Consider the following 41,471-nt stretch of genomic DNA (forward strand, 5'->3'; position numbering starts at 1 on the left):
CACTACAGCGCTACTACGACGAAAACCCCGAACGATTCCGCCAACGACCCATCACACCAGCCCCCGCCCGCCACGCAGGGATCAACCTTCCCGCAACAAAAACACCCACACAGCAAACCCAATGACTCCACACAGCTTGACAATCTGCGAGAAATAACGGACGCTCCCGCAGGTCCTGCCGCCACAGGTGCGGGAACTGCGGGAGCGTCCACGTCCGGGCCGCCACAACTGCGGGAGCGTCCACGTCCGGGCCGCCACAACTGCGGGAGCGTCCACGTCCGGGCCGCCACAACTGCGGGAGCGTCCACGCCCGGCCCGCCACAACTGCGGGAGCGTTCGGCATCCTGCGGTCGATCGCTGCTAGGAATCCAGCGGCACGTTATCGATCAGCCGCACCGGGCCCACCTTCGCCGCGATCAGCACGAGCCCCTCGCCGCGGAACGGGGTTTTCCGGCAGTTCTCTGCGAGCGGCTCCAGGGTGCGCGGATCGACGACCTCGAAGTAGTCCAGCGCCACGAGGGGCTGGGACTCGACAAGGGCCCGGGCCGAGTCCAGGTCCAGTGGTTCGTGCGCATTGGCGCGCTCCTCCACCAGCCGCAACGCCCGGGACAGCACCAGGGCGGCTTCGCGCTCCGCTCCGGACAGGAAACGGTTGCGGCTGGAGAGGGCCAGCCCGTCCAGGGACCGCACGATCGGCACCGCGACGACCTCCACCGGGAAGTTCAGGTCCGCCACCATCCGCCGGACCAGGGTCAGCTGCTGGGCGTCTTTCTGGCCGAAATAGGCCCGGTAGGCCGCCTGCCCCGCACCGGGAAGGCCGTAGTGCAGCAGCTTGGCCACCACCGTCAGGGCACCGTCGAAGTGCCCGGGCCGGGACGCACCCTCCCACTTGTCCGCCAGCACGCCCGAGGTGATCCGCACCATGGGTTCCCCGCCGGGATACACCTCCTCCACCGAAGGTGCGAACGCCAAGTCCACGCCTTCAGCCTCGAGCAGGGCCAGATCCGCGTCCAGGGTCCGCGGATAGCGCTCCAGGTCCGCTGCCTCACCGAACTGCAGCGGGTTGACGAAGATGCTGGCCACGACGACGTCGTTCTGCTCTACCGCGGTGCGGGCGAGGCGGGCGTGCCCCTCGTGCAGGGCGCCCATCGTGGGCACGAGCCCTTGTGAGGTGCCGCGCTTTTCGGTGAGCAGGCGCGCACTTTCGGCACGCAGTTCGGCTGCCGTGGTGACGAGCTGGATTGCCATCTCAGGGTCCTTCCTCAGGGGTCGGGCCACCGCCGGGCGACTCCAGGGCCCTGGTGATGCCGTTGATTTGCTCCGGCCTCAACAGCCCCCGGCTGCCCGCACGGCGGGCCGTCGCCCGGGCCATGGCCAGGTACGCCTCCAGAATATCGCCGCCGGAACCGCCGTCGAGCTCGCGGAGCGCCTCGGAGTGCGCGGCGACGGTTCCCACGTCGCCGCGGGCCACCGGCCCGGTCAGCGCCGCCTCCCCCGAGGCGAGGGCGTTTTCCAGGCTGGCACGCAGGAGCGGTCCCAGCATGGCCTCCGGGGCGTCCACGCCGACATCGCGCAAGAGCTCGGAGGCCTGGGCCACGAGGGTGACCATGTGGTTCGAGCCGTGGGCCAGCGCAGCGTGGTAGAGCGTACGGTCACCCTCGGCGATCACGACCGGTTCGGCCCCCATTTCCACCACGAGGGCCTGCGCAATCGGCAGCATGGCCGGGTCGGCCGTCACGCCGAAGCTGCAGTCCAACAGCCGGGTGAGGTCCAGGCTCATGCCGGTGAAGGTCATGGCGGGATGCAGCGCCAGCGGGATGGCACCGGCCGCGCGGACCGGGTGCAGGATGCCGACGCCGAACCGCCCGGAGGTGTGGGCGACGATCTGCCCGGGCTGCCAGGCACCCAGTTTCGCGAGACCTTGCACGAGCGGGCCGAGGGCGTCGTCCGGGACCGCCAGGAGCACCAGTTCGGCGCGTTCCACGATCTCCTGGACTTCGAGGATGGGGACGCCAGGCAGCAGGATCTCGGCGCGTTCGCGGCTCGCGTCCGACACGGCTGCGACCCCGACGACGGCGTGTTCGGCGGCGCGCAGCGCCGCCCCCAGCACGGCCCCCACCTTGCCGGCTCCGATGATTCCGACGCCGAGGCGTCCTGGCTTAGGCATGCTGCGGCCCTTCCTGTGGCGTGTTTTCGAGGGGTGCCTGTTTGAGGTGCCCGGCCGGCGCGAGCCAGTGTTCGCTGGTCTGCCCCTTCCGGGCGGTGCGGGCGCGGGTGGCCTGCGCGTCGAGTAGGGCGCGTCCCTCGTCCAGCCCGGCTTGGATCAGCCGCGGCGCGACCGGCCCCGCGGTAGTGTGCAGGACCAGGTCTACGACGCCGAAACGCCTGGCCAACGGGCCCTGCTGCAGCGAGATCGACTGCGTGCGCTGGTGCGGGACCAGCACGAGGTGGCGCCACCAGCGGCCGGAGCGGATCAGCAGCGCGGTGTCGGTGGCGGTGAAGCCGTTCCGGCGCCAGCCCACCGGCGCGAGCAGGCGCGCCCGCCTGGGGGTGGTGACGAAGCCGCCGTCGGCTTCCGCTCCGGAGCCGGCGGGGGCACCCGGCCGGACGGCTGTGCCGGCTGCGGGCGCGAAACCGTTCAGCCCCGCGGTGAAGACGCGCACGGGGTCCGGTGTGCCGGGGTCGGGCAACACCAGCGAGAGCATGCTGAGCACCTCCGGCAGCGTCCCGACCGGCAGCAGGGTGGTCCGCGAGGAGGCCTGGCCCTGGCTGCCTTCCGTTCCGTAGCCGGCCACGTTGATCTGGATGCGGTACCAGCCGAAGATCCGCCAAAGCGGCGGCTGGCTGACGCGCAGGGCCTGGATCCGCCCGGGCGGGAGCGTCACGGCCTGCGTGTCCAGCAGGCCGTAACGCAGCCGGATGCCGTCGGGCGATACGGCGGCGGTGAAGTTGTAGCCCTTGGTGAAGGACTTCCAGTACGCCGCGACCAGGCCCAGGCCGGCCGGGACCAGGTAAAAGTAGAAACTGCGGTTGTCGGTGACGGCGGAGAGCACCACCGACGCCGCGGCGCCTAGGACAATGACGACGCTCTGCTCGCTCAGCGCCAGCGATCCGGCCAGCCGCGGCGGCGGCACGGTCAGCACCGCGGATTCCGGTGCCTCCCCGGCAGCCACCGCGGGCTGACCCGGCGCCCCCGGCAGCGCCGGGCCACCCGGCCGGGCCGGCTCCGGTGCCCCGCTAACGACGCCGGCGGCCTGGGCAAGGATGGCGGCGCGGAGTTCCTTGGCCTCGGCGATCGGGAGGTAGGCCAGGTGCACCGCGGCCTTGCCGGCGTCGGCGACGTCGAACCTGAGCTCCGCGAGCCCGAAAATCCGCGCCAGCAGCGGCTGCACGACGTCGATCGCCTGCACCCGGTCCAGCCGCGCCTGGCGTTGCTGTTTGAACACGAAACCGGTGTTGAGACGGACGTAGCCGTCCGCCACCTGGAAGCGGGTGAAATACCAGCTCAGCACGTAACCAAGCACGATCAGCAGCAGCACGGCACCGCCGCCGATCACTAACCACGGCGCCCGCTCGGCAAACCGCTCGTCAAAGACCGGGTCGCCCCGGAGCAAGCGTTCGAAGGCGTCGCGGCCAAAGAAGAAGAACAGTGCGGCCAGCGCCACCCACCCCCGGACGAAGGGCGACGCCGGATGCACGCGCCGCCAGCCGTTTCCGGCGGCGGTCACAGCCCGGCCAGACGGGCCTCGCCGCGGGCGGACAGCTGCTCCCGGAGCCGTGCCCCCTCCACGGCGGGCAGGCCCGGAATCTCCGCACTGGTGCCGGCCGAGGCGGTGTGAAGCTTAACCGTGCACAGGCCCAGCCCGCGTTCGACCGGACCGGCCCCGATATCCACATACTGCATGCGCCCGTACGGGACCACGAGGGTGCGCTGGAAGAAAATGCCGCGGCGGATCAGCAGGTCGTCCTCACGTTCGGCGTAGCCAATGGAACGCACCTGGCGCGGGATGAGCACGAGCCGCCAGAGTGCCAGCACGAAGGCCGCGGCGGGCACAGCGGCCGCGAGCCACAGCGGCGGCCAGGTCCAGGCTCCGTTTAGGACCAGGATCAGCGGCAGGGACAGGACGGCGACGAGCGCCAGGTTGCCCAGCGCCCAGCCCGCCAGCCGCACCGTGATGTACCGGGGTGAAACCCGCAGCCACGCAACGCCCGGCGGGTCAATCGCCTCGGTACGCATATTCGCCTTCCGCCTCGGGTTTGCCGCGCTTCCCGTGCAGGTCCGTGGTCCCCTCGGCGTCGCCGTCCTCGGGCGGAATCCGGCAGAACCGCTCCACCAGCAGGCCCACCACAATCATGGCCAGGCCGCCGCCGGCCATGACGAGCGTCTGCCAGGTGATGGCCTGACCGCTGCGGACGCTCCAGAGTCGCAGCTGGTCCAGGAAGATCCCGGCGTGCCAGCCCAGCAGCATCGCCCCGGTGTAGGCGCAGGCCTGGGCAAGGACCAGGGTCCATGCGGCCAGGATCGGGTTGAGCATTTTTTTCTTGTTGCCGTTGCGCCAGCGCAGCACGCGGACTCCGAGGATCAGCGTGAGGACCACGATCACGCCCATGGTGATCAGTCCGGTCAGTGGCAGCACCGGGGTGGCCAGGCCGTAGCGGCCGGCCAGCAGCGTGGCGAACCAGCCGGCGGCGGCCAGCCCGACGCCGATCACGAGCAGCAGGAGCGGGTTGGTCAGCTTCACGGCGCCTCCACCGCCCCAGCCACGCCGTTGAGGTCCTCGAAGCCGTCAAAGGGTGCCAGATCAGGGAAATCGGCGGCCCTGGCGGCCAGTTCGCCCACGCGTTCGCCGTTGAGCCTGGCCGCAGGTTCGATCAGGGACCACGGGTAGAGCACGAAGGCGCGCTCCGCGGCGCGCGGGTGCGGGAGTGTCAGGTCGGGGTCCGAACTGACCAGTTCGCCGTACGTGATGATGTCCACGTCCAGGGTGCGCGGACCCCAGCGGACCTCCCGGACCCGCAGATGCTTTTGTTCCACCGCGTGGCAGTGCCGCAGCAGGCCTTCGGGCGACAGCGAGGTTTCCACGGCGATCACCATGTTCAGGAAATCCGGCTGGTTCGGCGGGCCGCCCACGGCCTTGGTCTGGACGATCGGCGAGATGGCCAGCAGCCGCACCTCCGGCGGGTCGACGAGGTCGGCGACGGCGGCGGAGAGCGTGTCGTTACGGGCCCCCAGGTTGCTGCCGAGGGCGATCACGGCGCGCGTGTAGGCCGCGGCGTGGGGGCTCATGGCTGTTCCCGGTGCACGCTGACGGACACATCGCCGAAGTCGACCTCGATCGGGGCTTTGGGTTTGTGCACGGTGATGTCCACCGCGGCCACCGGGAAGCGCCGCAGCACGTCGTCGGCGATCCGGACGGCGAGGGCCTCGATCAGGTTCAGCGGTGTGCCGGTGATCCAGCCGCGGATGCACTCGGCCACCTCCCCGTAGTGCGCGGTGTCCAGCACGTCGTCGCTGGCCGCGGCCGGCGCAAAGTCGAGGTGCAGCACCGCATCGACGACGAACGGCTGGCCGTCGCGGCGTTCGAAGTCGAACACCCCGTGATGCCCGACGGCGGTGACGCCGCTCAGTGTGATCCGGTCCATGGGCGGCCGGTTCAGTTGTCGCCGGGCACGGCGGAGGCCGCCGGGCACGGGACCGGGGCGATGCGGGCGGCGACCTTGACGGCGTCCAGGCTCGGGCCGACGTCATGCACGCGGACCGCCCAGGCGCCGCGGTAGGCGCTGATGGCAGTCACGGCGGCGGTGGCCGCGTCGCGTTCGACCGGCGGCGCCGACTTGCCGGCGACGGTCAGGAGGCTGCCCAGGAACCGTTTCCGGGAGGCGGCGACCAGGACCTTGTGGCCCAGGGCCTGCAGCACGTCGATGTTTTGCAGCAGTTCCCAGTTCTGCGCCCCGGTTTTCGCGAAGCCCAGGCCCGGGTCCAGGATGATCTGTTCTGCGGTGGCGCCGGCGGCGTAGAGCTTGTCCCGGACGCCGGCGAGTTCGGCGGCGACGTCCTGCGCCACGTCCCGGTACTCGACCAGCGAGTCCATGGTGCTGGCATCGCCGCGGCGGTGTGTGAGGATATAGGGCGCGTTGCTCCGCGCCACGAGTTCGGCCATTTCCGGCTCGATCGTGAGGCCGGAGACGTCGTTGATGATAGTGGCCCCGGCGGCCAGCGCAGCCTCGGCAGTGGCGGCGTGCGTGGTGTCGATGCTGACCAGGGCGCCGGCCTTGACGAGTGCCTCGATAACAGGCAGGACCCGGCGCTGTTCTTCTTCGACGCTGACGTCGGCGGCGCCGGGACGGGTGGATTCACCGCCGACGTCGATGATGTCGGCGCCGGCGTAGTACATCCGCAGGCCGGCGGCGACTGCGGTGTCCGCCGTCGCGTGCTTCCCGCCGTCGGAGAACGAATCCGGGGTGACGTTCAGGATCCCCATCACCAGCGTCCGGTCCGTGGGCAGGTCCTTGAAAGCCGCGGCCGGGCGCGGCTTGCGCAGCACGGGCAGCGGCGAGGTGGCAGGTCCTGTTCCGGGGGCTGCGGCGAGGGAGTCCATGGTGTGTTTTTCTTACCTTCCGAGGATGAGGCTCATGGCTTCGGCGCGGGTGGCCGGGTCATGAAGTTGCCCGCGGACCGCGCTGGTGACGGTCTTCGCGCCGGGCTTGCGGATGCCGCGCATGGACATGCAAAGGTGTTCGCATTCGACGACGACGATCGCGCCGCGCGGCTTGAGGTGGGTGACGAGGGCCTCGACGATCTGGGTGGTGAGCCGCTCCTGCACCTGCGGGCGCCGGGCGAACATGTCCACCAGCCGCGCCAGCTTGCTCAGCCCCGTGACCTTGCCATCATGCGAGGGGATGTAGCCGACGTGGGCCACCCCGTGGAACGGCACCAGGTGGTGCTCGCAGGTCGAGTAGAACGGGATGTCCTTGACCAGGACCAGTTCCTCGTGGTCCAGGTCGAAGGTGGTGGCGAGGATTTCCGCCGGGTCGTGGTGCAGGCCGGCGAACATCTCCGCGTAGGCCTTGGCCACCCGCTTGGGGGTGTCCAGCAGGCCGCTGCGGTCCGGGTCCTCGCCGATGGCGAGCAGGATCTCGCGCACGGCTGCCTGGATCCGCGGGCGGTCCACCGGGTTGGCCTGCTGGCCGGGGGCCACCGCCGCCTCGTCCGTGGGGAAGGAGCCGGCGGTGGCGGGAACGTCGTCGTCGAAGTAGGAAGTCACAGAAGGAAGCCTAGCCGGGAAGGCCGTCGGGCCCCGGATCCGTTACGCCGCCTTGGAAGGGCTCCTGTCCGGGAACGCCCTGGGCGTGCGGCGGCAGGGCGTCGAGCGGTTCCTCGAGCCGGGCCTCCTTGGCTTCCTGCTGGGCCTCGCGTTCGGCCTTTTCGCGGCGGGACTCCACCGGGCCGACGGCCTGGATCGGCCGGCTCTCCTTGGACAGCCAGATCTCGCGGAAATCGCGCTTGCGGATGTTCGTGAAGACCTGGGCGATTTCGGCCTGGTTCAGCGTTTCGCGTTCCAGCAGCTCGAGGGCCAGCTGGTCCAGGACGTCCCGGTTCTCGGTCAGGATCGCGTAGGCCTCGTCGTGGGCCCCCTCGATCATCCGGCGCACTTCCTCGTCGACGACGTAGGCGATCTGGTCCGAGTAGTTGCGTTCGTGCCCGGCGTCCCGGCCCAGGAAGGGCTCGCCGCCGCCCTGGCCGAGCCGCACGGCACCGACCCGCTCGCTCATGCCGAACTCGGTGACCATCTTCCGGGCAATCCCGGTGGCCTTTTCGATGTCGTTGGAGGCACCCGTGGACGGGTCGTGGAAGACGAGTTCCTCGGCCACCCGGCCGCCCATGGCGTAGGCCATCTGGTCCAGCAGTTCATTGCGGGTCACGGAGTACTTGTCGTTTTCCGGCACCACCATGGTGTAGCCCAAGGCGCGGCCGCGGGGCAGGATGGTGATCTTCGTGACCGGGGCCGAGTTGCGCAGCGCCGCCGCGACCAGGGCGTGGCCGCCCTCGTGATAGGCGGTGACCTTGCGCTCGTGTTCCTTCATCACCCGGCTGCGCTTCTGCGGCCCGGCCATGACCCGGTCGATCGCCTCGTCGAGGGCGCGGTCATCGATCAGGTTGGCGTTGGAGCGGGCGGTCAGCAGCGCCGCTTCGTTGAGGACGTTGGCCAGGTCCGCGCCGGTGTAGCCGGGGGTCTTCTTCGCGACGGCCTTAAGGTCGACGCCGGGGGCCATCGGCTTGCCCTTGGCGTGCACCTTCAGGATCTGGTCGCGGCCGATCAGGTCGGGAGCCTCGACCGAAATCTGCCGGTCGAAACGGCCGGGACGGAGCAGGGCGGGATCGAGCACGTCGGGGCGGTTGGTGGCCGCGATCAGGATGACGTTGGTTTTGACGTCGAAGCCGTCCATTTCAACCAGCAGCTGGTTGAGGGTCTGCTCGCGTTCGTCGTTGCCGCCGCCGATGCCGGCGCCGCGGTGGCGGCCGACGGCGTCGATCTCATCCACGAAGATGATGGCCGGGGCGTTGGCCTTGGCCTGCTCGAACAGGTCGCGGACACGGGACGCGCCGACGCCGACGAACATTTCGACGAAGTCCGAGCCGGAGATGGAGAAGAACGGGACCCCCGCCTCCCCGGCGACGGCACGGGCCAGCAGGGTCTTGCCGGTACCGGGAGGGCCGTACAGCAGCACGCCCTTGGGGATCTTGGCGCCCACCGCCTGGAACTTTGCGGGTTCCTGCAGGAATTCCTTGATTTCTTCGAGTTCCTCGACGGCCTCGTCGGCGCCGGCGACGTCGCTGAAGGTCACCTGGGGCATGTCCTTGTTGACCATCTTGGCTTTGGACTTGCCGAACTGCATGACCTTGGAGCCGCCGCCCTGCATCCGGGAGAGCAGGAACCAGAAGAGCACGCCCAGCAGCAGCACCGGGACCAGGAGGGAGAACAGACCGGAGAACCAGTTGCTTTCGAGCGGCTGGTCGGTGTAGCCGCTCGGCGGCTTCGAGTCGGTCACGGCCTTGACGATGTCCTGGGCGCGGGCGTTGACGTAGTAGAACTGGACGTTCTTGCCCTTGTCCTGGCCGTCGATCTGCACGTTGTCCTTCAGGACCAGATCCACGCGGTTCTCGGCGTCGAAGATCTTGGCCTGTTCGACTTTGCCGCCGGCGGTCAACAGCGCCAGGCCCTTGTCCGTGTCGATGCGGGTCGAACCGCCCGGGGCGAGGGTGGCAAAGGCCAGCAGGAGCATGCCGATAACGACGACAATCCAGATGCCGGGGCCCTTGAGGAAACTCTTTGCTTTCATCTGATCGGGGGCTGGCCCCGTCCCTCCTGGTAGTGCTGCACGGCGACCGATCTGCGCGCGTGTGGGTGCTGCGTCGGGTTCAAGCTATACACCGTCCCTGTGAGTCACGCACGGTCAAGCCGAAAAGTTCCCTGTGGGCGTAGCGGAGGGCCGTGCGGGGTACAGATGCGGGGTACGGAACGGGCGCAGCGTCGGGCCCGGGGGGAGCCGCCGGGGCAGTCGCGGTTCTACTCGTAGACGTGCGGCGCGAGGGTACCGACGAAGTCGAGGTTGCGGTACTTTTCGGCGTAGTCCAGGCCGTAGCCGACGACGAACTCGTTGGGGATGTCGTAGCCGACGTACTTGACGTCGATCTTGACCTTGGCGGCGGTGGGTTTGCGGAACGCGGTGCAGATCTCCACCGAGGCCGTGCCGCGGGACTCCAGGTTCGTCTTGAGCCAGGAGAGGGTGAGGCCGGAGTCGATGATGTCTTCGACGATCAGGACGTCTTTGCCCATCAGGTCGGTGTCGAGGTCCTTGAGGATGCGGACCACGCCGGAGGACTGGGTGCCGGAGCCGTAGGAGGAGACGGCCATCCAGTCCATCGAGACGTGGCTGTGCAGCGCGCGGGCGAGGTCGGCCATGACCATGACCGCACCCTTGAGCACACCGACGATCAGCAGATCGCGGCCTTCGTAGTCCTTGTCGATCTGGGCGGCGAGCTCGGTGATCCGGGACTGGATCTGCTCCCTGGAGTAGAGAACGTGCTTAAGGTCTGCCTGGACGTCGTTTGAATCCACCAATAACTCCTGTGTAGATGCGGGTGCGACTATATTTGGGGCGGTTTTTGAGGCCGGAATACAAGCTTCCCACAGGGGGCGCCCTCGCGGGGCACGCCGTCGGGGGCGGACTGCTCCGCCGCGAGCAGCTGGGCGAGCGAGAGCCGGTAGACGCTCACGCCGCCGGGCAGCTCCACCGGTCCGGCGGATCCTTGCCGGCGCAGCAGCGCTTCGGCAGCCAGCAGCCGCTGGTAACTGGGCTGCTGACCGCCGACGGCGGCGGCGGCCTTGGCGATCACCCGGAACCTCACGGCCGGTGCCAGTTCGCGCAGCGCGGCCTCGGGCAGGCTGAGCTCCGGGCCGGAGCGCTCCTGCAGGCGGAGATACGTGTCGTTCGCCACATCGTCAAGGTAGTCGGCGTCGAGCTGCAGGATGGCAGCCGTCCGGGCCAGCGATTCGGCGACCCCTGGCCCCAGCTTTTCCTCCAGCAGCGGGAGCACCTCGACCCGGGTCCGGGACCGGGCAAAGGCGGGGTCGGCGTTGCTCGGATCGTGCCACGGCGCCAGCCCTTCGACGGCGCAGATTTCCAGCGTCTCGGCCCGGCGGAGGCCCAGGAACGGCCGGAGCAGGCGGCCGCGGGCGGGACGCATCCCGGCCAGCGAGCGGGTCCCGGAGCCGCGTGCCAGCCCCAGCAGGACCTGCTCCGCCTGGTCGTCCAGGGTGTGGCCGAGCAGGACGGCTGCGGCGCCGGTGTCGTCGGCGGCGGCTTCGAGCGCGGCGTGCCGGGCGTCCCGGGCTGCGGCTTCGGGGCCCATCCCGGCGGGATCGACGTCGACCGTCCGGACCTGGACGGGCGCAAGTCCCAGCTCCCGCAGTGCCGCCGCGGCCGCCGCCGCCACGTCGGCGGAGCCCGGCTGCAACTGGTGATCCACCACGACGGCGCCGACGGTGACCGGGCGGCCGTTCACGTGGCCGCGTCGGGCGAAGTAAGCGGCTACGGCAGCGAGCGCCAGCGAGTCAGGGCCCCCGCTGCAGGCCACCAGGATCCGGCCGGGGTAGCCGGCGTCGGCGAGGGCGTCCTGCAACATTTTCCGCGCCTTGCCGACGACGGGCGCCAGCCGGCCGGGCCGGCGTCGTCCGCCGGAAGCGGAGGGAAGGTCCGGGTGGGTGGTGGCCGGCACGTGGACTAGAGACCCATCCGTTCGAGCCAGAGCTTCGAGTCGTGGATTTCCGGTTCGGTGGGCAGGTGCTCGGCGGACTCCCAGACCCGGTTGAAGCCTGCCATCCCGGCAGCGTCGACCACTTCGCGGACAAACTTCGAGCCGTCGCTGTACTGCCGCATCTTCGCGTCCAGGCCGAGCAGGCTGCGGATGAACTTCTCGATCGCGCCGCGGTCCTTGCCGCGGGCGTTGAAGCGCTGCCGGATGGTCTTGACAGAGGGGACAATGCTGGCGTCCACGGCGTCCATGACCACGTTGGCGTGGCCCTCGAGCAGGCTCATCACGGCGGTGAGGTGCGAGATCGCCGCACGTTCCGCAGGGTCCTGCAGCAGGTCCAGGATCGCCCCGCGGCCGGGGGCGGCACCGGGCGCCGACCGGTCCTTGAGGGACTTCGCGGCCGCCGCGGCGCGTTCCATGATCGAATCGACGTTGCCGAGCAGGTGCGCGCTGAGGTCTTCGATTTGCTCCAGCATGTGGTGGCGCAGCCAGGGGGCCGCGGCGAACTGCACGCGGTGGGTCTGTTCGTGCAGGCAGACCCAGAGCCGGAAGTCCTCGGGTGCCACGTTCAGCTCGCGTTCCACCGAGATGATGTTCGGTGCCACCAGCAGCAGCCGGCCGGCGGCAGGGGCGGTGGAGTTCTCGGCCAGGGCGGAGAACGGGTCGTACTGGCCCAGGACCTTGCTGGAGAGGAACGCCAGGATCGCGCCGAGCTGGCTGCCCGTGATCGCGCCGCCCACACTGGCCGCGCCCGGGCCCACGGTCCCGCGGCGGCCTTCAAGCATCTTCTCGATGGCCGGTTGAAGCATCACGGCGAAGCTCTGCGTGTTCGCCTTGGCCCAAGAGGCCCGGTCCACCACCAGCACGGAGGAGTCCCGGAGGTCGCGGGCGGCCTCGAGCCCGGTGATGTCATGGACGTGCGGCACGGAAATGTCCGCCATGAGGCGCAGGTTTTCGACGGCGGCGCCGATCTCCGAGGAGCCCAGCGACGGGCCTGCCGGGGTGAGACGGGCGGCCGTGGACGCCGCGAGCTCCCAATTGATGAGGGCCTGGGCTGAGATCTCGCGCGAAGTGGACTCCATGGCTCCCATCAGATCACAGCTGACTGTGGATGCGCCTCAAATTCGTCGGGCGGCGAACGGCCGGGCAACGGCGAACGGGCGCCCGCTGCCCGCCGTTTCGACGGTTCCCTGCCGAGAAGACGTTGCGAACCGGCGAGTGCGCGGGGAACCGTCAAAACGGCGACGCCTCAGCGGCACCCGCACGCGGCCAGGGCCGAAGCCGTCCGGTCCAGCGCTGTCCTGTTGCCAGCCGCGCCGGGGGTCAGGCCGTTGCCGATGAAGGAGAACACCAGCAGCCGGCCGTCGGCGTCGACCACGTAGCCGCTGAGGGCGATTACGGTGTTCAGCGTTCCGGTCTTCGCGCGGACCAGGCCGGCGCCGCCGGCGGTGCTGGTGTCCGTGTACCGGCTGCCCAGCGTTCCGGTCAGGCCGGCCACGGGGAAGCCGGCCAGGGCGGACCGGAGACGGAGGTCCGGGCCGCTGGTTATCGTGCGGACCAGGGCGGAGAGCTGCCGTGCGGAGACCTTGTTGTCCAAGGTCAGCCCGGCCAGGTCGACTGCCCGGAGCGTGGCCGAGGGGACATCCAGCTCCTGGATCTGCTGCAGCACAGCGGCAACAGCGCCCTCGTTGTTGGCCGGTTTGCCGCTCGCTGCCGCCACCATCCGGCCCATGACCTCGGTCAGGTAGTTGTCCGAGGTGCGCATCAGCAGGTCCACCTGCTGGCTGACGGTGGCGGATTCGACCGCCGCGAGGACCTGGCCGGCCTGGCCACCGCCGTCGTCCGGGGTCTTTTTGCTGGCTTTCTGCGCGGCCGTGGCCCGGGCGACGCCGGGTGTGACACTGAGCCCCGCGGCGCCGCCGGCCTCCACGAGCCGGGCCGTGAACGCCTCGGCGGCGGTCATGGCAGCGTCCTGCGGCCGGGGTCCGGTGGTGGTACCCGGGTCGAAGCGGGCCGAGTTCAGGGCGAGCGGAAATATCGGGGCGATTTCGCCGGCGGCCACATCGTCCGGGCTCCAGGCGGGGCTCAGGGCCGGCCCGCTGAACAGCGAATCATCCAGGAGCACCGAGATCGGGCCGGACACGCCCGCCTGCTGCAGCGCGCGGACGGTCGACTGCGCGAGAGTGCCGAGCCCGGCATGCCCCAGGACCGCGTCCGGCGCGGAGTCCCCCGCGCCGAGCAGCACGTCTCCGCCGGCGGTGAGGACCACCGTGCCCGGCGTGGCGCCGGCGACGACCTTGGTGCTGAAGCGCCGGTCCGGGCCGAGCGTGCGCAGCGCGGCGGCCGCGGTCAGGAGCTTGATGTTGGACGCGGGGGCGCGGACGTCGTCGCCGGCCCGGTCGAAGAGGACTTCGCCGGTAGCGGCGTCCTGCACCACCCCGGTGAAGGACCCGGCGCCGTCGGTCTTCAGGGTCGCGTCGAGCTGGGCGGCGACGGCGGCGGCAGCGGGCACCGGCGCGTCGGCACTGAGCGGCTTCATGTTGGCCCGGCTTCCCGACCTGCCGGCGTCGCTCAGGGTGGCGGGGAGCTGCTGCCACGGGCCGGCCGCGGCGGGCTCCGGAGGGCGGGCCGGGCCGAGGAAGCCGGGACTAACGGCGAGGCCCGCGGGGACCCCGAGCGCCACGATCAGGAGGCTCAGGAGCAGCATCGGAATGATGCGCCCGAGCCTGGCGGGCGCATTAGCCGTGCCCACCCGGCGCTTTCTGCGTGTCATGCTGCTGCTGGTCCTTAGTCCCGAAATGTCCCCACTAGTTCCTGAAACCAGGGCCTGTCGCTATATCCTCAATAATAGTCGGCGGCACCGGTACTGCTTTTTCTGGGCCTCACCTGTGCCGCGCACCCCCTGAATCCGTCGAGGAGCATTCCATGAAGCATGACGTGACCATCGAGATCCCTAAGGGATCGCGCGTCAAGTACGAAGTCGACCACGAGACCGGCCGCATCCGCCTGGACCGCGTCCTGTTCACCTCCATGCAGTACCCCACGCACTACGGTTTCTTCGAGAACACCCTGGGTGAGGACGGCGACCCGCTGGATGCACTGGTGCTCCTGCAGGACTTCGATCTGCACCCCGGCGTGATCGTCGAGGCCCGCCCGATCGGCGTCTTCAACATGACCGACGACGGCGGCGGAGACGCCAAGGTGCTGTGCGTTCCGGTGGACGCCCGCTTTGACCACATCCAGGAAGTCAGCGACGTCAGCGAATTCCTGATCCGGGAGATCGAGCACTTCTTCACCCGGTACAAGGACCTGGAGCCGGGCAAGTGGGTCAAGGCCGAGGGCTGGGGCGACCGCGCCGCGGCCGAAGCCGAACTCGAAGCCTCGATCAAGCGCTTCGTCCCGCACACGCACTAGGGTCCCTCCCTTCCAACGCGGGGTCACCTACCGCCCGTCCGGCCCGCCGGATATGGGCCGCCGGGTGACCCCGCTTTGCTGTTAACGGTGCCTTTAACGGTGCTGTTCGAACGACGGCGGTTGCCAGCCGTGGGTCAGAAATGTGTGAAATCGTAGGTGCATGAACGCCGAGCCAGCTTTTAGCCCGCCCTGCGGCCCGGTCACCGGGTGGCGGGACGGCGACGTCGTGCGCGCCACGGGTATCCCGTATGCCACCGCGCGCCGCTTCCTGCCGCCCGCGGCCGCGGCGGACTGGACCTCCGAATTTTTGGCCACGGCCCCGGCCCCGGCTTGCCCGCAGGGCCCGGTTCCGTTCCTCGACGACGTCCTGGGCACCAAATACGGGGAGCTTCCGGGCAGCGAGGACTGCCAGAATCTCTCGATCACCATGCCCGGCGACCTCAGGCCCGACGAGAAGCTGCCCGTTATGGTCTGGATCCACGGCGGCTCCTACACCACCGGGTCCGGGGACCTGGCCATCTTCGACCCTGCACGACTGGTGTCCGAGAACCGCGTGGTGGTTGTTTCGGTGACCTACCGCCTGGGCCTGTTCGGGTTCCTGGCCACGCCCGGGGGCCGGCCCGGTAACCTGGGGCTCCTTGACCAGCTGGAAGCCTTCCGGTGGGTGCAGCGGAACATAGCGGCCTTCGGCGGGGACCCGGGCCGGGTGACCGCCTTCGGCCAGTCCGCCGGCGGCGATGCGATCGCCCACCTGATGGCTACCCCGGACGCACCGGGGCTTTTCCGGCGCGCGATCATCCAGAGCGCGCCGCTCGGCATCGCCCGGGGGCGCGCCAAAATGAACCACGCCATGGGAATCGCCGCTGAAACCGTGACGGAGCGGACCCCCGCCATGGAGGTGGTGGCACGCGAGGCGCAGGTAGCCAAGGTGGCGCGGAAGTTCGGGCTGCTCGCCGCAATGCCTTTTGGCACCCAATACGGTCACGAGCCGCTCCCGGAGGGAGGTGCCATCGAGGCTGCCTGGGACCGGTCCGCGCCTGCGATCGACGTGCTGATCGGGCATACAACTGAGGAAGCCCGGTTGTTCCTCCCCCGCAGCCCGTGGCTCATGCAGTTGGCGGCGGTTCCGCTGGTGGGCGCTGCCGCCGTCCGCGCCATCGACTGGGTGGTCACTGAAACCGTGTACGGCCGGGCTACCCGCCGCTTCGCCCGCCGGCACGCCAAGGCAGGCGGACGGGCCCACCGGTACGTCATGGACTGGCGCGCCCCCGGCAATATCTTCGGCGCCGCCCACACCATTGACTTGCCCCTGCTGCTCGGCAACCGCAAGACCTGGGACGGCGTGGGCCTGATAGACGGCGCCCGCTGGGAGGACGTGGACATGACCGGCCGGTCCGTGCGGGCCCTGTGGGCCGCTTTTGCGCGGGGCGATGACCTTGGCGAAGCGGGCGCCGTTGACAATGCGCTGCACTACAGGCAGGTCTGAGCCCGTCGTGAGGACCCTCGGCGTCGATCTCGCGGCCGCCACCAAGAAGACCGCGGCGGCCGTGCTCGAATGGGGCGACGGCGGCGCGCGGCTGGTGGAGGTGTTCCTCGGCGTCGACGACGGCGAAATCGTCAGGCTCTTCGGCGCCAGCGATATGACCGGAATCGACTGCCCGGTCGGTTGGCCGGATGCGTTCCTGCCCTTCCTCGCCGGCCACCTTGCCGGCGATCCGCACCCGGTGCTGGACCATGACGGCATCGAGGGGCGCCGGCTGCTGGCCTACCGGGACACCGACCGCTTCGTCACTGCCCGGACCGGGCTGATTCCGCTCAGCGTCGCCGCGGACCGGCTGGCGCACCCGGCGATGCGCTGCGCTGTCATCCAGGCCAAAATAGCGCAGCAGCACGGTCCGCAGGCCAGGGACGGCAGCGACCGGTTCGCCGAGGTTTATCCGGCCGCGTCCCTGAGGTCCTGGGGTCTGCTGGCCCGCGGCTACAAGGGGCGCGGCAGCGCAGAGGTCCAGCAGCTGGCCGGGATCCTGGCCGCACTGCAGCGTGCCGCGCCCTGGCTGGACCTGGCCGGACACGAAGCTGAGCTGGCCGGCTCCGATGACATGTTCGACGCCGTGATCGCCTCCCTCACCGCGCGGGCCGTAGCCCTCGGCGACACCCTTAGCCCCGACCCGGGGCACGCCCGGGCGGCCCGCAGCGAAGGCTGGATCCATCTGCCCACCGGCGGGCTGGACGCGCTCAATCGCGGCGGCCGGCCGTAATCACCGGCCCTGACCCGGCCCGTTACTGACGGCTACTTCAGCTTCAGAGCCCAGCCGCTGATTTCCGGCGCGTCCTCGCCGTTCGCCCGGGTGTAGTTGTGCGCCCGGATGCGCAGGTCCTGCAGCGACTGGCGCAGCAGCGAGTGCCGCTCCGCCAGCCCCGGGACCCGGTCGATCGCGTCGATGGCGAGCTGGTAGCGGTCGATCCCGTTGAGCATGGCCATGTCGAACGGCGTCGTGGTGGTGCCTTCCTCCTTGTAGCCGCGCACGTGCAGGCCTGCCTGGTTGGTGCGGCGGTACGCCAGCCGGTGGATCAGTGCAGGGTAGCCGTGGTATGCGAAGATAATCGGCTTGTCCGGCGTGAAGATGGCGTCGAAGTCCCGTGAAGTGAGGCCGTGCGGGTGCTCGGCGGCGTCCTGCAGCCGCATCAGGTCCACGACGTTCACGACCCGGATCTTCAGCCCCGGTGCGCCCTCCTTGAGCAGTTCGGCCGCCGCGACGGTCTCCACCGTGGGGACGTCGCCCGCGCACGCCAGCACGACGTCGGGCGCCTCGCCCGGGACCTCGGAGCCGGCGAAATCCCAGATGCCCAGTCCGCGCTGGCAGTGGTGCGCCGCGTCCAGCGGGCCGAGCCAGGTGGGCGAGGGCTGCTTGCCGCTGACCACGATGTTGACGTAGTCCCGCGAGCGGAGGCAATGCTCCATCACGGAGAGCAGGGTGTTCGCATCCGGCGGCAGGTAGACCCGGATGACCTCGGCCTTCTTGTTCACCACATGGTCGATGAAGCCCGGGTCCTGGTGCGAAAATCCGTTGTGGTCCTGCTGCCAGACGTGCGAGGAAAGCACGTAGTTCAGCGAGGCGACCGGCCGCCGCCACGGCAACTGCCGGTGGACCTTCAGCCACTTGGCGTGTTGGTTAAACATCGAATCGACAATGTGGATGAACGCCTCGTAGCAGCTGAAGACCCCGTGCCGGCCGGACAGCAGGTAACCCTCGAGCCAACCCTGGCACAGGTGTTCGCTGAGCACTTCCATCACCCGGCCGGCCCGTGCGAGGTGCTCGTCCACTTCGTCGATCCGGTACTGCCAGACCTTGTCCGTGACCTCATAGACGTTCTGCAGCCGGTTGGACGCCGTCTCGTCCGGACCGAACAGCCGGAAATTCTCCGGATTGAGCGCGATGACGTCCCGCAGCCACGAGCCGAGTGTGACCATGGCGCTGACCTTCTGCTGGCCCGGCACGGCCACCTCTACCGCGTGGTCCGCGTAGCGGGGCAGTTTCAGGTCGCGCAGCAGGATGCCGCCGTTGGCGTGCGGGGTGGCGCTCATCCGAAGCTCCCCGGCGGGGGCATTCGCGGCGACGTCCGCCCTGAGCCGGCCCTCGCCGTCGAACAGTTCCTCCGGGCGGTAAGACTCCATCCAGCGGCCCAGCTGCGCCCGGTGTTCGGGATTGGTGCGCACCTCGGCGAGCGGCACCTGGTGGGCGCGCCAGGTGCCTTCGACCTGCAGCCCGTCGACGGTTCGGGGACCGGTCCAGCCCTTGGGCGAGCGCAGCACGATCATCGGCCACACGGCGGCGGGAGCATCGTCGCCGTTTCCGCCGGCAGCTGGTGTGGCGACCCTGCGGGCCGCCTGGATGGCCCGGATCTCGTCGAGGCAGCTGTCCAGCGCGGCGGCGAAATCCCGGTGCGCCGCTGCAGTGTCCTGCGGGTCCGTAACGGTCACGAAGTGGGGATTGTGCCCGTAGCCGCGCAGCAGTTGCTCCAGTTGGGCCTCCGGCATGCGCGCCAGGATGGTCGGGTTGGCGATCTTGTAGCCGTTCAGGTGCAGGATCGGCAGGACGGCCCCGTCCGCCGCCGGGTCCAGAAAGTTGTGCGAATGCCAGCTGGTGGCGAGCGGCCCGGTCTCGGCCTCGCCGTCGCCGATCACGACGGCGGTGATCAGCTTCGGGTTGTCGAACACGGTTCCGTAGGCGTGGGCCAACGAGTAGCCAAGTTCGCCGCCTTCGTTGATGGAGCCCGGGGTCTCCGGGGCCGCGTGGCTGGGGATGCCGCCGGGGTAGGAGAACTGCCGGAACAGTTCGGCCAGGCCGTCGGCGTCGGGGCCGACGTTGCTGTAGATCTCCGAGTAGGTGCCCTCCAGCCAGGCGTTGGCCACCACTGCCGGGCCGCCGTGTCCGGGACCGGCGACGAATAGCAGCTCCTGGGCGTCCCGGCGGATCACGCGGTTCAGGTGCGAGTAGACGAAGTTCAGCCCGGGCGTGGTCCCCCAGTGGCCGAGCAGCCGTGCCTTGGTGTCCGCGGCGCTGAGCGGTTCGCGCAGCAGCGGGTTGGAGCGTAGATAGATCTGGCCTACGGAGAGGTAGTTGGCGGCCCGCCACCACCGGTCGACGAGTTCGAGCTCCGTGGCGGCATCTCCGGCCGGCCGCAGTTCGGTCGCCTCATCCAAGCCGTCAGTCACGTGCGTGCCCCGATTCCGTCCGTGCCGCCGGCGGCGACGTCTCTTCCCATCGCAACATTTCCCGGGGCCGAAGACAACCCCCCTTTGGACGGCGGGCGGCGGCGGCCGGACGGCGGGCGGCCGCCCCGTGAGCGGCAGTGACAGCTCTATTACGAAGCCGAATCCTGGTACTTGCCAGCCGGTTGCTGGGCGGTAGTGTGTCAGCAGTATGTTCACGCTGACCATCAACCAAACCGACAGCCGGCGCGATGGCGACCGAGTGCCGCAGCTCCTCAAGGACCTGCGGCACATTCCGGCGCGCCTCGATTTCGACCGCTCGGTGGAGGACGAGGTCCAGGGCATCGTGGACTGCCCGCGCCAGGCCGTCGAGGCGGCGCTGATCGCCCTCCGCTCGGGCGCCTGGTATGTCGGCGTCGGCGTCGGCCCGGTCAACGAACCGCTGCCCAACCAGATCAAGGACGCCTCCGGCCACGGGCTGGTCTACGCCCGGCGTGCCGTCGACCGGTTAAGGAACAGCAAGGAGCGCGTCCCGGTAGCGGTGGAGGGCCCACTCGGGGAGCTTGCCGCGGAAGCCGAGGCCGTGATGCGGCTGCTGGGCCACATTGTGCGTGAACGCAGCGCCGCCGAGTGGCGAGTGCTGGATCTGCTCACCCCGGGCGTGCGCGGGCAGCAGAAAGCAGTGGCGAAGGAGCTGGGCATCACCACGCAGGCGGTCAGCAAGGCCGTGGCCCGGGCGCAGTGGAACGAGGAGCACGCTGCCCGACCGGCCGCGGCCCGGTTGCTCGGCCTGATCCTCGAAGTCCGCTAGGCCGGCGGCGGACCCGCCCCCTACGCCAGGAGGCTGCGCAGCACGTGCGCAGCGCCGTCGTCGAACACGGAGTGGGTGACTTCGTCGGCGGCGGCGATCACTTCGGCCGGGGCCTGGCCCATCGCGACGCCACGTCGGGCCCAGGTGAGCATCTCGATGTCATTCCGGCCGTCGCCGATGGCCACCGTGCGGTGCGCCTCGATGTTGAGCCGTCCGCGCAGCAGCTCCAGGGCGCTGGCCTTGGAGACTCCCGCGGCGGCAATGTCCAGCCAGGCGGTCCAGCCCACGGAGTAGGTGACGCCGGAGAGGCCGATGTGCCGGATCGCGGAGTTGAACTCCTCCGGCGTGTTCTCCGAGCTGAACACCACGACGCGGACGGCGGTGGCCTCCAGCATGGTCTGGAAGTCGACGCCGATCGCTTCGACGCCGAAGCTGGCGTCCTGGAAGCGTTCGGTAGCGAGGAAGTTGCCGTCCGCGTCTTCGAGTGCATACTTCGCGGAGGGCAGCCGTTTACGCAGTGCCCTCAGTGCGGGTCCGGGGTCGAAGGTGGCCTTGTGCAGCACCTGGTAGCCGTCGGCGAGGCCGGAATCCAGGCGCAGGGTAACGCCGCCGTTGGAACAGACCGCGTAGCCGTTTTCGATGCCGATGTGCTCGATGATGGGCAGCGTCGCATTGAGCGAGCGGCCGGTTGCGATCATCACCTCGTGTCCGGCGGCCACCACGGCCTGGGCGGCTTCGCGGACGGGTACGGACATGTGCCCGTCGTGGTCGACCAGGGTTCCGTCGACGTCGAGGGCGATCATCATTTTGTCGTTTGCTTCTCGCTGGTCATCGTTGCCAGCGACTGAGGTTTCAGTCAATGTAGTCATCTAACAAGTAGAGCAGACACGGCCGACACCCGCTAGGACACGCACCACAGCGCGGCATGAAGCCTGGGTAAACAGCAGCCGACCTTTAGAGGACGGGCAGTACCGTCATGCCGCCGAGGTACTTCTGCAGGGCCACCGGGACGTTGACCGAGCCGTCCGCGTTCTGGTGGTGCTCCAGGATGGCGACGATCCAGCGGGTCGTGGCGAGGGTGCCGTTGAGTGTGGCGACGGCGCGGGTGCCCTTGGGCGCGCCGTCCTCGGTCAGCACGCGTTCACGGATGTTGAGCCGACGTGCCTGGAAAGTGGTGCAGTTGGAGGTGGAGGTCAGCTCCCGGTATGCGCCCTGGGTGGGCACCCAGGCTTCGCAGTCGAATTTGCGCGCGGCCGAGTTGCCCAGATCCCCCGCGGCGGTGTCGATCACGCGGTAGGGCAGCTCGCACTTGGCCAGCATTTCCTCTTCCCACGCCAGCAACCGGGCGTGCTCGCCGGCAGCCTCTTCGACAGTGGTGTAGATGAACATCTCCACCTTGTTGAACTGGTGGACGCGGATGATGCCGCGGGTGTCTTTGCCGTGCGACCCGGCCTCGCGGCGGTAGCAGGAACTCTGTCCCGCGTAGCGGACCGGTCCGCCGGTGAGGTCCAGGATCTCGTCTGCGTGGTACCCGGCGAGGGCAACTTCCGAGGTTCCGACCAGGTAGAGGTCGTCCTCCGCGAGGCGGTAGATCTCGGCGTCGTGCTTGACGTCGAACCCGGTGCCCTGCATGGTTTCGGGACGGACCAGCGTCGGGGTGATCATCGGTACGAAGCCGGCGTCGATGGCCTGTTCCATGGCCATCTGGAGCAGCGCCATTTCCAGCCGGGCGCCTACGCCGCGCAGGAAATAGAAGCGTGAACCGGAGACCTTGGCCCCGCGCTCCATGTCGATCGCGCCGAGCAGCTCGCCGATCTCAAGGTGGTCCCTGGGCTCAAAGTCGGGGAATTCGCGCGGCGTCCCGACAGTCTTGACCACCACGAAGTCGTCCTCGCCGCCCGCGGGGACGCCGTCCTCGATCAGGTTGGGGATCCCGCGCAAGAGCTCCTCGTGGGCGGACTGGGCGACGTCGGCCTCGGCCGACGCCTCTTTGACCTGGCCCGCAAGCACTTTGACCTCGGCCAGCAGTGCCGCTTTTTCCTCGCCCTTGGCCTGCGCCACCTTCTTGCCGAAGACGTTCTGCTCGGCCCGTAGGTTTTCGAAACGGATCAGCGCCGCGCGCCGGGCCGAATCCGCAGCGATGATCGCGTCCACCACGGATTCATCGGCACCGCGGGCGCGCTGGCTGGCACGGAACTTGTCCGGATTGTCGCTGAGGTCTTTTACGTCGATCACCAGATAAGACTATCGAATCGCGGGGCCGCCTCCGGGCAGTCCTGCCGCGGCGCACGCCCGGGATAGTCTGGGTGCAATATGCGCGACTGGCTGCTGTACCTCATCATCGCTGGAGCCCTGGTATTTGCCGTCTCCAGCTGGTGGGGTGTGCGCCGATTGAAAGCGAAGCACACGCGCAGCGCCGTCCGGGAAGAGACCCACAGCCCCAGCCTGGCCCGGCAGAAGGTCGCGGTGGTGATGAACCCGATCAAGGCCAGGTCCGCGGAGGCCCGTGTCCTGATCGAGAGCACCTGCCTCGCGGCCGGCTGGGAAGCCCCCCGCTTTTTTGAAACCACCGCCGAAGATCCGGGGTTCTCGCAGACCCGCGCTGCCGTGGAGTACGGGGCCGACGTCGTTCTGGCGGGCGGCGGCGACGGTACCGTCCGCGCAGTGGCCGGGGTCCTCGCGCACACGGACATCGCCATGGGACTCCTCCCGCTGGGAACCGGAAACCTGCTGGCCCGCAACGTTCACCTCGACATCGGAGATCTGCGCGGCTGCGTCGAGACCGCGCTGTTCGGCCACCAGCGTTTCATTGATACGGCGCGGATGAGGGTGGAAAACGCCCGGACCGGGCAGTCCGACGACCACGCCTTCCTGGTGATCGCAGGGATCGGCCTGGACGCCGAAGTGGTGGGCGACACCAACGACGGGCTCAAGAAGGCGGTCGGCTGGCTCGCCTACACGGAGGCGGGCGTCCGTCACCTCCCGGGACGCCGCAAGCGGGTGGCCATCTCGCTCGACGACCAGCCGGAGCAGTCCCGGAAGATCCGCAGCGTCCTGTTCGCCAATTGCGGCCTGATTCCCGGCGGGATCGACTTCATCCCGCAGGCCATGATCGACGACGGCATGCTCGACGTGGTGGTGATGAGTCCGCGCAGCGCGATCGGCTGGCTGGCGATGTACTGGAAGATTGTGCTCAAGCACAAGCGGACCCTGCCGGTGATGACCTACTACCGCTCCGGCAAGATCGTGATCAAGTGTGCCGAGCCGATGCCGACCCAGGTCGACGGCGATCCCACCGGCGAGGCCACAACGGTGACGGTCCAGGTGGCTCCGCGCTCGTTGCTGATCCGGGTGAAAGAAAACGCCGGGACGGAAGACCCGCCCAAAAGCGGTGCGGCCGGCCAGGCGAGCAACGGCTAGACCCCGGCCGCCCCTGAGCACGGCTGCTGGGCCGTGCCGCCGGACGAGGAGTGCTAGCTGGCTTCCTTTTTGGCTTCGGCGTCCGCGGCGGTGTCAGCTTTGGCGTCGGCGGCTTTCTTGGCCTCCGCGGCCGCCTTGGCCGCGCGGGCCTCGGACTGCTCGCGGATCATGGCCTGTTCCTCCTCGAAGCGCAGCCGGTCGGCACGGTCGGCGTCGTCGCCGTCCCAGTCCTGGTTTTCGGCCGTCGGCTTGGGATTGACGATCATTCCCTGGCCGTCATTTTCTGTGCTGGTGCCGGACATGGCCCGCTCCCTCCGTTAGAGGACTACCCCAATATGGATCAGGCAAGCATAGGCACAGTTTCCACGGGGCGGAAGTGCAGGATGTGGCATTTGTCTACGCTGTGGGCGAAGCCTGCGGGTTATATGCCTGAACCACTGATGCCCCGGCGAGTATGTCTTTGACCCAGGCATGGGCGGAGCGGAATGCCTGGTCCGAGGTGTGCGGGGCCACCTCGGCGCGTTGGCCGTCCGCCCTGCCGTAGGAGCCCAGGAACCGGGTGGCCGGGCTGATCCGATGCAGCCCGGCGAGCGCATCGGCTACCCGGGCGTCGCTCACGTGGCCGTCAGCGTCGATGCTGAAGAAGTAGTGGCCCAGATACTGGCCCGTGGGCCTCGACTCGATGCGGCTGAGGTTCACCCCGCGGGTAGCGAACTGGTCCAGGATTTCCATCAGCGCGCCCGGGCGGTCCTCGGGCAGCGGAACCACCACGGTGGTCTTGTCGGCGCCGGTCCGTTCCGGCAGCGAGCCGGGTCGCCCCACCAGCACGAAACGCGTTACGGCCCCGGGGTTGTCGCCGATGTTTTCAGCCAGCACGGACAGTCCGGGTTGTTCGGCAGCGACGATCGGCGCGCAGATTGCGGCGTCGTAGTGCGCGTCGCCTTCGAGCAGGCCCATCGCGGCGGCGGCCGTGGAGGAACCGGGGATATATTCAACGTCCGGAATATTCTTATCGACCCAGAGCCGGCACTGCGCCCAGGCGTGGCCGTGGGTGGAAATCCGCCGGATGTCGTCGATTCCGACGCCGGGCCGGCCCACCAGCACGAAGCTGATGGGCACCAGGGCCTCGCGCAGGATCCGCAGCTCCTGGCCGGTGGCAATCGCGTCGAGCGTGGCCGTGACACCGCCCTCCACGGAGTTCTCGATCGGGACCATGGCGGCGTCGGCCGACCCGTCGCGGACCTTGTCCAGGGCAGTGTTGACGTTCGAGGCCGGAACGCGGATGGCCTCTGCCGCGCCGGGCACCTGCATCAGTGCTGCCTCGGTGAACGTGCCGGCTGGACCGAGGAAGGTATAGGTGACAGGTGACGCGGGCATAGCGTGGTCCTTCGCTTACAGGATGACGGGCTTGAGCCCGCTGTCGGAGACGAGCGGGAGGCCGTTTTCAAGCCACTGGTCCATGCCGCCGGCGACATTCAACGCGGAGTAGCCGTGGCCGACCAGCCATTGGGCGGCGCGGAAGGAGCGGCCGCCGGTGCGGCAGATGACGTAGAGGTCTTCGTCTGGGTCCAGTTCATCGAGCCGGGCCGGAAGCTGGTCGAGGGGGATGTGCACGGCCCGCTCGGCGTGGCCCGCGGCCCACTCGTAGTCCTCCCGCACGTCCAGAAGCCGCGCCGCTTCGGGAATCTCGGAAACGGTCACGGTGTCGATGTGGCTCATGGTCGTCCTCTCCGCATAGATCAGGTCTGCCACCAGCGTATCGCCAGCGGCCGGGCGCACCCACCAGCAAGCGGCAGGTTACGCTTCTGGAGAGCGCAAAGGAGCCCCATGGCAGCACGCCCCGCGATTCCGACCCCTCGGCCCCGCCGCCGCGGGACATGTCCTCCCCCAGCCGCCACGAGTGCGCAGACCGCCACCATGCCCAACCCCGGGCACAAAGACTGGGCATGTCCCCCGGGCGGGGAACCGAGAGCTGCCGCCGCACCCCGGGGGCTGCACGTCATTGGCTGAAATCCACGACTTGTCAGCGGTCGCACTCCGCGACGCGCTGCGCACCGGTGAGCTCTCCGCACGCCAGGCTGCGGCGCACTTCCTGGACCGCATTGCGACCGAGAACCGGCACCTGGGCGCCTTCATCACGGTCACCGGCGAGCAGGCCCTCAGGGAGGCCGACGCCGCGGACAGCCGCCACGCCCGCGCAACCGCCCACCCAGCCCGCGCCGGCGGCACCGAAGGCGGCGACCTTCCCTTGCTGCACGGCATGCCGGTCGCCTTCAAGGACCTGACCGACATCGCCGGCGTGGTCACCACCCACGGCAGCGCCGCCCTCGAGCACAAGCCCGCCCCGGCCGACGGCGCCCTCGCCGCCGCGCTGAGGAGCGCCGGCGTCGTTTCGCTGGGCAAGACGCAGGTCCCGGAATTCGGACTCACTGCCTACAGCGAGAACCGGATCGCCCCGCCAGCCCGCAATCCATACGCGCTGAGCCGAAGCTCCGGGGGCTCGTCGGGCGGCAGCGCTGCCGCCGTCGCCGCCCGGCTGCTTCCCTTTGCTCCGGGGTCCGACGGCGGCGGTTCCATCCGCATTCCCGCCGCGGCCTGCGGCCTGGTGGGTCTCAAGCCGGGCCGCGGCCTGGTCCCAGCCGGGGAAAGCACCGGCGACTCCGCCGGGCTGGTGGTTGCCGGCCCGCTGGCCCGTTCGGCCGCGGACGCCGCACTGCTGCTCGACGCGCTGGTCCCGCCTCCGCCGTCCGGACACCTTCCCGCCAAGCAGGGCGGCTACCTGCGGGTGGCCGCCCAGGACCCGCCCACGCTGCGGATCGGCGTCAGCCTGGACAGCCCGTGGCAGTCGGCCTTCCCGTTCAGGCCGGAGGCCGCCGCCCTCGACGCCCTCGACGCGGGCATCAGGCTGCTGGAGGCGGCCGGACACGAGACCGGCGAGGCCGCCATCCGCTACGACAACCGCTACCCCGGCGCGTTCACCACGGCCTGGACCGCCGGCGTCGGCAGTGCCCGCATCGCCCCGCAGCGCGAGGCCCTCCTGACGCCGCTGACCCGGACCTTCCGCCGGCGCGCCCAGCAACGCAGCGCCGCAAAGCTGAACGAATCCCTGGAGTTCCTGCGGCAGTTCCGGCGGGACACGCTGGCCCAGTACGCGGCCTGGGACCTGATCCTGAGCCCCACCCTGGCACAGACGCCGCGACCGGTGGGCTGGTTCACCGGCGCCGTCCACGGGGATGGCTATTGGCCCGCCGCCGAGTGGTCAGCAGACGCCGACGACGATTACCGCAAGCAGTGCGAGTTCGCCCCGTGGTCCTCCCTGGTGAACGTCTGCGGGCTGCCCGCGATCAGCATTCCGGTGCATTGGACCGGCGGGTCACCGGGTGCCGGCTTGCCGATGGGCATCCAACTCGTAGGCCCGATGGGTTCCGAGGCGCTGCTGCTCCAAGTGGCCACGCAGCTCGGATTCTAGGCGACCTGCCGCAGGGATTTCCCGGGCCGGCCCCGGCTGGGGTTTACTGGTGCCAACGCGGTACACGACAGGAGACGGATCAATGAAGATCACCGGTGCAGTGCTCGAGGAAATCGGCCGGCCCCGCCCCTTTGCGGAGTCCAGGCCGATCAGCATCACCGAGCTGGAACTCTCCGGCCCCGGCCCGACGGAAATCCTCGTCCGCCTTGAGGCCGCCGGCATCTGCCACTCGGACCTCAGCGTCGTGGACGGGAACCGGGTGCGTCCGGTGCCGATGCTGCTGGGCCACGAAGCCGCCGGACGGGTCGTGGAGGTCGGCGCCGACGTCACCGACCTGAAGCCCGGCCAGCGGGTGGTCATGTCTTTCCTGCCGCGCTGCGAGCAATGCGCCAACTGCGCCGCCGGCGGGCGGCTCCCTTGCACCGCGGGCTCGAAGAGCAACGGCGAGGGCACCCTGTTGCACGGTTCGATGCACCTGAGCCGCGGCGCCGAAAACATCTACCACCACCTCGGCGTCTCGGGTTTCGCCAGCCACGCCGTCGTGGACCGGGCCTCCGCGGTGCCGGTCGACGACGACATCCCGGCGGATATCGCGGCGGTCCTCGGCTGCGCGGTGCTTACCGGCGGCGGAGCGGTATTGAATGCCGCGAAACCCCGGCCCGAGGACAGCATCATGATCGTCGGGCTTGGCGGCGTCGGCATGGCCGCCCTGATTACCGCAGTCTCCCAAGGCATCTCCCGGATCGTGGCCGTCGACACCCTGGCCGAGAAGCTGGAACACGCCCGGCGGCTCGGCGCCCACGAGACATACACCCCGCAGCAGTTGGCGGAACAAGGCATCAAAGCCAAGTTCGTCGTCGAATGCGCCGGCAGCGCCCGCGCCTTCGAAGCCGCTTTCGCCGCCACCGACGTCGGCGGCACGACGATCACGGCCGGACTGCCCTCTCCCGACTCCCGCGCCCAGCTCTCCCCGCTGACCATCACGGCGGAGGCGCGGACAATCGTCGGCAGCTACCTGGGCTCGGCGGTGCCCGCGCGGGACATCCCCAAGTACGCCCAGCTCTGGCGGGACGGAAAACTCCCGGTCGAGGAGCTCATTTCGTCCCGGATCGCCCTGGCGGACATCAACGAGGCCATGGACCAACTCGCCGACGGAAAGGCCGTCCGCCAGGTCATCATGTTCGACGCCGACTAATCCCGCCACCCCGCATTGCCCTATCCCTTATGGCTGCTAAATCCGGTCCGGAAGGACATCAACCGATAAGGCAACTGAAGCGGATCAAAGAAGGCGAAACACCCTGTAATTGACTTGCTCACGGCCGCCGCTGATGTGACAATCTCCCGCTGCGGTGTCAGCATTAAGCAAGTGACCACCACCCAAATCCCTAAATCCCCCGTCACTACTTCGGGCGATACCTCGTTCTTTGGCCACCCAAAGATGCTGGCCAGCCTCTTCTCCGTGGAAATGTGGGAGCGCTTCTCCTTCTACGGAATGCAGGGGATCCTCCTCTACTACATGTACTTCACGGCCGCCGAGGGTGGCCTCGAAATCAACAAGGCACTGGCTGCCAGCCTGGTCGGCGCCTACGGCGGCGGTGTCTACCTCTCGACCATCCTGGGTGCTTGGCTCGCGGACCGGATCTTCGGGTCCGAGCGTGTGCTCTTCGGCTCGGCCATCATGATCATGGCCGGCCACGTCGCCCTGGCCCTGATCCCGGGCATTCCGGGTCTGATCGCCGGCCTCGTGCTGGTCGGCGTCGGGTCCGGCGGCCTCAAGGCCAACGCCACCGCCCTGGTCGGAAGCCTGTACCGCGAGAAGGACGAGCGCCGCGACGCCGGTTTCTCCATCTTCTACATGGGCATCAACGCCGGCGCCCTGATCGGCCCGCTGGTGACCGGCTGGCTGCAGGAAAGCCAGGGCTTCCACTGGGGCTTCGCCGCCGCTGCCATCGGCATGGCCGTGGGCCTGGGCATCTACGCCCTGGGCCGCAACAAGCTGCCCGAGGAGGCGCACCGGGTGCCCAACCCGCTGCCCGCCGCGCAGCGCACCAAGTACGGACTGATCTTCTTCGGCATCGCCCTGGTCATCGCCGTGCTGCTCGCGACCGGCGCCGTGAACGTGGACAACCTGGCCATGACGATGGCGTACGCAGCCATCGGGGCGTCCGTGCTGTACTTCGCGCTGATCTTCAGCAGCAAAAAGGTCAACGCCACCGAGCGTGGCCGGGTGACGGCGTTCATCCCGCTGTACATCGCCTCGGCCGCGTTCTGGGCACTCTTCCAGCAGCAGTTCACCTTCATCGCGGTGTACTCGGAGGAGAAACTGGACCGGAACCTGTTCGGCTGGGAAATGCCGGCCGCGTGGGTCCAGTCGATCAACCCCGTGTTCATCATCATCTTCGCCGGTGTCATGGCCGCCCTGTGGACCCGGCTGGGCCACAAGCAGCCCGGCTCGGCGCTGAAGTTCTCAATCGGCCTCTTCGTGATGGGCCTCGCCTTCCTGGCGTTCATCCCGCTGGCCGGCGGGGGCAAGACGCCGCTGCTGGCACTGGTAGGGATCCTGTTCCTGTTCACCATGGCGGAACTGTTCCTTTCGCCCATCGGCCTGTCGGTGACCACCAAGCTGGCCCCCAAGGCCTTCCACACGCAGATGGTGGCCCTGTTCTTCCTCTCGGTCTCGCTGGGCACGACGCTGGCCGGCGTCCTCGCGGGGCTCTACAACCCGCACGACGAGCTGCCGTACTTCATCGGCGTCGGCGGCACCGCAATGCTGCTGGCCGTCGGCCTGGCCGCCGCCTCCCCTGCGATCAAGAAGCTTATGGGCGGCGTCCGCTGAGCTAGCTTGGTTCATCTGGCACCGTGAATCTCCGGGCACCTCGTGCCGAACGGCACTCCCCGGCTGGCCTCGGGAGTGGCACGATGGGGCAATCACGGCTGCGCCCGGAACCGGGGCCCGTAATTGCAAGGAGGAGTCATGACCGGCGACGGAAACTACAGGATCGTGGTGGGGGTGGACGGCTCCGCGGAGTCCCGTGCGGCCATGGATTGGGCCGTGGCGGAGGCCAAGCTCCGTAATGGCCAGGTCTTGGCCGTTACGGCATGGAACTTCCCCTACGTCAGCAACGGGTTCGGCCAGGTATGGAACTACCAAGGCTTCGAAACCGACGCCCGGGCCATCCTCGACGAGGAGTGCGCCCGCGTCCTGGACCAGGGGGTGGGGATCACCCCACGCGTGGTGCAGGGCAGCCCCGCTTCGGTGCTGATCGACGCCTCGCGGGACGCCGACGTCGTCGCCATCGGCTCACGCGGCCTCGGTGGATTCACCGGTTTGGTCCTCGGTTCCACCTCGACCCAGACGGTCCACCATGCCCATTGCCCGGTGCTGGTCTTCCGTGGACAAAGCTGAGCTGTGAGCACCCGAGTCCGGCCGCCGGTTGAGGTGCGTGTCTACCGCCGCGCCGCCGGCGAGGCGTCCGACGTCGAACTTATGCCCGCCGGGGATGTCACAGAAGGCGTGGTGCGGGTCGGGGACACCATCCGCCGCCCGCACCAGCCGCAAAGCCTCGCCGTGGCCGGCTACCTCGACTGGCTCGAGGATGCCGGCTTTGACGGCGCGCCGCGGTTCCTGGGCCGCGACGCCGGCGGCAGGGACGTGCTGAGCTTCGTTCCCGGCCGGTGCGCCGGGGCGCTGCCCGAGACCTGGGTACAGTCCGAGGAGCTGCTGGCCTCGGTGGCCCGGCTGGTCCGCCGCCTGCATGACGCGTCCGCGGGCTACGTTCCGCAGTCGCACCCGTTCCCGCCGCGCCCCATCCGGCAGGACCCGGCAGAACTGGTTTGCCACCTGGACGTCACGCCCCAGAACGTGGTGGTCCGCGACGGGGTCGCCGCCGGGCTGGTGGACTTCGACCTTGCCGGTCCCAGCACCGCCCTCAAGGACTCGTATAACGCCGCCATGCACTGGGTCCCGCTGCGCGACCCGGCGGACGCGTGGCCCGGCTGGGATGACCTGGATCCGTTCCGGCGGCTCCGCATTTTCGCCGACGCCTACGGCTGGGACCGGGAGGAACGACGCCGGCTGACCGGCCTTGCGGTCGACGCCGCGGAGCTGAGCTACGAGCGGATGCGCCACAACGCGGAAGCCCTTGGCGGCGGTTGGGCGCGGATGTGGGCCGAGGGCGCGGGCGGGCTCATCCTGCGGCGCCGGGGCTGGCTCGAGGCCAACGCCGCGCGGCTGACGGACGCGCTGACGGACTAGGGCCACAGGCTACGGCCGGGACAGAATCCGCCCACGCATGCTTTGCTCTCCGGAGAAGGTCACTCAACCGCGCGGGCGCAGCTGAACGTTCGGCAAAGCGGGGGCGGGCAACGGCGCGGGCGTGTCCTCGGGGAAGGGTCCGAAGCGGGGGTAGGGCGCCCCGTCCGGATAGGTTCCGCCCTCCGGTGGCGTTCCGGCTTCGGCGCCGATCTCGGCCTGCCAGGCGTCGCGGTAGGCCACGACCTCTCCATGGGTCCGTCCGATGAAGTTCCACCACATGACGATCTGCTCCCCGAGGGGCACGCCGCCGAGGACGAGCGCCCGGACCGGGTTCACACCGGCTTCCAGCACCAGGGCAGACCGTCCGGTGGGCAGGTAGACGAGGTGGTCCACCGGCACCTGTTCGCCGTCCAGCCGAAGATCGCCGGTGTCCAGCAGCACCCCGTGTTCGAAGGTGGGGTCCAATTCGAGTTCCAGCCGGGCGCCCGGCCGCAGCACCGCTTCGGAGCCCAGCAGGGCGGGTGTGTAGGTATTGACCGGAGAGGTCGAGCCTGCCAGCGAGCCCAGGAAAACGCGCAGTTCCGTTCCTTCCCCAAGGACCGCTTCCGGGGCGTAGTGCTCGAAGGTTGGCGGCATGTGCCGGGTCGACTCCGGGAGGGCGAACCACAGCTGCGCTCCGTGCAGGATGGAGGTGTCCGGCGTCGAGAACTCCTGGTGCGAGATCCCCCGGCCCGCGACCATCAGGTTCACCTCTCCCGGACGGACGACGGCGGCGAACCCGGCCGAGTCTAGGTGCGCGACCTTCCCGGAGAACAGCCAACTGACCGTCGCCAGCCCGGTGTGCGGGTGGCGGGGCACGTTCATCCCGCCGGAGGCTGAAACCAGGTCGGGTCCGTAATGGTCCACGAAGCACCAGGCTCCGATCAGGCTCCGCCGCTTCTGCGGCAGCGTCCGGCGAACATCCATGGCCCGGATTCCGCCGAGCGGCACCGCCCGCGGCGGGAGGACCTGGGCGTCGCCGAAGGTTTTCTCAAAGGCGCAGACAACTTCTTCCGGTACGGTCTCGAGGTTGCTCATGGGGCCAGTCTAGATCCGGCCCGCGGGGCCGGAACCCTGTGCGTCCGGCGCACCTACCGGGCGATGAAGTCCGCGTTGGAGAAAGCGACGCCCAGGGTCACGACCACCAGCACGGTGATGGCAATCGCGACGTAGCCCAGTACCAAGCCGGCGATGGCCGCGCCTCGTCCGTGCGGTTCCCGGTTCAGCGCCAAATGGCCAAGGACGACGGCGGCCAGTTGAGGGAGCAGGAAGAAGCCGAAACCCAGGAGGGACGCGATGCCGCAGCACAGGCTCGCGATGCTCAAAACCTTCGGCGCGGCGGCCACGCCGTAGTAGATCGGCTGGCCATAAGCGTCGGCGTAGGGGGCGGCCGGCGCGCCGTAGCTTCCAACCGGCTGCCCGAGATGCGGCGCCGTGGGCGGCAGCGGCGGGACATGGCCGTGGCCACGATGCTTGCTATACCCGGGCCTGATCTGCTCGGTCATGATTCCCCCTCGACGTGCCTGGGTCCAGAATACCGCCGCGCCGTGTCATGGCAGGCCGATTCCGGCGAAAGCATGTTGCCGGACCCGCACGTCTGGCATGCTGGTGCCATGGCTAGCCGCGCGGGCACAGTTGCCCAACCCCAAGACCTTGTTGACCTCACTGCGCTCCTGGACGCGTACTACGACGTTTCGCCGGATTTGAGCGACCCCGGGCAGCGGGTGGCGTTCGGGACCTCCGGACACCGCGGCTCGAGCCTTAAGGCGTCGTTCAACGAACCCCACATCGTCGCCATCACGCAGGCGATCGTGGAATATCGCGCGGGCCAGGGCATCACCGGTCCCCTGTACCTCGCGAAGGACACCCACGCGCTGAGCGAACCGGCCCAGAACTCCGCCTTGGAAGTCCTCGCGGCCAACGGCGTGAATGTGCTGATTGACGCCCGCCACGGCTACACGCCCACCCCCTCGCTGAGCCACGCCATCCTGACGCACAACAACAACTCCCCCGCCGGCGCTCCGCAGGCGGACGGCATCGTGGTGACCCCCAGCCACAACCCGCCCGGCGACGGCGGCTTCAAGTACAACCCTCCGCATGGCGGCCCGGCAGACACCGACGCCACCGGCTGGATCGCCAACCGCGCCAACGAACTCCTCGAGAACGGCCTGCGCGGGGTCAAACGGATTCCCATCGCTGACGCGCTCAGCGCCGAGACCACCGGCAAGTTCGACTTCCTCTCCAGTTACGTGGACGACCTGCCCTCGGTCCTGGACCTAAACGCGATCCGCGACGCCGGGGTCCGTATCGGCGCAGACCCGATGGGTGGCGCGTCTGTGGACTACTGGGGCGAGATCGGCGAGCGTCACCATCTGAACCTCACCGTGGTGAACCCCACCGTGGACCCGCAGTGGGCGTTCATGACGCTGGACTGGGACGAGAAGATCCGGATGGACTGCTCCTCGCCGTCGGCGATGGCCTCGCTGATCAACCGGATGGCTGCTGGTGCGGACGGGTCCGCCGCCTTCGACATCGCCACCGGCAACGACGCCGACGCCGACCGGCACGGCATCGTGACACCGTTTGTTGACGGACAGGGCGGGCTCATGAACCCGAACCATTACCTCGCCGTCGCCATCGATTACCTGTACCGGCACCGGACCGGCTGGAACCCGCAGTCCGTGATCGGCAAGACCCTGGTGTCCTCGTCGATCATCGACCGGGTTGCCGAGAGTCTCGGCCGGAAGCTCGTGGAAGTACCGGTGGGCTTCAAATGGTTCGTCCCCGGGTTGCTGTCCGGCGAAGGCGCCTTCGGCGGGGAGGAATCTGCCGGCGCCTCCTTTAACAAGATGGACGGCAGTGTCTGGACCACGGACAAGGACGGCATCCTGCTGGCGCTGCTGGCGTCGGAGATCACGGCGGTGACGGGTAAGTCGCCGTCGCAGCTGTACAAGGGCCTCACCGACCAGTTCGGCGACCCCGTCTATGCGCGGATCGACGCCGCAGCCACGCGGGAGCAGAAGGCCGCACTGGGCAAGCTGTCGCCGTCGGACGTCACCGCGACGGAACTGGCAGGCGAGACCATCACCGCCAAGCTGACCGAGGCGCCCGGCAACGGTGCGGCGATCGGCGGCCTCAAGGTGGTCACCGAGAATGCCTGGTTCGCGGCCCGGCCCTCCGGCACCGAGGACGTCTACAAGATCTACGCCGAGTCCTTCAAGGGCGCGGATCACCTCAAGCAGGTGCAGGCCGAGGCCAAGGCCTTGGTGGACGGGGTTATTTCCTAGCCGGAGCTGGCGGCCTCTTCCTCGCGGAGGCTGGCCGCCAGCACTGACTGGTCCCGGCCCTGGGTTTTCGCCCGGTACAGGGCGGCGTCGGCGGATTCGATGAGCGCCTTGAGGTCGGCCCGCCCGGCACCGGTAGCCGCAATTCCGTAGCTGACGGTCGGCAGCTTTGCCTCGATACCGGGCTGTTGCGACTGCAGCCGGCGGCTGATATTCCCGGTCATCTCGCCGGCGCGCTCGGGCGCCACACCGGGCAGGAGCAGGATGAATTCCTCGCCTCCGTACCGCCCCACCAGGTCCGTGGAGCGAACGGACGCCAAGCAGGCCGCGGCGAAAGCCTGAAGCGCCATATCCCCGGCTGCGTGGCCGTACCTGTCGTTGACGACCTTGAAGTGGTCAAGGTCGGCCAGCACGAGTGAGGCAGGTGTCCGGGCGTTACTCAGGCGGCGCAACTCGTTGACGGCCAGGTCCAGGAAAGCGGTCCGGTTCAAGAGTCCGGTGAGCCCGTCAAGGGTGGCGCGCGCACGGAGGTCCCGGGTCAGCTGTTCATTACTCAGTTCGACCATGGTGAAGGACGCGACCACCAGAACCATGGTCGTCAGGATTGTGGTCACAACCGACCCGAAGTAGGAGACAAAGATGGGCCCGTCGGGTCCCTCGGTGAGGAGGGTCAGCAGTCGGCCAGCGTAGAAGATGGTCAGCAGCGCCGAGCCGTAGGCGAGCGGACGGTGGACCCTGGAGTATTCGACCTCCAGCAGGAAGAGCTCACGCGAGGACAGACCCAACATGATTCCCATCATGGCCAGCATCATCGGGCCGCCGGACCAGCTGTTGGTTGCCGGGTGGTCCAGGACTGACACGATGCCGGTCACCGCCGGGCCGGCCAGGAGGTACCAGATTTTGGGGCTGTCCCGCCGGAGCGACCGGGCGCCGGCCCACATCGCTCCGGCGCCGCCAACCAGCAAGGTGTTCCCCAACGGGTTCGCCCAGACTTGGTGCGGGGTACCGTCCAGCAGATAGGACGCGGATCCGGTGAGAAAGAGCAGCAGGGCGGAACACCACCAGCCGCTGTAGGGCGAGCGGGTCCGGCGGTAGGTGATGAAGTAGAAAAGACTCAGCAAGGTCAAGGTGACCACGGCCAAGGCAACGCGGAGGGTGGCGGTGTCGAGCATCATCCCGCGGTTCCCCCAGCACGCACCCAGTTACCCCAGTATGTATCGGCGTCAGACTCTAAATGTGAACCCCAGTATGGCACCTCGGGACCGAAATGAAGAGGTTCATTTCACGGTGTGGCCTGCCAAAGCCTCAACACGCGCCGCGTGGCGTGTTCGCCGTCGGGAGCCATGTCCACCAGGGCGATCCGGTCCAGGGCCAGTTGCTCGCCTGCGCGGGGGGCTGCTTCGCCCCGGTGGGAAACATGCGGACGGTACCCGGCCATGGTGTAACCGGGGGTGGCAACCCTGCCGGGCAGGTCCTGCACGACTTCCACGAGCGCTTCATGGAGTCCCTGCAGCGCCGTGCTGGGAGCGATCAGGCTGACCGGAATGGAGCCGCCGCGGCCGAAGCCTGCCTCGTTGCCCACCGTGACGGTGCTGCCGAGCGCCGCCCTGACCGCTGCGTCCATGAGCCCCGCCACCCGGGTGGCCAGCACGTCTTCGCCGGCAGCGCTCCCGCCGTCGGCCGACGGCGCGCGATCGACGACGTCGAACTTCACCAGGGTGATGTGCAGCGGCCAGCCGTCGCGGGGGAAGTTCATCCCAGCCGTGACGGGCTCCAGGAAGGCAACCACAATGAGGTTCCGCATGGGCCCAGTCTGCCACCGGGGGCTAGTGCGGGCCCCAGGTCGTTGGAGCTGTAGCCCTTAGACGGTGCGGACCACGTCTTCGTAGGCGAACTTCGGCTTCGGTGCGCCCCAGGCGTTTTCGGCGGCGTGGCCGATGTTGACCACCAGGAAGCTCTCCTGGCTGCCATCCGGGAAGAAAGCGGAGTCGATCTTGCCGAAGTCGGCGCCCGTCATCGGTCCGGCCGAGAGGCCCAGCGAACGGACGGCGAGGATGAAGTAGCCGGCCTGCAGGTGGGCGTTGTTGTTGCCGGTGGCCGCGGCGAGGTCCGGGGCGGCGTCGTACATGGCCTTGGGTGCGTTGAAGCCGGGGAGGAAGGTGTCCCAAAGTTCGTGCCAAGCGGTGTCGGTGCTGAGGATCGCGACAAGCGGGGCGGCAGCCGTCTTTGCCTTGTTTCCGTTGGACATGCTGTCTACCAGCGTGGCGCGGGCCTCGTCCGAGCGAACGTAGGTGATGCGCATAGGCTGCGCGTTGAACGCCGTCGGGCCGCCTTTGGTCAGTTCGTAGATGGCGCGCGCCTGCTCGTCCGTGACTTCGCCGGTGAAGGCATTGGCCGTGCGAGCCTGGGCAAAGATGGCGTCCACCGCTGCGGCGTCGATTACTGCTTCTTCATGGGCGATCGTCATTCGCAACCCTTTCGCTGGGTCGCCCCGCTCCGGGGGCACGTTTGCTGTCGCTAGGTGCAACCAAGTTCCGCGTCGGCTGCTTCCCCGGGCATGTTGTGAAGTCGCACACAGCGGGCTGGGGGGCTCAGGAATTGACCGGCTCGGCGTCGCGGTGCACGTCGAGTTCCGTCGGGAACGTCGTCCAGGTCCTCAGCGGCGAGAGCATTACGGGCAACGCCGAGGACGCTGCAATGAGGGCCGCGGTCCAGAGCACGGGGGCCTCCCCGGCGAGGAGTGCGAGGAAGCCACCGGCAAGGCTGGCCAATGGCATCACACCCAGGGTGACGAGACGATAGCTGGACATCGCCCTTCCCATGAGGTTCGCAGGGACGAGCCGGGCAAGGATTCCGGCACCTGCCAGTCCGGTCAGCACCACGAAGTAGGACCAGCCGAAGCCGGAGAGCCCCACCCAGAACACTGTCGGCAGCCCGAGGGCGGGGGCCGCGGGAACCAGCACCATGCACCCGGCCCCGGCCAGGCTGGCCATGATCTTCGTCCTGCCTATTCCGAAGCTGCGGGTCACGCTTGTGGCCATCAGGGAAGCAGCGAGGCCACCGGCTGCGGACACGGCACCGAGTCCGACGACCTGGTCCATCGGAATCTGCAGGGCATTGAGAACATAGACGACCTTCGCGCCGGCTCCCCACATGCCGGCCGCATTGACCATCGCGACGGAGCACATCATGGGCCGCACTAGCGGGTTCCCCAGTGCAATTAGCAGCCCGTGGCGCGCCTCCGCCCAAAAACCGGAGGGGCCCGCGGGCCGGGCCGCCCGCACCTCGGGCAGCCCACACGTCACCACGGCGGAGAAGAAATAGGCCATCCCGGAGATGACCAGAACGGCCGGCGCTGCGACGATTGTGACGAGAACACCTACCAGGCCCGGGGCGGCGACGGCCAGCCCACTCTGGACGGCCTGCACCCTGGCATAGCCGACGGCGAGCTGATCACGGGCCAGGAGCATGGGCATCACCGCCGAATGCGCCGAGGTGAAGAAGACATCGGCCGCGCTGACGACGGCGGCGACGAGGAAAAGGTGCCAAAGGCTTAGCGATCCCGCCGCGTGGGCCACGGGGACCGTCAGAACTGCAGCCGCTCGGACGGCGTTGGCACCAATCAGGACGGGCTTGCATGGCCAGCGGTCCACCAGGACCCCCGCGGGGACACCGAGAATCAGGAAGGCCGCCACGCCCAGGGCGTTGAGGACCCCCGCTTCGAAGGCCCCCGCGCCGAGGGCCGCCACCGCGATGACCGGCAGCAGCGACCGGGCAATGTCGTCGCCGATCCCGTCCCCGATCCCGGCAATGAAGAGCCGACGGAAGGGTCCCCGCATGAGGGGCGGTGCAGGCACGTCGCCCGAATCCCGCCCATTCCGGGCACGAGGGCTACCCTTGGAGTCGGAAGCATGGCGTAAGGTCATGCCTGACAGTGTCAGGTCAAGCCTGACACTGTCAACGGGACCGCACTACTGATTTAGGGAGCACAAATGAACGAAGGCGGCAGAGACCTGCGCCAGTGCTCCTTTTGCGGGCGCGGCGGCGCCCCGGACCGACGGCTCGTAGCCGGGCCGGGAATCTGCATCTGCGAGCACTGCGTGGGCACTGCCCGTGAGCTGCTAGACGCCTCCGCGGACGGTTCGGCGCCGGCGTCCGGCTCGCTTGGGCCCGCATGGGAACAGCTGAGCGACGAGGAGATCCTGCGGCACCTGCCGGAGATCTCCCATGTTGGATCTCAGCTCGAAGGGCAGCTTAAGCGTTGGGTCGGCGCGGCCAGGGAAAGAAACATCAGCTGGTCGCGGATTGGCGCCGCCCTGGGCGTCACCCGGCAGACCGCCTGGGAGCGGTTTAAGAATCCCGCCTAAGTCGGCCGCCGACCGGTCAGGCGTCGTCGTGCTGCAGTGAGGACGAGAGCTCGCGGTGGGCGTTCGCCTGTTCGATCAGGTCGGCGGCCTTCCGCTCTGCCGTCTCGACGGCGTCGGCTCCGGCGAGGAAGCGCGACGGCGGTTCCGCCAGGGCGCTGAGGGTGATCAGGGCTGCGGCGAGCTTCGCGGGGTATCCGCCCTGCTTTCCGTTCATGGACTTCCATGCGGTGATCGTGTCCTCGGTCCGCTGGTCGTAGTCCTCGATGGACAGTTCCGGCCAGATCGAGGACGAGCCTTCGACCAGGAGTTCCGTGCGGAAGAAGCCGGGCTCCACGACGGTGGTCTTGATGCCATAGGGCTCGACATCGAGGTGCAGGGTTTCCATCCATCCTTCCAGGGCGAACTTCGAGGCGGAGTACGCGGAGCAGAAGTCAACGCCGGCCAGCCCGGCCGTCGAGGAGATGGTGATGACGTGGCCGGCGCGCTGGGCCCGCATGACCGGCAGGATGGCGCGGGTGATGTTGAGCGGGCCGAAGAAGTTAGTGTCCATTTGCTTGCGGAACTGTTCCGGGCTGATGACCTCGAAGTAGCCGGCATAGAAGTTTCCTGCGTTGTTCACCAGCACATCGATGCGGCCGAACCGGGCCAGCGCGGCCTCGGTAGCGGCCCGCGCAGCGTCGGCGTCGGTAATGTCCAGGGAAACCGCCAGGAGGTTCTGGTGTTCGCCGAGAATTTCGGTGACTTTCGCGGCGTCGCGCGCCGTCGCGACGACGCGGTGGCCGGCCTCGAGGGTTGCCCTGGCAATGTCAACGCCCATGCCCCGGGCGGCTCCGGTAATAAGCCAGACGGTGTTCTCATTCATGGCGTTCCTCTCAAAGGTGCGGCGGGCAGAGTGCCTGCCGCGGTGATTCCATTCGGTGATTCCAGTCAAGAGGATTCGAGAGAGCCGAGGCAGACCTTGTCCAGAGGGTTAACACCGGGGACCCCCAAAACGGCAACAGGCGGCGTAGCGTCGGGTTCATGGAAGAAGGAAACGAGCTGCAGCAGTTCTTGGCGAGTCGCCGGGCGCGGCTGACACCGCAGCAGGCCGGGCTGCCGGACTATGGCGGCCGACGCCGGTGCCCGGGCTCCGGCGGGAAGAGGTGGATCTCCTCGCGGGGATCAGCCGGGCGTTGCAACTGGGCGACGCCGAGCGCGCGCATCTCTTCGACCTGGTCCGTGCAGCCAACACCACTACGTGGCAAGACGCCCGGACCCGGCGACCGGCGAAACGTCAGGAAATGCGGTCCGGCGTGCAGCAGCTTCTCGACGCAATGACCATTGTCCCTGCGGTCGTCCAAAACGGCCGGCTGGATATCGTGGCGGCCAATCAGCTGGGCCGCGCCCTCTTCTCGGAGCTCTACGCCCAGGCGCGCGTCACCGGCCGAAGCGGCCAGCCTGCCAACTTCATCCGTTTCCTGTTCCTCTCCCCAGCGGCGAAGGACATGTACCTGGACTGGGATGAGGCCACCCAGCAGACCGTGGCAATGCTGCGCGCGGAGGCCGGTCGGGTCCCGGACGACCGGGCCCTCCGGCCTCTGGTCGGTGAGTTGTCCACCCGAAGCGACGCCTTCCGAACCCTCTGGGGGTCCCACGATGCCCGGCCCCCTGCTGTTCCTCGCCTACACGGCTCGACCGGGAACGCACTCTCACGACAACTTGCAACTCCTCGCCAGCTGGGCCGCAACTGCCGAAGATTTCTCTGTGGAGGATGCGCCGGAACCGAGCCGCGGGATGGACGTGCGTTAGGGATTTCGGGAGCGTCAGCGGGAGCAAAGAGCTCAGCTGGCATGCACCGGGTGCTCTTAAAATGTCTGACCCTCTTGTTTGAATTGGTTCATGGGAATCGGTGCAGTTCTCGTCTCTCGTCCGGCCGGTCGGCCGGACGGTGATGAGCGCGGTGCCGCTCCGTCGCTTGGCAGTATTTTGGGCCAGTTGCGGGAGTTGAGTTCGACGGCGGCGCAGGACGCGGCGCTGTTCGGCTTCGCTGCGGCGGCGGACTTCGCCGGCGACGTCGAGGAGATCGCCCGGACCCTCGAATACCTGCAAATCGTCGCCGCCGGCGCCGTGGACCGCACCCGCAAGGAAACCGCCGAGGGCGTCGGGACCGGCGAGATCGGTACAGGCGCGATCGGCGGGGCCGGCGGGGTCCGGGCCGGCGATGACGGGTACCGCAAGACCGGGGATTTCCTGCGGGACCGGCTGCAGATCACCGCCGCCGAGGCCCACCGCCGGCTCTCCCTGGCCCGGACCGTGCTGCCGCGCACCGGGTTCACCGGTGAACCGCTGCCGCCACTGCACGAAGAACTCGCCGCGGCCCTCGCCGCCGGGACCGTCCCGTC

Annotated in this window: 41 protein-coding genes; 14 read left to right on the forward strand and 27 right to left on the reverse strand. The window is 68.8% G+C overall.

Annotated features, from left to right (window positions below):
* Positions 1 to 360 precede the first annotated feature (360 nt).
* From panC to dacB, 14 genes are all read right to left on the reverse strand, one after another.
* Complete coding sequence (gene panC, locus AC1DGI_RS16715; protein ID WP_476899630.1) at positions 361 to 1,248, reverse strand: pantoate--beta-alanine ligase; 888 nt, start codon at positions 1,246 to 1,248, stop codon at positions 361 to 363.
* 1 nt (position 1,249) lies between these two features.
* Positions 1,250 to 2,167, reverse strand: a complete 918-nt coding sequence (locus AC1DGI_RS16720; RefSeq protein ID WP_441400009.1) for a Rossmann-like and DUF2520 domain-containing protein — start codon at positions 2,165 to 2,167, stop codon at positions 1,250 to 1,252.
* Positions 2,160 to 3,728, reverse strand: a complete 1,569-nt coding sequence (locus AC1DGI_RS16725) for a PH domain-containing protein (RefSeq protein WP_476899631.1) — start codon at positions 3,726 to 3,728, stop codon at positions 2,160 to 2,162. The genes AC1DGI_RS16720 and AC1DGI_RS16725 overlap by 8 nt, the downstream gene beginning before the upstream one ends.
* Positions 3,725 to 4,237, reverse strand: coding sequence for a PH domain-containing protein (locus tag AC1DGI_RS16730; RefSeq protein ID WP_476899632.1), 513 nt, complete (start codon positions 4,235 to 4,237; stop codon positions 3,725 to 3,727). Before AC1DGI_RS16730 ends, AC1DGI_RS16725 begins: the two co-directional genes overlap by 4 nt.
* Positions 4,218 to 4,742 carry a DUF3180 domain-containing protein gene (locus AC1DGI_RS16735; RefSeq protein WP_476899633.1) on the reverse strand — a complete coding sequence of 175 codons (525 nt, stop codon included), beginning with the start codon at positions 4,740 to 4,742 and terminating at the stop codon, positions 4,218 to 4,220. The genes AC1DGI_RS16730 and AC1DGI_RS16735 overlap by 20 nt, the downstream gene beginning before the upstream one ends.
* On the reverse strand, positions 4,739 to 5,287 hold the full coding sequence (gene folK / locus AC1DGI_RS16740) for a 2-amino-4-hydroxy-6-hydroxymethyldihydropteridine diphosphokinase (RefSeq protein WP_476899634.1): 549 nt from the start codon (positions 5,285 to 5,287) through the stop codon (positions 4,739 to 4,741). Before folK ends, AC1DGI_RS16735 begins: the two co-directional genes overlap by 4 nt.
* Positions 5,284 to 5,643 (reverse strand): dihydroneopterin aldolase, encoded by a 360-nt coding sequence (gene folB, locus AC1DGI_RS16745; protein WP_441403293.1) that lies wholly within the window; start codon positions 5,641 to 5,643, stop codon positions 5,284 to 5,286. The genes folK and folB overlap by 4 nt, the downstream gene beginning before the upstream one ends.
* Positions 5,644 to 5,654: 11 nt before the next feature.
* Positions 5,655 to 6,599: a dihydropteroate synthase gene (gene folP, locus AC1DGI_RS16750; RefSeq protein ID WP_476899635.1), complete on the reverse strand. Its 945-nt coding sequence runs from the start codon at positions 6,597 to 6,599 to the stop codon at positions 5,655 to 5,657.
* Positions 6,600 to 6,611: 12 nt separating this feature from the next.
* Complete coding sequence (gene folE, locus AC1DGI_RS16755; RefSeq protein WP_476899636.1) at positions 6,612 to 7,265, reverse strand: GTP cyclohydrolase I FolE; 654 nt, start codon at positions 7,263 to 7,265, stop codon at positions 6,612 to 6,614.
* A gap of 10 nt (positions 7,266 to 7,275) precedes the next feature.
* Positions 7,276 to 9,342: an ATP-dependent zinc metalloprotease FtsH gene (gene ftsH, locus AC1DGI_RS16760; protein ID WP_441401196.1), complete on the reverse strand. Its 2,067-nt coding sequence runs from the start codon at positions 9,340 to 9,342 to the stop codon at positions 7,276 to 7,278.
* A 227-nt stretch (positions 9,343 to 9,569) separates the two neighbouring features.
* Entirely contained in the window at positions 9,570 to 10,121 is a 552-nt protein-coding gene (hpt, locus tag AC1DGI_RS16765) for a hypoxanthine phosphoribosyltransferase (protein ID WP_441401198.1), read from the reverse strand.
* A 29-nt stretch (positions 10,122 to 10,150) separates the two neighbouring features.
* Entirely contained in the window at positions 10,151 to 11,188 is a 1,038-nt protein-coding gene (tilS, locus tag AC1DGI_RS16770) for a tRNA lysidine(34) synthetase TilS (RefSeq protein WP_476899659.1), read from the reverse strand.
* 98 nt (positions 11,189 to 11,286) lie between these two features.
* Positions 11,287 to 12,399 carry a zinc-dependent metalloprotease gene (locus tag AC1DGI_RS16775; protein ID WP_476899637.1) on the reverse strand — a complete coding sequence of 371 codons (1,113 nt, stop codon included), beginning with the start codon at positions 12,397 to 12,399 and terminating at the stop codon, positions 11,287 to 11,289.
* Positions 12,400 to 12,566: 167 nt separating this feature from the next.
* Positions 12,567 to 14,090 (reverse strand): D-alanyl-D-alanine carboxypeptidase/D-alanyl-D-alanine endopeptidase, encoded by a 1,524-nt coding sequence (gene dacB, locus AC1DGI_RS16780; protein ID WP_476899638.1) that lies wholly within the window; start codon positions 14,088 to 14,090, stop codon positions 12,567 to 12,569.
* Between the two features lie 152 nt (positions 14,091 to 14,242).
* Here dacB and AC1DGI_RS16785 point away from each other — a divergent pair, with 152 nt between their 5' ends.
* The 3 genes from AC1DGI_RS16785 to AC1DGI_RS16795 all read left to right on the forward strand — a co-directional run bounded on the left by AC1DGI_RS16785 (position 14,243) and on the right by AC1DGI_RS16795 (position 16,989).
* Positions 14,243 to 14,731, forward strand: a complete 489-nt coding sequence (locus AC1DGI_RS16785) for an inorganic diphosphatase (RefSeq protein ID WP_441401204.1) — start codon at positions 14,243 to 14,245, stop codon at positions 14,729 to 14,731.
* Between the two features lie 160 nt (positions 14,732 to 14,891).
* Positions 14,892 to 16,217, forward strand: coding sequence for a carboxylesterase family protein (locus AC1DGI_RS16790; RefSeq protein WP_476899639.1), 1,326 nt, complete (start codon positions 14,892 to 14,894; stop codon positions 16,215 to 16,217).
* Positions 16,218 to 16,224: 7 nt separating this feature from the next.
* Complete coding sequence (locus AC1DGI_RS16795; RefSeq protein WP_476899640.1) at positions 16,225 to 16,989, forward strand: DUF429 domain-containing protein; 765 nt, start codon at positions 16,225 to 16,227, stop codon at positions 16,987 to 16,989.
* 32 nt (positions 16,990 to 17,021) lie between these two features.
* Here the strand turns inward: AC1DGI_RS16795 and AC1DGI_RS16800 are convergent, their stop codons facing one another.
* Positions 17,022 to 19,448: a phosphoketolase family protein gene (locus tag AC1DGI_RS16800; RefSeq protein WP_476899641.1), complete on the reverse strand. Its 2,427-nt coding sequence runs from the start codon at positions 19,446 to 19,448 to the stop codon at positions 17,022 to 17,024.
* 208 nt (positions 19,449 to 19,656) lie between these two features.
* On the opposite strand from AC1DGI_RS16800, the gene AC1DGI_RS16805 reads away from it, so the two are divergent.
* Positions 19,657 to 20,256: a hypothetical protein gene (locus AC1DGI_RS16805; protein WP_476899642.1), complete on the forward strand. Its 600-nt coding sequence runs from the start codon at positions 19,657 to 19,659 to the stop codon at positions 20,254 to 20,256.
* Between the two features lie 20 nt (positions 20,257 to 20,276).
* Here AC1DGI_RS16805 and AC1DGI_RS16810 read toward each other — a convergent pair whose 3' ends face one another.
* Positions 20,277 to 21,125 (reverse strand): HAD family hydrolase, encoded by an 849-nt coding sequence (locus tag AC1DGI_RS16810; protein ID WP_476899643.1) that lies wholly within the window; start codon positions 21,123 to 21,125, stop codon positions 20,277 to 20,279.
* Positions 21,126 to 21,210: 85 nt separating this feature from the next.
* The gene (gene serS / locus AC1DGI_RS16815; protein ID WP_441402377.1) at positions 21,211 to 22,491 is read right to left on the reverse strand and encodes a serine--tRNA ligase; all 1,281 of its coding nucleotides are present in this window, start codon (positions 22,489 to 22,491) and stop codon (positions 21,211 to 21,213) included.
* A 78-nt stretch (positions 22,492 to 22,569) separates the two neighbouring features.
* Here serS and AC1DGI_RS16820 point away from each other — a divergent pair, with 78 nt between their 5' ends.
* Positions 22,570 to 23,676, forward strand: coding sequence for a diacylglycerol/lipid kinase family protein (locus tag AC1DGI_RS16820; protein ID WP_476899644.1), 1,107 nt, complete (start codon positions 22,570 to 22,572; stop codon positions 23,674 to 23,676).
* 53 nt (positions 23,677 to 23,729) lie between these two features.
* On the opposite strand, the gene AC1DGI_RS16825 is transcribed toward AC1DGI_RS16820, so the two are convergent.
* From AC1DGI_RS16825 to AC1DGI_RS16835, 3 genes are all read right to left on the reverse strand, one after another.
* A complete protein-coding gene (locus AC1DGI_RS16825; RefSeq protein ID WP_441403285.1) occupies positions 23,730 to 23,978 on the reverse strand; it encodes a hypothetical protein in 249 nt (82 codons plus the stop codon).
* A 94-nt stretch (positions 23,979 to 24,072) separates the two neighbouring features.
* Positions 24,073 to 25,053: a prephenate dehydratase gene (gene pheA, locus AC1DGI_RS16830; RefSeq protein WP_476899645.1), complete on the reverse strand. Its 981-nt coding sequence runs from the start codon at positions 25,051 to 25,053 to the stop codon at positions 24,073 to 24,075.
* 15 nt (positions 25,054 to 25,068) lie between these two features.
* Entirely contained in the window at positions 25,069 to 25,395 is a 327-nt protein-coding gene (locus AC1DGI_RS16835) for a rhodanese-like domain-containing protein (protein WP_476899646.1), read from the reverse strand.
* 283 nt (positions 25,396 to 25,678) lie between these two features.
* On the opposite strand from AC1DGI_RS16835, the gene AC1DGI_RS16840 reads away from it, so the two are divergent.
* The 5 genes from AC1DGI_RS16840 (at position 25,679) to AC1DGI_RS16860 (ending at position 31,400) form a co-directional block, all read left to right on the forward strand.
* A complete protein-coding gene (locus tag AC1DGI_RS16840) occupies positions 25,679 to 27,145 on the forward strand; it encodes an amidase (protein ID WP_441403084.1) in 1,467 nt (488 codons plus the stop codon).
* An 82-nt stretch (positions 27,146 to 27,227) separates the two neighbouring features.
* Positions 27,228 to 28,340, forward strand: coding sequence for an alcohol dehydrogenase catalytic domain-containing protein (locus tag AC1DGI_RS16845; RefSeq protein ID WP_476899647.1), 1,113 nt, complete (start codon positions 27,228 to 27,230; stop codon positions 28,338 to 28,340).
* A gap of 243 nt (positions 28,341 to 28,583) precedes the next feature.
* Complete coding sequence (locus AC1DGI_RS16850) at positions 28,584 to 29,981, forward strand: peptide MFS transporter (RefSeq protein WP_476899660.1); 1,398 nt, start codon at positions 28,584 to 28,586, stop codon at positions 29,979 to 29,981.
* A gap of 138 nt (positions 29,982 to 30,119) precedes the next feature.
* Positions 30,120 to 30,551: a universal stress protein gene (locus AC1DGI_RS16855; RefSeq protein ID WP_476899648.1), complete on the forward strand. Its 432-nt coding sequence runs from the start codon at positions 30,120 to 30,122 to the stop codon at positions 30,549 to 30,551.
* 3 nt (positions 30,552 to 30,554) lie between these two features.
* Positions 30,555 to 31,400 carry a phosphotransferase gene (locus AC1DGI_RS16860; RefSeq protein WP_476899649.1) on the forward strand — a complete coding sequence of 282 codons (846 nt, stop codon included), beginning with the start codon at positions 30,555 to 30,557 and terminating at the stop codon, positions 31,398 to 31,400.
* A gap of 63 nt (positions 31,401 to 31,463) precedes the next feature.
* On the opposite strand, the gene AC1DGI_RS16865 is transcribed toward AC1DGI_RS16860, so the two are convergent.
* Both AC1DGI_RS16865 and AC1DGI_RS16870 read right to left on the reverse strand, forming a co-directional pair.
* Positions 31,464 to 32,477 (reverse strand): pirin family protein, encoded by a 1,014-nt coding sequence (locus tag AC1DGI_RS16865; RefSeq protein ID WP_476899650.1) that lies wholly within the window; start codon positions 32,475 to 32,477, stop codon positions 31,464 to 31,466.
* A 53-nt stretch (positions 32,478 to 32,530) separates the two neighbouring features.
* The gene (locus AC1DGI_RS16870) at positions 32,531 to 32,944 is read right to left on the reverse strand and encodes a DUF4190 domain-containing protein (protein WP_476899651.1); all 414 of its coding nucleotides are present in this window, start codon (positions 32,942 to 32,944) and stop codon (positions 32,531 to 32,533) included.
* Positions 32,945 to 33,052: 108 nt separating this feature from the next.
* Between AC1DGI_RS16870 and pgm the strand changes: the two genes are divergently transcribed.
* The gene (pgm, locus tag AC1DGI_RS16875) at positions 33,053 to 34,726 is read left to right on the forward strand and encodes a phosphoglucomutase (alpha-D-glucose-1,6-bisphosphate-dependent) (protein WP_476899652.1); all 1,674 of its coding nucleotides are present in this window, start codon (positions 33,053 to 33,055) and stop codon (positions 34,724 to 34,726) included.
* On the opposite strand, the gene AC1DGI_RS16880 is transcribed toward pgm, so the two are convergent.
* The 4 genes from AC1DGI_RS16880 to AC1DGI_RS16895 all read right to left on the reverse strand — a co-directional run bounded on the left by AC1DGI_RS16880 (position 34,723) and on the right by AC1DGI_RS16895 (position 38,580).
* A complete protein-coding gene (locus tag AC1DGI_RS16880) occupies positions 34,723 to 35,898 on the reverse strand; it encodes a GGDEF domain-containing protein (protein WP_476899653.1) in 1,176 nt (391 codons plus the stop codon). The two genes, pgm and AC1DGI_RS16880, sit on opposite strands and share 4 nt — an antisense overlap.
* A gap of 107 nt (positions 35,899 to 36,005) precedes the next feature.
* Positions 36,006 to 36,527, reverse strand: a complete 522-nt coding sequence (locus AC1DGI_RS16885) for a 2'-5' RNA ligase family protein (RefSeq protein ID WP_441403646.1) — start codon at positions 36,525 to 36,527, stop codon at positions 36,006 to 36,008.
* Positions 36,528 to 36,584: 57 nt separating this feature from the next.
* Positions 36,585 to 37,190 carry a malonic semialdehyde reductase gene (locus AC1DGI_RS16890; RefSeq protein WP_476899654.1) on the reverse strand — a complete coding sequence of 202 codons (606 nt, stop codon included), beginning with the start codon at positions 37,188 to 37,190 and terminating at the stop codon, positions 36,585 to 36,587.
* A gap of 124 nt (positions 37,191 to 37,314) precedes the next feature.
* Positions 37,315 to 38,580 (reverse strand): MFS transporter, encoded by a 1,266-nt coding sequence (locus AC1DGI_RS16895; RefSeq protein ID WP_476899655.1) that lies wholly within the window; start codon positions 38,578 to 38,580, stop codon positions 37,315 to 37,317.
* 135 nt (positions 38,581 to 38,715) lie between these two features.
* On the opposite strand from AC1DGI_RS16895, the gene AC1DGI_RS16900 reads away from it, so the two are divergent.
* Positions 38,716 to 39,090, forward strand: a complete 375-nt coding sequence (locus AC1DGI_RS16900) for a ClpX C4-type zinc finger protein (protein ID WP_476899656.1) — start codon at positions 38,716 to 38,718, stop codon at positions 39,088 to 39,090.
* A gap of 16 nt (positions 39,091 to 39,106) precedes the next feature.
* On the opposite strand, the gene AC1DGI_RS16905 is transcribed toward AC1DGI_RS16900, so the two are convergent.
* A complete protein-coding gene (locus AC1DGI_RS16905) occupies positions 39,107 to 39,952 on the reverse strand; it encodes an SDR family oxidoreductase (RefSeq protein ID WP_476899657.1) in 846 nt (281 codons plus the stop codon).
* A gap of 451 nt (positions 39,953 to 40,403) precedes the next feature.
* Here AC1DGI_RS16905 and AC1DGI_RS16910 point away from each other — a divergent pair, with 451 nt between their 5' ends.
* A complete protein-coding gene (locus AC1DGI_RS16910) occupies positions 40,404 to 41,021 on the forward strand; it encodes an MmyB family transcriptional regulator (protein ID WP_476899661.1) in 618 nt (205 codons plus the stop codon).
* Positions 40,969 to 41,471 (forward strand): DUF222 domain-containing protein (locus tag AC1DGI_RS16915; RefSeq protein ID WP_476899658.1); only part of this gene is annotated, 503 nt, incomplete at its 3' end. The genes AC1DGI_RS16910 and AC1DGI_RS16915, both read left to right, overlap by 53 nt.

It is taken from the genome of Arthrobacter sp. 05N428_2, from assembly GCF_056397065.1.

What these genes read in the sequence shown, in the direction of transcription:
- panC (WP_476899630.1), bottom strand. Translation starts at nt 1,248, where the DNA reads ATGGCAATCCAGCTCGTCACCACGGCAGCCGAACTGCGTGCCGAAAGT.
- AC1DGI_RS16720 (WP_441400009.1), bottom strand. Translation starts at nt 2,167, where the DNA reads ATGCCTAAGCCAGGACGCCTCGGCGTCGGAATCATCGGAGCCGGCAAG.
- AC1DGI_RS16730 (WP_476899632.1), bottom strand. Translation starts at nt 4,237, where the DNA reads ATGCGTACCGAGGCGATTGACCCGCCGGGCGTTGCGTGGCTGCGGGTT.
- folK (WP_476899634.1), bottom strand. Translation starts at nt 5,287, where the DNA reads ATGAGCCCCCACGCCGCGGCCTACACGCGCGCCGTGATCGCCCTCGGC.
- folB (WP_441403293.1), bottom strand. Translation starts at nt 5,643, where the DNA reads ATGGACCGGATCACACTGAGCGGCGTCACCGCCGTCGGGCATCACGGG.
- folP (WP_476899635.1), bottom strand. Translation starts at nt 6,599, where the DNA reads ATGGACTCCCTCGCCGCAGCCCCCGGAACAGGACCTGCCACCTCGCCG.
- ftsH (WP_441401196.1), bottom strand. Translation starts at nt 9,342, where the DNA reads ATGAAAGCAAAGAGTTTCCTCAAGGGCCCCGGCATCTGGATTGTCGTC.
- tilS (WP_476899659.1), bottom strand. Translation starts at nt 11,188, where the DNA reads ATGTTGCAGGACGCCCTCGCCGACGCCGGCTACCCCGGCCGGATCCTG.
- AC1DGI_RS16775 (WP_476899637.1), bottom strand. Translation starts at nt 12,399, where the DNA reads ATGGAGTCCACTTCGCGCGAGATCTCAGCCCAGGCCCTCATCAATTGG.
- dacB (WP_476899638.1), bottom strand. Translation starts at nt 14,090, where the DNA reads ATGACACGCAGAAAGCGCCGGGTGGGCACGGCTAATGCGCCCGCCAGG.
- AC1DGI_RS16785 (WP_441401204.1), top strand. Translation starts at nt 14,243, where the DNA reads ATGAAGCATGACGTGACCATCGAGATCCCTAAGGGATCGCGCGTCAAG.
- AC1DGI_RS16790 (WP_476899639.1), top strand. Translation starts at nt 14,892, where the DNA reads ATGAACGCCGAGCCAGCTTTTAGCCCGCCCTGCGGCCCGGTCACCGGG.
- AC1DGI_RS16805 (WP_476899642.1), top strand. Translation starts at nt 19,657, where the DNA reads ATGTTCACGCTGACCATCAACCAAACCGACAGCCGGCGCGATGGCGAC.
- AC1DGI_RS16810 (WP_476899643.1), bottom strand. Translation starts at nt 21,125, where the DNA reads ATGACTACATTGACTGAAACCTCAGTCGCTGGCAACGATGACCAGCGA.
- AC1DGI_RS16820 (WP_476899644.1), top strand. Translation starts at nt 22,570, where the DNA reads ATGCGCGACTGGCTGCTGTACCTCATCATCGCTGGAGCCCTGGTATTT.
- AC1DGI_RS16825 (WP_441403285.1), bottom strand. Translation starts at nt 23,978, where the DNA reads ATGTCCGGCACCAGCACAGAAAATGACGGCCAGGGAATGATCGTCAAT.
- pheA (WP_476899645.1), bottom strand. Translation starts at nt 25,053, where the DNA reads ATGCCCGCGTCACCTGTCACCTATACCTTCCTCGGTCCAGCCGGCACG.
- AC1DGI_RS16835 (WP_476899646.1), bottom strand. Translation starts at nt 25,395, where the DNA reads ATGAGCCACATCGACACCGTGACCGTTTCCGAGATTCCCGAAGCGGCG.
- AC1DGI_RS16845 (WP_476899647.1), top strand. Translation starts at nt 27,228, where the DNA reads ATGAAGATCACCGGTGCAGTGCTCGAGGAAATCGGCCGGCCCCGCCCC.
- AC1DGI_RS16850 (WP_476899660.1), top strand. Translation starts at nt 28,584, where the DNA reads ATGCTGGCCAGCCTCTTCTCCGTGGAAATGTGGGAGCGCTTCTCCTTC.
- AC1DGI_RS16855 (WP_476899648.1), top strand. Translation starts at nt 30,120, where the DNA reads ATGACCGGCGACGGAAACTACAGGATCGTGGTGGGGGTGGACGGCTCC.
- AC1DGI_RS16865 (WP_476899650.1), bottom strand. Translation starts at nt 32,477, where the DNA reads ATGAGCAACCTCGAGACCGTACCGGAAGAAGTTGTCTGCGCCTTTGAG.
- AC1DGI_RS16870 (WP_476899651.1), bottom strand. Translation starts at nt 32,944, where the DNA reads ATGACCGAGCAGATCAGGCCCGGGTATAGCAAGCATCGTGGCCACGGC.
- pgm (WP_476899652.1), top strand. Translation starts at nt 33,053, where the DNA reads ATGGCTAGCCGCGCGGGCACAGTTGCCCAACCCCAAGACCTTGTTGAC.
- AC1DGI_RS16880 (WP_476899653.1), bottom strand. Translation starts at nt 35,898, where the DNA reads ATGATGCTCGACACCGCCACCCTCCGCGTTGCCTTGGCCGTGGTCACC.
- AC1DGI_RS16885 (WP_441403646.1), bottom strand. Translation starts at nt 36,527, where the DNA reads ATGCGGAACCTCATTGTGGTTGCCTTCCTGGAGCCCGTCACGGCTGGG.
- AC1DGI_RS16890 (WP_476899654.1), bottom strand. Translation starts at nt 37,190, where the DNA reads ATGACGATCGCCCATGAAGAAGCAGTAATCGACGCCGCAGCGGTGGAC.
- AC1DGI_RS16900 (WP_476899656.1), top strand. Translation starts at nt 38,716, where the DNA reads ATGAACGAAGGCGGCAGAGACCTGCGCCAGTGCTCCTTTTGCGGGCGC.
- AC1DGI_RS16905 (WP_476899657.1), bottom strand. Translation starts at nt 39,952, where the DNA reads ATGAATGAGAACACCGTCTGGCTTATTACCGGAGCCGCCCGGGGCATG.
- AC1DGI_RS16910 (WP_476899661.1), top strand. Translation starts at nt 40,404, where the DNA reads ATGACCATTGTCCCTGCGGTCGTCCAAAACGGCCGGCTGGATATCGTG.